We start from the raw sequence: 57,671 nt of genomic DNA, 5'->3' as shown, positions 1-57,671 counted from the left end.
ATCGTATTCTTGATTCGCCATCGTTTCTGTCCTAAAAATTGAGGTGGAAATAGAGGGTGAAAGTGCCATGCACATCGCGTGCATGGCGAAGGAAATTAGAAAATCGAGCTGTATTCGCCCAATTCAACTTGAATGGATTTAGTGCGCGTGTAGTGGTTGAGGGTTGAAATGCCATTTTCACGGCCAACGCCAGATTCTTTATAACCACCTACGGGCATTTCGGCAGGCGATTCGCCCCATGTGTTAATCCAGCAAATACCGGCTTCAAGTTGGTGAATAATTTGATGCGCTTGTGAAATATCTTGCGTCACCACGCCCGCAGCCAAACCAAAAATGCTGTTGTTGGCACGGCTAATTGCTTCATCTATGTTTGAATAACTTAAGATGCTCATCACAGGGCCAAAAATTTCTTCTTGGACAATTTTCATGTCATCGGTGCAGTCGGTAAAAATGGTCGCTTGCACATATGCGCCTTGGGCTAAATTGCCTGCTGTTGCGCGCTCGCCACCAATTAAGAGTTTGGCACCTTGTTGTTTACCCGATTCAATATAGCCTAAGACTTTTTCCATATGGGCAAAACTGGTCAGCGGGCCGAAGTTCGTATTGGCATCGAGTGGATCACCCATGCGAATGCGTTTGACACGTTCAACCACAGCGTGTTCAAAATCAGCTTTCATCGATTCAGGCACAAAAACGCGAGTCCCATTGGTGCAGACTTGTCCTGAACTAAAGAAGTTTGCCATAACGGCAATGTCGGCTGCGCGGTCAAGGTTGGCGTCGGCGCAAATAATCAGGGGTGATTTGCCGCCAAGCTCCATGGTCACTTCTTTTAAGGTTGAACCTGCGGCACTGGCCATAACCTTTTTGCCTGTTTCGACTCCACCAGTAAAAGAAATTTTTTCAATGGTAGGGTGTTCGGTCAGCAGTTGACCAATTTCACGGCCTGCGCCTTGCACCACGTTGAAGACGCCGGCAGGTAGGCCCGCTTCGGTATAAATTTCGGCCAGTTTAAATACGCTTAAAGGCGTAACTTCACTGGGTTTAAAAATCATCGCATTGCCTGCGGCTAAAGCAGGGGCAGATTTCCACAGCGCAATTTGAATTGGATAGTTCCATGCGCCAATGCCTGCAACCACGCCCAAAGGTTCACGGCGGGTATAGAAAAAGCTACTTTCGCGTAAAGGCACTTGCTCGCCTTGAATGGCTGTTGCAAGACCGGCGTAATATTCTAAAACATCTGCACCAGTGACAATATCCACGGTTGAGGTTTCGCTATAGGCTTTACCCGTGTCTAAGGTTTCTAAGTGAGCAAGTTCATCATTACGTTCACGTAAAATATCCACCGCACGGCGTAAAATACGTGAGCGTTCCATTGCCGTTTTGGCAGCCCACACTTTTTGACCTTCTACCGCGCTTGCCACTGCCGCTTCAATATCGGCTTTAGAGGCTTGTTGAACCGTTGCAATGACTTCGCCAGTTGCAGGATTAATGCTTTCAAAGCTTTGACCACTTGTGGCTTGTACGTATTTGCCATGAATATACAGTGGGTAAACAGAGGTGTTTTGCATGTTTTAATCTCCTTGAACTGCGCTATAAAGATGAAGCTGCATCTCTAAATAGCTATAGGCAATATGACGTGCTTGTTCTGCATCGAAGGATTGTTTGGAACCGCCTAAACTACCGCGTAACCATAATCCATCAATTAATGCCGCTAAGGCTGTGGCTGCAATTTGACTTTGTGTTTGCGGTAGAAGCTGCAAAAAATAAAAATATAAATTTGAATAAAGGCGGCGGTCGTTAATCTGCTGTAAGCGTTGCAATTCTGAGGTATGCAAACTGGCCGACCAAAACTCAAGCCAAAGGCGCATGGCTTGAGGCGTGGTTTGGCTGGCATCAAAATTTGCATCAATAATTGCCTTAATTTGTGCTTGTGCAGATGACGCAGCCGTACTCCGATAATCATTCACTTTCGTGTGTAATATACGCAACATTTCGCGCATACAGGCTTTAATCAATCCTTGTTTATCACCAAAATGATGGCTCACAATACCGGTTGAAAGTTGCGCCTGTTTGGCAATTTTTGCAATGGTGGTATTAATCAGCCCTTCTTCGGTGGCCACCACAAAGGCAGCATCCATAATTTGTTGACGGCGGACATGTTCAGGTTGAACGCGAGGACGATTCATAGCAAAAATATCTTTTAACGAAAGAGAGTAAATAAAGGAATAAACAAACAATGTCATATCGTGTTTACAACGATCATACGTTCAATTGATTGAACAATCAATCAATTGAACGTATAGTCTGTGTTACTCGTGACGCTCTGTGATTGTTTTTAAATCAAAATTGAGGTTACTCTTTTGTAATAATGTGAATACAAACCAATGTTTTAATAGGAGGTGTGCGGTTGATTCTCCATTTTTAGAGGATGTTTTTTGATAGCGATGTCGTGTGTTAAGCCATCATTATCAAAAAAATATCTGTCGTTTTTTTATTCAAGCTGCATTTTTTATGCATTTCAATTTAATGATGAATACAAGAGGAAGATATGGAATCTATAAATTCTTCCAGTACAGCGAGTTCCGCTGCACCTAAAAACCGTTTAAATAAAATGGTTTTTTATGTCTCTGCCGGCCTAGTCTTGGCATTTTCTTTTTTTACCATTGCCTTTAATCAACTGGCTGCACATAGTTTAGATGTTGTTCTCGATTGGGTGAGTGCCACCTTCGGTTGGTATTATTTTGCCGCAGCATCGGTTTATATTGTTTTTGTATTATTTTTAGCCTGTTCTCGCTATGGCGATGTAAAACTCGGGCCAAAGCATTCTAAGCCTGAATTTAGTTTAATGAGCTGGTCGGCCATGCTCTTTGCCGCAGGTATTGGGATTGATTTAATGTTCTTCTCGGTTGCCGAACCGATTATGCAATATATGCAACCGCCAGTGGGTGAAGGACAAACCATTGAGGCTGCCCGTCAAGCCATTACTTGGACAGTGTTTCACTATGGTTTAACCGGTTGGTGTATGTATGCACTGATTGGCATTTCGTTGGGCTATTTTGCGTATCGCTACAACTTACCATTGACTATTCGTTCGGCGTTATACCCGATTTTTGGCGATAAAGTGAATGGCATTGTTGGACATTTGGTCGATATTGCTGCGGTTCTGGGCACCATTTTTGGTATTGCCACCACCTGTGGTATTGGTGTGGTACAGCTAAATTACGGCTTAAGTACATTATTCGGTGTGCCTGAAGGCTTATCTGTACAAGCGGCTTTGGTGGTTTTGGCGGTGATTATCACCATTATTTCTGCCATTACTGGGGTAGATAAAGGCGTCAAGTTTTTATCGGAGATGAATGTCTATTTTGCTTTAGGATTGGTACTGTTCCTATTGTTTATGGGTGACACGCACTTTTTACTGAATGCATTGGTGTTAAATGTCGGCGATTATATTAGTCGTTTTCCGGCCATGACTTTAGATACTTTTGCCTATAACCAAGACCAATCACCTAAAACCACTCAGTGGATTAAAGACTGGACCTTATTCTTCTGGGCGTGGTGGGTGGCTTGGTCGCCATTTGTCGGGCTATTTTTGGCACGAATTTCTAAAGGGCGAACCATTCGCCAATTTGTAACAGGCACCTTAATTATTCCTTTTATTTTTACCTTGGCTTGGCTTTCGGTAATGGGAAATAGTGCGCTGTACCAAGTGGTTCATGGCAATTTAGCCTTCGCGCAAGAAATTATGGCAAAACCAGAACTGGGCTTTTATAAATTACTGTCGACCTATCCTTGGTTTTCTGTTACTGCCGTTATTGCCTTTATTACCGGTTTACTGTTTTATGTGACCTCGGCAGATTCTGGCGCAATTGTTTTAGGCAACTTCACCTATCGCCTACACGATGTAAATAGCGATGCACCCAACTGGATTCGTATTTTCTGGGCGGTTGCCATTGCCTTATTAACCCTTGCCATGCTGATGACCGATGGTGTCAGCTCATTGCAAAAAGCCACCGTCATTATGGGTTTACCGTTTAGTTTTGTGATGATGTTTGTGGTTGCAGGTTTATTTAAATCGCTACGGTTAGAAGATTATCGCGACCAAAGCCGTCATTTAAATGCAGCGCCAGTGGTGGGTAATGTCGATATTTTAAATTGGAAACAACGTCTAACCCGTGTAATGCATCATCCGGGAAGTAAATCGACTCTACGCATGTTAGACCAAATTTGTTTGCCCGCGCTAAAAGAGGTGGTTCGTGAGTTGCAAGAAAAAGGCGCTCAAGTACAACTGGTAACCGTGCCCATTGATGATGACGATAAAGATTTGTATCACATCGACTTAACCATCGATTTAGAAAGTGAGCAAAATTTTATCTATCAAATTTGGCCACAACGCTATCAAGCACCTGAATTTAGTAAACGCAGTAAATTTGGAAAAATATTTTACTATCGCTTAGAAACCTTCTTATTTGAAGGCAGTCAGGGCAACGATTTGGTGGGTTACAATAAAGAGCAGGTGATTAATGATGTTTTAGATAAATATGAACGTCATTTGACCTTCTTGCATCTGAATCGTGAAACGCCAGGTAAAACACTGAATTTCCCTGATCCTTCATCTTAAATTTAACTTGAGTTTGTTATATGTTATCGCCGTATATTCATTCATTCGTTCTATTTTTTACCTTGCTCAATCCATTTTTAATGAGCATTTATATGATTGGTATGATTCGCAATACCGAAGCCAAAATTTTTAATCGGGCGCTGGTTCAAGGCAGTCTAATTGCATATTTTGTCTTTCTGTTTTTTGCGTGGGGTGGTGAGGCGATTTTTAATCGTTATTTGAATGTACGGTTTGAATCTTTTCAAATTTTTGGCGGCATTATCTTCTTGGTGATTGGTTACCGCTATGTGTTTCAGGGTGCGGACACCATCGGAGCGATTCGTGGTGCGCCCGAACATTTGGCGGGAACCGTGGCCATGCCGTTTATGATTGGCCCCGGCACCATTAGTGCGGCGGTGGTGACAGGCATTGATATTGGTATGACTAAAACCGCGATTATTATGGCGGTTACACTGGGTTTAACCTGCATTATTTTAATTTTAATGAAATTTATGCATGATAATTTGCGTTATAAACATGCCAAATATATCGACTATTACTTTGATATTGTCGGCCGATTATCTGCACTGTTAATTGGTTCGATTGCGGTGGATATGATTGTGACGGGCATTAGTAATTTGGTGCATGCCAATATTTAACTGAAGGTAAAAGAGGAATTAAGTCCAACTTAATTCCTCTTTTTTTTAAATAAAACTAGGCAATAAAATAATGCCAATCAGCACTAAAAATAATGCCCACTTGCTTAAATAATACAACTTCCGATTTTTAGCTTTTAATTCACGCCCTTTAGTATGAATGGCATAAAAATATTTAAAAACACGGTTAATCCCACCCGTTTGATCTTGCTCATCGTTGGGTGAAGCAGAGGCCGACATGATATTTTTACCAAACCAATGATTAAATTTTTGCGCCCATGGCCATTTCATTGGACGTTCAATATCGCAAAATAAAATAATACGAGTTTGATCGCTTTGATTTTGCGCCCAATGAACATAGGTTTCATCAAATAATGTGGCTTCACCATCGCGCCAGCTATGTCGCTCTTGGTCGACTTCAATAAAGCAAGCATCATCATTGGGGGTACTTAAACCCAAGTGATAACGAATAGATCCTGCATAAGGGTCACGGTGTTTACCTAAATAGCTACCTGACGGAAGTTCTGCAAACATGGCGGCTTTAACTGACGGAATTTTTTCTAATAGCGCGACCGTTTTAGGACAAAGTTGCTGCGCTGAAGGGTGACTATCGCCGTACCATTTCAAATAAAAACGTTTCCAACCGCGCTTAAAAAACGTGTTAAAACCGGCATCGTTATTACTTTGGGCGGCTTTAATTTGGTTTTGCAACGCGAGTGCTTCATCACGAATGATTGTCCAGTTCTCTTGTAAGGGCTTGAGATCTGGAAATTGCTCAACATTAAAAAAAGGTTGAGCAGGCAAACGTGAAAAGCCCGTCATAAACATATTCACAGGGCCTAAAAATGTAGAATGGTCAAAAAGTTGACGTGAAAATTTCAGGCGCTCTTTACCGCGTAAATATGTATAAAGTAAGCTAATCAGAAAAATACTGATAAGAATAATGGCATACATAAAGAATTCGCAATGGTTGAAAATGACTAAAGCAGTTACTGCTTGTCATTCGGTAAATAGATTGAATATGGGTATTGTAAATCTTAATTTTTAGAAAGTGTAGCATGCCGCACCATTTGCTACACTGGGCTTTATTTTACAAGGGTTGCGATCATGTCTTTTTTAGTCAAAACACGCTCACAGCCTAAAGCTGAACTTTCGCCACAGCAAAAAAAGCTGAATACGTTAATTGAGCAAATTGAACAGCAAAAAATTACGCTCAAGCAATGGCAACATGCACAGCTAGAGATTCAGCAATATCTGCAACAAAAACTTATGCCGATTTATCGTGAATTGCATGAAGTGTTGTTTGGGCAACTACAACAACTGTCAAAGTTGATGTAAAGCCATCATTTTAGCAAAGCTGAAGTAGCACAGTTAGATGTAAAAATCATGCAGTTAGTTCAAATATTAAAGTCATCCAAACTGTTAACATCGCTACAGCTTGAAGATGTTCTACAATTAGATACGTTTTATCAGCAATTTAACGCCAGTAAAAATAAGAAAAACAAAACTGTACAGCAAAAAAATGATCAATCTTTTGATAGTGTTGAACTAAATCAAAACAAGGCAGGTACTAAAGCTATGAACCATGATTTTGATTATGCTGGACATCAGCACCAACAAGCCAAAGAATATGCCAAACAGCAACGCTTACAACAAAAACGTGAAAAAGCCGAGCTTATGGCAACGCAGTCGCTGAAAACGGTTTATTTAAAAATTACTGCGTTGATTCACCCTGACCGTGAGCAAGATGAAACCAAAAAATCTGAGAAAACCGCATTGTTCCAACAGGTTAGCCAAGCCTATGAACAGCAAGATTTGTTTTATTTGCTGAAATTGCAGTTACAGCTGGAGCGAAATAAGTCTTTCAACGATAAGCCACTTTCTGCCGAGCAAGTGAAGTTTTATCAATTGGCTTTGCAAGCACAAAGTGTAAGATTGGACAGCCAACTGGATGAGATTTTACAGTCTTTGCATGTGGCAAAGCAGGTGAACATAGCACAGGTTTATAAAAGTATTGACGCTGACTGTGCGGAGTTAAAACAACAATTAACGACTGAAAAGAAGCGATTGCAGTTTATGGGAAAAGTGAGTGGGGTGGTGGTGTTGTTGGAGGGTGGGGTTTTATAGATTTCCCTCATCCTGTAGGAAGAGGGAGTTATAATAAATCATACACCTATATATACTTGATAATTAAAACTTGCATCTTTTGGATGGCGCTAGATGGTTTTAACTACTATTTTTCTAGGTAAAAAATCTAAACCTAATAAAGATATTTTATCCTCTTCTGTCCCTAGTTTTAGTCCCCAACGTTTTTCCATGAAATTTAATAATGTAATTCCCCGTTCTAAAATAGCTTCAGGAGTCCATGCTACCAAATTTGATATTTCATTTTCTGCATAGCAACCGAAACGATAACCAATATAAGAACCATCTTTACCATTTACTTTATCTCTGAAAGATTTGTTGGATAAGGATGAGTTTTTGGGTTGAGATAGAGGAAGTAAGTTACCTAGACTATTACGTAGAGTTTTCTTTTCTTTTGAGTTAAAGTCTTTAAATATAGCCCACTCAGCTGATCTTGTATTTTGTGGATAAATATGTTCAATGGTCATAAAGTCTTTTTCATAAATTTCATTGAATGCAGACCAATTAATCTTAGATCTTTCTGTTTTAGATTTATATTGCAGTGAAAGGTTATATTCAAATAAAAAGTACCTTATCATATCCCATTCGTAGAAATTATTATTTTTAAGAGATTGTCTAAGGATTGGTAATAGGCTGTCACTTTTTATTTTACTAGATATATCATTTAGTGTTGTGATTAATTGAACAGCTTCAACTCTTTCATTTTTTAATTCAGTACATAAATGTAAAACTAAAGATTGTATTGTTTTAAACTTACTATAATTTCTTATAACATTTCGATCCGTTATTTTGATAAGGAAATCAAATTTTTCAATTGTTTTCAAAAAATCAATTTTTATTGATTGATTTTTAACCTTTTGCATAAATAGAAGCGTTAGAGGCTTAAAATAAATGGATTCTATTCGATTGAGTTTATCTAAATATATTTTCTCTTCATCTGAATAAGTTGAATCCATAGGATTCCAAATGTTGTACCAAGTTTCTACACTTTCTTGCAGTGATTGTGTGTACTTAAATATATAATTTAAATCAATTTTATTTTCACTTTCTAAGTAAATATTCTCTGCAGTAAACTTTTCCTCTAGTAAACCTTGGGTATAAAAGTCACCATTGTTACTATATTTAGGTGCACGAAGGCCAGTAAAACCTTCATTATCTGTACTTAATAAATCTGAACCAAAATGGATAAGATAGTGATATTGAAGAAATAAGTCATCATCTAATGGCTTATCTTTATTTCTGCCTAAGTTATGATATATTGATTTCCAACAATCATTAATCGTTATTCTAAGTTGTTTTTTTTCATCTTCATCATCTTCTAATTTTAATGATAAGAAAATTAAACGATTTTTTAACAACTCTAGGTAACTAAGTGGCCTACCACGATTATTCATTGTTTCAAAAGCAACACAGACATCTACATCCTGAGTGATTGTGAATGTATTAAATAATAATTGTTGTGTGATTTTTTTATATAGGTTTTCTAACTCTTCTATTGAATAATCTTTAATTTTTTCTATAAATAATTTTTTTGCGAAAAGAAGGTTTTGTGTATATATTGTTTCTTTAAATGAATTGCTTGATAATTTTTCACCAAAAATTTGAGTAATCAAAAATTCATAACTTGGATTGTCATGTTCATATCCAAATATGTAGGATCGTGTTATTTTCTTATCCTTAGATTCAAAGATAAATCTTTTAATAATATCATCTTTAGCAGTAAAATTTAAAAGATCATCATTATTTATCATTTCTAATATACATTGAATTAAGATAATAGATGTAGTTAATCTTTGTTGGCCATCTACAATATAATATGGTGTATAGCTTCTTGAGTCTATGATCCAAAGATCATTATCCCATTTCTTATAAATGTTTTCAGGAACAACTTCTAGTGTTATTACTCCTGTATAGTGGTTTTCTTTTTCTTTGACTTGTTTTAAATCATTCCAGAAATCTTTGAGTTGCTTTTCTGACCAAGCATAACCTCGTTGATAATCTGGTATACGAAAAATACAGTCACTGAATATTTGTGCTAATGTTTGTAATTGATTTTGCATATCATAAAAAATAAAGGGCTGAATAATCAGCCCTTTATACTACAAATTAGATCAAATGATCAACACATCAAAGCGCTGCAATCTGATCCATATTTGCTTTAATCTTCACTAACTGATCCGCAAATTCAGCCAACTTGGCTTTTTCACCTTCAACCACAGCCGCAGGTGCTTTTGCCACAAAACCTTCATTGCCCAATTTAGTAGCAATTTGGTCATGTTGCTTTTGCACTTTGTCTAAGTCTTTTTGCAAACGACCCAACTCAGCTTTCGGGTCAATCAAACCTTTCATTGGTACAAATACCGACACATGACCGACAACCGAAGAAGAAGACAATGGCGGTTGTTCAGCATCTGCCAAGAAGGTAATGCTTTCAACTTTTGCCAAGGCTTTAAACAACGGCTCAATACGCGCAATTTGTGCTTTTTCGGCATCGGTGGTGTTTTGCAATAACACAGGCAATAAACGTGCATTACCTAAGCCCATTTCACCACGAATATTACGCACCGCACCAATTAAGCCTTGTAGCCATTGCATATCGGCCTCGGCTTGCTCATTGATTTTTTCAGGGTTGGCAACTGGGTATTCCGCCATCATGATGGTTTCACCGCCCAAACCAATTTTTGGTGCCAGTGTTTGCCAAATTTCTTCAGTCAAATACGGCATAATTGGGTGTGCTAGACGTAACGAGGCTTCCATCACCGCCAATAACACACGGCGTACTTCGGCTTTACGTGCTTCACTGACGTTTTCGTCATTTAAAACAGGCTTGGTCAGCTCAACATACCAATCGCAATATTCGTTCCAAATAAACTCGTAAATCGCTTGTGCGGCGAGGTCTAGGCGGTAGGTTGCAAAGGCTTGCTGTACCGTCGCTTCCGCTTTTTGTAAACGGCTGACAATCCATTGCTCTGGTAATTCCCAAAGCTCAGGCTGTGCCGTTTGCGCCACAGTTTGACCTTCAATATTCATCATCACAAAACGGGTACCGTTCCAAATTTTATTGGCAAAATTACGGTAACCTTCCACACGTTTCATATCAAATTTGATGTCACGACCCGTATTGGCAAGCGCACAGAAGGTGAAACGTACCGCATCTGTACCGTAAGCTTGAATGCCTTCTGGGAATTCTTTACGGGTCGATTTTTCAATTTTTGCCGCTTGTTTCGGGTTCATCAACCCCGTCGTACGTTTTTGTACTAAGGTTTCAAGGTCGACACCATCAATCAAATCTAAAGGATCAAGCACGTTGCCTTTCGATTTTGACATTTTTTGACCTTCGCCATCACGCACCAAACCATGCACATACACAGTTTTAAACGGAATTTGTGGCGTGCCATCTTCATTCTTCATAAAGTGCATGGTCAGCATAATCATACGCGCCACCCAGAAGAAGATAATGTCAAAACCGGTCACCAACACGTCGGTTGGGTGGAAGGTATTTAAGAAATAGTTGGCTTTGTCTTTGGCTTCATCACCGGTCCAACCTAAAGTAGAGAAAGTCCATAAACCTGATGAGAACCATGTGTCGAGTACATCTTCATCTTGGTTTAATTCAACTTCAGGTGCGAGCTTGTGTTTAGCACGCACTTCAGCTTCGTCACGACCGACATAGACATTGCCTTCGGCATCGTACCAAGCTGGAATACGGTGACCCCACCACAATTGACGTGAAATACACCAATCTTGAATGTTGTTCATCCATGCCATGTACATATTGCTGTACTGTTCAGGCACAAACTTAATCCGACCATCTTGTACCGCTTCAATTGCAGGTTGTGCCAATGGCGCAATTTTCACATACCATTGATCTGTCAATAATGGCTCAACAATCACACCTGAACGGTCGCCACGAGGTGGTTTAAGCGTATATGGTTGAATTTGTTCTAACCAACCTTCAGCTTCGGCTTGTTCAACCAGTTTTTTACGTGCTTCAAAACGCTCTAAACCAATATAATCCGCAGGGGCAGGGATGGTTTTAGAAATTTGCTCGCCCGCTTTAGCGATATATTCAAACTCTGCCAAAATTTCGGCGTTTTTGTTAAAGATGTTGATAATCGCGAGTTCACAACGCTTACCAACTTCATAGTCGTTAAAGTCGTGCGCAGGGGTGATTTTTACACAGCCTGTTCCGAACTCTTTATCGACATATTCATCTTTCACAATTTCAACGCTACGGCCAGTAATTGGCAAAATCAGTTTTTGACCAACCAAGTGCGCATAGCGTTCGTCATCTAAGGCAACTGCAACCGCTGTATCGCCCAATAAAGTTTCAGGACGTGTGGTGGCGACTACGATGTAATCTTTACCATCGTGGGTGCGTAAGCTTTTATCTTCAAAGAAATATTTAAAGTGCCACAATGAACCTGCTTCTTCTTTATCAGACTCAACTTCTAAGTCAGACAGGGCAGTTTGTAATTTTGGATCCCAGTTGACCAAGCGTTTGCCACGGTAAATTAAGCCTTGTTCATGTAATTTTACAAAGACTTCTTTAACGGCATTGGATAAACCATCGTCCATGGTAAAGCGTTCACGTGACCAATCCACCGATGAACCTAAACGACGAATTTGTTGGGTAATTGCACCGCCCGATTTTTCTTTCCATTCCCAGACTTTTTCAATGAATTTTTCACGGCCTAAGTCATGACGGCTTACATCTTGGGCGGCCAATTGACGCTCAACCACCATTTGCGTGGCAATCCCTGCGTGGTCCGTTCCCGGTTGCCATAAGGTATTTTTACCTGACATACGGTTATAACGGGTCAATGCATCCATAATGGCATTGTTAAAACCATGACCCATGTGCAAACTGCCGGTGACGTTTGGCGGTGGAATCATGATACAAAATGAATCACCTTGACCGGATGGCTTGAAATAGCCTTTTTCTTCCCATGTTTGATACCATTTGCGTTCGATATCGGTTGGGTCATAGGTGGTTGCAATGTTCTGAGCATTGGTTGCTTGAGCGTCGGTCATAATGAACTGATCAAAAGTACATAAAAAATTGCATCTATTGTAGCAAAAAAAACAATCCTTGCGCGAGGTGACTGCACAGATTCAGATTCACATCTTTTGCTATAAAATGTTAGGGTATAGCAAAGATTAAGGACGATGTTTTGTATGGCGTACGCGGTTTATTTAAAGGTAAATACCGAGTCTTATCAGAAATTTTTAGCAATTCAAACCGCACTCAACACCCATTCCTCCGCCAAACAGGCACATGCGTTAGGTGCGGTTTTTGCAGAGGTTGCGGTACAAATTGTGCAGCAAGCATTTATTGAATTACTTGAACAGCAAAAACGCCGTATTCGTTTGGCGCACGGTTATGATATTGCCGATGACGCCGAAAAAGTGATTGCGCATGTGGTGAATGCCATTCAAAAATATTTACCGTGGTCGATTGCCTTGTTAAGTAACGCGCGCTTAAAGCCAGTGGTTGATTATTTTGATGCCATGATTGTGCCGACCTCAGAACAGATTTTTTTGAAATATAACGTAGATCACGCACTGGTATTAAAAACGAATACTGCCATTGAACAGGTACAAAACGGGCAGCGAGCAGCGATTCAAGATGCCTTTGCCTGTTTAATTCAAATGATTGATTTAGGCGTGCAGCAATTAATTTATCAGCCGAAACAACTGCTTAAATTTAATTTGGTGGTAGATAAAACCTTAAATGGTGTGATTCAAGTGTGTTGTAACTTAGCCTATAAACGTTTAACCCAATTAGGGCAAGAAGTTGGCTTAGATGTTGCACCATTTTATATCGAGCATTTTTTAAGTTTTTTAGACAGCGAATCGGCATTTGAATGCGTACAGCTTACGGAAAAAAATCCATGACAACATTACAAGACCAAGTGGTTTGGATTACAGGTGCATCGTCAGGTATTGGGCAGGCATTGGCTTTGGTCTGTGCTGCGCAAGGCGCACAGGTGATCTTGTCGGCACGTCGTGAAGATGAGCTTAAAAACGTACTACAAAGTTTAGCGCAACCTAAACGACATGATTATGTGCTGATGGATGTGACCAATGAAGCGCAAGTGCTTGCGGCACATCAAACCGTATTGCAGAAAAAAGGTCGGATTGATTGGTTAATCAATAATGCAGGCGTGAGTCAACGAGCTTTAATTTCTGAAACCTCCATGCAAACCGAACGCAAAATTATGGAAGTCGACTATTTTGGCCAAGTGTTTTTAACCAAAACAGTTTTACCGACACTTTTGGCGCAAGGACATGGAAAAATTATCTTCATTTCAAGTGTCGCAGGGCTGGTGGGGACGCAATATCGTGCGAGTTACGCCGCAGCCAAAGCGGCAATTCATATGTGGGCAAACAGTTTAAGAGCGGAAGTTGCAGATCAGGGCCTTGCAGTATCCGTCATTTTCCCTGGATTTGTACATACCAATGTATCCTTAAATGCGTTAAATGGTGCAGGCAATCCGCAAGCACAGCAAGATTCTGCCATTGAACAGGGCTTAGATGCGAATAGCTTTGCTAAACGTGCCATCTCTGCGGTTTTAGCAGGGCAAGATTATATTGTGATTGGTGGAATGAAAGAGAAATTAGGCGTGGCATTGTCTCGGGTTGCACCACAGCTTTTGTATAAAATGATTCGTAAAGTAAAGGTGAAATAACTTTTCAATTGATAAAAAAATGCTCACCGAAGTGAGCATTTGTATTTGCATCAGAATTAATTGTTTTTTAATTCTTGGCTAGACGGTTGATGCTGAACTTGATCAGACGTGTTGGCTTTTATGCCACCACCAAGTGTTTTATACAGCTCAATTTGATTATTCAAATTCGCTTGCTCTAAAACCAATAGGCTTTTTTGCGCCGTGTAGTTTGAGCGTTGCGCATCTAAAACAGTCAAGTAATTATCAATTCCTGCACGGAAACGCGCGCTAGAAAGTTGATAGTTTTTATTGGTGGCTTCAACCAATCTGCGCTGTGCAGATAGACGATCACCAATATTTTGACGAATCGCTAATGCATCGTTAACTTCACGGAACGCATTTTGAATAGATTTTTCATAAGACGCTAAAGCAATTTGCTGATCTGTCTTAGAAATCTTCACATTTGCTTTACGTGTGCCCCAGTCAAAGATGGGTAAATCAAGACTTGGTGCCAATGACCAAACAAATGAACCCGATTTAAACAAGCTCGACAAATCGGTCGATGCAAAACCTGCCGCGCTGGTTAAGCTAATGGTTGGGAACAAACGTGCTTTTGCCGCGCCAATGTTGGCACCTGCCGCACTGAGTTGATATTGGGCTTGTTGAACATCGGGACGATTATTCAATAAATCACTTGGTAAGCCTGTACCAAATACAGACTGGCTGGTAATTTTCTGCACAGTTTGTGTTGGTAACAATTCATTCGGTACTGGCTGGCCAACCAATAAATTTAACAAGTTTTGTGCTTGTGCCACTTGGGTTTTGTACTCGGCAACGTCATTACGCGCCGTTTCAACTGAAATTTGCGCTTGGCGTAAAGGCACTTCGCTGTCGATACCGACATCGAAACGGCGCTTATTTAAGTTATACGACTGTTGCTGAGCTTGTAATGTTTGTTCAGCAAGGCGTAAATTTGCGTTGGCATAAGAATAACCTAACCACGCTTCCGACACCTGACTAATCAAACTAATTTGAGTTGAATCGTGCGCACTTTGCGTTGCAAGATAAGTATCCAAAGCTGCATCTTTTAGGCTACGAACGCGTCCCCAAAAATCAAGCTCGTAAGAAGTTACCCCTAAACCCACTTGATAAACATTCATGGGTTTATAGTCGGTATTGGCCGACGCAGCACGGGTAAAACTTGCAGAACTACCAATGGTTGGTAACTGATCGTTTTGAGTAATTTGATATTGCTGCTGAACCTTTTGAATGTTCAGGGCAGCAGTACGTAAATCACGGTTATTTTGCAATGCTAAATCAATGACTTGAATTAAACGCGGATCTGCAAAAAAGTCTTTATAACCTTGCGCTGCAATAGACGCTTGATTGCTGCCCTTATAGGTATAGCCCGTTGGAATATCTGCTTTAGTTACAGGTTCTGGGCCACGCATGCTTTGACACGCGGTCAAAGCAAGCGCAAGTGCAGAAACTGCAAAGCCACGTGCAAAAGTAGATTTTGCCTGTTGCATCACGATGTATGCTCCTGATGATTTGTATTCTTCGGTTTGTATTTAAAGATACTACGAATCCATACAAAGAATACTGGGATAAAGAAAATACCTAAGAAAGTAGATGTTAATACACCGCCAATAACGCCATAACCGACCGAATGTTGGCTACCTGCACCTGCACCTGAAGAAAGAGCTAAAGGCAAGACACCAAAACCAAAGGCCAGCGTAGTCATAATGATTGGACGTAAACGTAATTTGGCCGCATGCATGGTTGCATCAAATAAATTTTCGCCTTTTTCTTGCAGCTCTTTAGCAAATTCGACAATCAAAATCGCATTTTTCGCCGACAAACCAATTACCGCAATCAGCGCCACTTGGAAGTAAATGTTATTCGATAGGTTCGGGTTATGTAAAATACTTAAACCTAAGAAGGTCAGTCCAACTGCACCCACTAAACCGAGTGGAACAACCAATAATACCGAGAACGGCACAGACCAACTTTCATATAATGCCGCCAAGCATAAGAAGACAATCAATAACGAAAGTGCATATAACGCAGGGCCTTGTTTGCCTGAATCTTGCTCTTCTAAAGACAGTCCAGTCCATTCATAGTCAAAGCCTGTAAGGCCCATAGATGGCAGCTTTTGCATAATTTCATGCATTGCTTGCATGGCTTGACCAGAGCTGACACCCGGCGCAGCTGAACCTTGAATGTTCATGGATGATACGCCATTGTAGCGCTCAAGACGCGGTGAACCATAGGTCCAATAACCACTGGCAAAGCTTGAGAATGGAACCATTTCACCTGACGAGTTACGCACATACCATTTGTTTAAGTCTTCAGGCATCATGCGGCTATCTGCTTGACCTTGAAGATAAACTTTTTTGATTCGACCGTGGTCAATAAAGTCATTCACATAACGACCACCCCAAGCAATACTCATGGTGTTGTTAATATCTGACGTGCTGACACCCATTGAACCTGCTTTCGCTTGGTCAATATCAATTTTATATTGTGGTGTATCGTTCATGCCATTTGGGCGCACTGCCATCAAGCGTTTATCTTGAGCAGCTAAGCCTAAAATTGCATTACGTGCAGCAAGCAATTTCTCATGGCCTTGACCATTCACATCTTTTAGCATGAAGTCAAAGCCTTGGCTGACACCAAGCTCTGGCATTGCCGGAAGTTGTAATGGGAAAATTAAAGAGGCATCGTTAACCATACCATTTAATGCCATAGAACGACCAATCAGTGCAGATACTTGAGTATCTGGTGTTTTACGGTCGGCCCAATCTTTTAATTTTACAAAAGCCAAACCTTGGTTTTGCCCTTGACCGGTAAATGAGAAACCTGAAACTGAAAAGACCGAAGCAACACTGGCTTTTTCCTGTGTTAGGAAATGGTTGCTAATGGTGTCTAAAGTTTTGGTGGTACGTTCAAGCGTTGCATTATTCGGTAGTTGTACCAAAGTCATGATCACGCCCTGATCTTCATCGGGTAAGAATGACGTTGGCAATGCTTTAAAGATGAAGCCAAACAGCCCAAACACCGCAAGATATAAAATAGCAGAGAACAGCTTGCTATGCGTCATGCGGTTCACGCCGTTTTGATAGCGTTGCGATAACTTGTCAAAGCCGTTATTAAAGCCACGGAAAAAGCGTGCAAAAAGACTATTGCTTGGCGCTTTGTTCGGGTCATGCTGCTTTAATATGGTTGCACACAGGGCAGGGGTAAAGGTCAGCGCAATAATTAACGATAACACCATTGCGGTGACAAGCGTTAACGAGAACTGACGATAAATCACCCCAGTGGTACCGCTAAAAAATGCCATTGGTACGAATACCGCAGTTAATACGCTGGTAATACCAATTAATGCACCGGTAATTTGGCTCATGGACTTTTCTGTTGCCGTGACCGGATCAAGATGTTCCTCTTGCATAATCCGTTCGACGTTTTCGACCACAACAATTGCATCATCGACCAACAGACCAATTGCTAACACCATTGCAAACATCGACAAGGTGTTAATCGAGAAGCCAAATAAGTTAATAACGGTAAAAGTTCCCAGCACAACCACAGGAACGGCAAGGGTTGGAATAATGGTTGCGCGCCAGTTTTGTAAGAACAAGAACATGACAATGAAAACCAGTACAATCGCTTCGATGAGCGTATGTACAACGTTTTCAATGGAAAGCTGAATAAACGGTGTGGTATCAAACGCGATATCGTCTTTTAAGCCCGCAGGATAGGTCGGACGAAGTTTTTCTAAAGCCGCATCAACATTTTTTGCTGTATCTAAAGCATTGGCGCCGGTAGATAAACGAATCGCGATACCCGCAGCCGGTTTACCATTAAATTTAGATTGGAATTGATAGTTTTCCGCACCTAGCTCAACCCGTGCAACGTCTTTGAGATGAACTTGCGCACCAGAAGTTGTATTTTTCAGAATGATATTTTCAAACTGTTCTGGTGTTTGCAACATGCTTTGCGCATTTACGGTTGCATTCAGCACTTGCCCTTCAACCGCAGGCGCACCGCCTAATTGACCAACCGCAACCTGCGCATTTTGTGCCGTAATTGCCGCACTTACATCGCTAGGTGTGAGTTGGTAACTGGTCAATTTATTTGGATCAAGCCAAATACGCATGGCATAAGAGCCACCAAAGACTTGAACTTCACCCACGCCTTGTACACGGCTTAGCGTGTCTTTAATGTTTGAGTTTACATAGTCTTTAATATACGCATCGGACAAGCTGTTATCTGGAGAATAAAACGCCAGAACTTGTAGGAAGCTTGCGCCAGATTTTCGAATGGTGATGCCTTGACGCTGTACAATTTCAGGTAACGATGCTGTTGCAGTTTGTAATTTATTTTGAACTTGTACTTGTGCAATGTTGGCATCAACGCCTTGTTTGAAATTGACATTAATAGAAACGGTACCATTAGATGTACTTTGCGAACTAATGTAACGCAGTCCATCCAAGCCATTCATTTGTTGTTCAATGACTTGAGTAACCGTATTTTCTAAAGTTTCAGCCGATGCACCCGGATACGATGCAGAAATACTAATCTGCGGTGGGGCAACGGTCGGATATTGTGCAATGGGCATATTGCTGAGCGTGATAATCCCCGCCAGCATAATCACCAATGCAATCACCCAAGCAAAAATTGGGCGATGAATAAAAAACTTAGCCATTCAATCTATCCCTTTTTAAGCATTAGATTTTGCTTTTGATTCAGTCGAGGATGTCTGAGTTTGCGTTGCGGCAGGTTTCGCTGGTGCTGCTGCGCTAGGTTGTGCCTGATACGGTACAGTTTTTACTTGCTGACCTTCTTTAACCTTCGCCACACCATCGATCACCACTTTATCTCCTGCATTTAAGCCTTTAGAGATAATCCAATCGGTGCCTTGCGTGCCTGAAGTTTCGACATTACGTACTTCAATTATGCCTTTTTGGTTCACAACAAATAGCGTGGCTTGACCGGTTGGGGTGCGGGTCACAGCAACTTGCGGAATGCGATAAACGTTTTGTAAAACGCCTTCAACAATTTGTGCCGAGGTATACATGCCCGGAAGCAGTAAATGATCTGGATTTTGGAAAATTGCACGAATGGTGACACTGCCTGTATTGCTGTCTACGCTTGCATCAGAGAATGCCAAGGTGCCTTCAATGGGGTAGGTGCTGCCATCTTCAAGTTTCAGTTTAACTTTGGCATTGTTGCTGTTGCCTAAGCTGCCTTTTTTCAATTCTTGGCGTAGGCGCAATAAGTCGCTACTCGATTGATTAATATCGACATAAATCGGATCTAAACGCTGAATGGTGACCAACGCATTGCTTTGGTTTGCCGTAACCAATGCGCCTGTGGTAACGGTCGAACGGTTGGTTTGACCAGAAATTGGCGCGCGAATCGTTGAATAATCTAGGTTAATTCTGGCATTTTTAACTTCGGCTTTTGCAGCTTCAACTTGCGCTTGTGCAACGCGAATTTGCCCCAATAAGTCGTCATAGTCTTGCTTAGACACCGCATTAATGCCAATTAATTGTTGATAACGATTGGCTTTGGTTCGTAATGACGCTAAGTTGGCACTTTGCTGTAATACCGCAGCATTGGCATTTTCAACAGCTGCGCTATTGGTCCGTTGGTCAAGCTGATATAACGCTTGTCCTGCTTTGACATAACTGCCTTCAGCAAAAAGACGTTTCAAAATCACACCACCTGTTTGTGGTCGCACTTCTGAAACTTCGTACGGTGACGTTCTTCCGGCCAATTCGACTGTTTTTTCGACATTTTGGGCTTGTGCAACAATTACTCCGACTTGAGCCATAGGCGCCTGTTGAGCAGCTGCCGCAGCTTGTTCGGACTCTTTTTTATTGTTACCACAGCCAACAAGTGCGATGCTTGTTGCTAATGCGCAAGCAGTAAGGGCAGGCGCCCAAAGCTTAGCTGACATCATTGTTTCACCTCTTTTATAGATTTTTTAAAATAAACCCAAAGCGTTTTGATTTATCCGTAAGCGTAATTGCCACAAGAGCGCGATCCATAAAAAACCAAGCCCCCATCCAGCGAAAACATCTGTTGGAAAATGAACTCCAGCATAGATTCTTGAAATTCCCATCGTGAACCACCATAAAATACCTAGCGCAACCCAATAAACATTTTGCTTGCGATAAATGCATGCTCCAAGACTGACTAAAGTTGCAGCATATAAACTATGTGCACTTGGGAAAGATGGACCATAACTTTTTACAATGGCATAAATAACTTCTGGACGGGGACGATCAATTGCCCACTTTAGTGACCAGCCAATGATTATGCTGCCGATGATGCCAGCAACAATAAACAGAACGAGCCCATATTGCTGTTTCAATAAAAAATATAAGCACCAGAGTACTGTAAGTATCGACACAAAAGGCATGCCACCCATCAGTGCAAACACTTGAGTGAGTGCATCAAGCACAGGCGTTCTATGCTGACTAAACCATTGAACTGTTGAAATATCGAACATGTTTGCAAAGCCAAATTGCAAAACAATTGCACTGGCTGCTAACAAGATGCCACCTATATAGATATAAAGGTTGGGCATAACAAATCCTTTACAGTGATGGTTTGAATACTTTTGTGAATGTGCTAAGTGTACTAACCAGTACACTTTATTTCAATATCAAAATTTAATTAATTCTTTCAAGCTTAGCCCATGTTATAACACAAGCGTAGAACTTGGTTACCAAACAGAAACAATATCAATCATACAGAAAAATCTGGTGTAGATTTTATTTTTCCTATTCATTTTTTTAATGAATAGGATGACTTAGTGCTTTGACGATGGATCTGAATGTTGAATATGACTATCGTTTTTAGGTGGCCAAAAAAAGTCGCTTGGACGGGTAAAAAAGTGCGTTAGCACTAATTTTGCCAAAGGATTCCATTGTTCAAAACGTACCCGACGTGCACGCAGTGCCACAATAATGGTGAGTGAAAAGCTCACAAATAAGTTGGTCAAACCAATTAAAATGACCCCAAGAATTGACACCAAAATAATGCCGATATCTGGGCTTTGAATACACATTAAACCTTGAATTAAATTGGCAGAGGCAAAGGCGATGTGACGAATATCGAAAGGTAAACCCAAAATAAAGCCAATGGTGCCAATGCTACCGAGCATAATCCCGAATAAAAAGTTACCTGCTAAAGCACCTAAATTACGTTCAATATAGTCTGCAAATTGATTTTGACGTTCTTCACCTAACAGTTTATGTAAACCTTTGTGGGCTTTGATGCGTGGGCCAATTTTTCGATAAATGGCCATGTTGTCAAAATAACCAGCAATTAAGCCAGACAAAAATAGACACACGCCTGCAATCGCTGCATGTGGCACAGCCAATGAAGTAAACGGGTCTAAGGCGTGTAGCGTGTAGGCGGCTTTGCTCGTGTTTAACAACGGTTCATGCCAAATAATCGGCCAAAGATAAGTGATGATTCCCGCCGTTGGAATGGCAATGCTAATGTTACCCAAAATGGCAATAAATTGCGTTCGGATAATATTGACAATCAATTCAGCAAGTTCAGCCAGTTGCGCGGTTTTACTACCTTTTCTGTGCTGTACGGTTGATGCTAATGCAGCGGCAGTCATAGCGGGTTGTTTGGTTGCAACGGTAAAATGAAGAAGATGAATAAATACAAAGCCCAGCGCATAATTCATGCTATAGCTAAAAGCGTACATAAACGGTGAAAGTACTAAGCGTGAAAACAAAATTTTAATGGTTGCCATAATGGCAATAATAAAACCTGCACCTGCTGCCGCGCGGTACATGCCAAAAAAGCCTTTTTTGTCGCTACTTACATAATGTTCGCCGGTCTTACTGGCATTTTCTGTCACTTGCAGTGCTAAAAGTTCACTATTGGCAGACAGTAATGCCCCGACACTTTTTTCATTGTGAATGGCTTTGACCAAGTCGGAGAGTAATTCTTTACTTGCCGTGGTTCTTGCCGTGGAAACAGGGTTAATGAGCTGTAATAGAACCTCTAAGCGATCTAAACTTTGCTCTAAAACAGTTAATAAATAGGTTAAATTTAAGCTGACACCAATGCGTTTGGTGGCACGGCGAATGCTGGTCACCACGTCTTTACATTGTTCAATCATTACAAATACAGCGGCGGCATCGGGAATGCTTTCGCTATGCTGTTCACCTTGCTGAATAGACAAATTCAATTGCTGGATAAATTGTAGCATCTCTCTATTTTGTGCAATAAAAGGCGACTCATACTCGGTCAGTTTGGGTTCGGCATAAATCAGTTCGGGGAATAATCCAATCCCGCTAATGCGATAGCTTAGAACATTAATGGCTTTAATTAGGCTGTGCTGTAAATGGTTTTTAATGTTTGGGTCGGTCAAACCTTGGTCGAATAAACCAAATAAAAGCGCCCAATCGTTGGCGTCAATGCGTTCTAACCAATAGCGGTCGCTCGGTTTATAAAAAACTTTGGTGATTAAATCTTGTAGCTGCGTGTCATCTTCAAGTGGTGGAAGTATGCGAGAAACAAGGCGCTGACCCAGCTGATCCCAAAAGCCATCTAAAGATAAAATGCCGCTGTCGGCATAAAGTTTGGTTTGTTTATATTGGGTGATCAGTTTAAGAATATATTGATGCAGTAAATTCGAAAAATCCGGCGTTTGTAAAATAATTTGTATTGCCGTACTAATGTTTTGCTGAATTTCTTGGTTATCTTTGGTGTTTTTTGGGCGTAAAACTTCAATAAAGTCGACTAAGGGTTGTTCATTCACAGCAGCAACACTAGAATCGAGTTGCTGCTGTATAGATGTTCTAATCTGTTGGAGTAATTGATTTGATGTGGATTGGTTAATCATTGAACTCTATCTAATGCTAGCATCGCTAAATTGTGTAAGGCCTGACGCGAAGCGCTTTCAGGAAGTACCTCTAAAGCAGTCAGTGCAGCTTGTGTTTCTTGCTTGGCGCGTTCAAGACAGTAGTCTAAAGCCCCACAAGTTTGAACAATTTCGATGACACGGTCAAGTTCAGTCAATCCGCCCGTTGCAATACTCTTACGAATAATCTGGTGTTCTTCACCAGATGTGTTTTGTAATGCCGAGATTAAAGGTAAGGTTGGTTTGCCTTCCATGAGGTCATCACCAATGTTTTTACCTAAAGTTTCTGCATCGGATGTGTAGTCCAAAATATCATCAATAATTTGAAAAGCATTGCCAAAATGACCAGCATATTGTTTCAAAGCGCTTCGATATTCGGGTTTGCCCGCCAAAATGGCCGCACCTTCGGTCGCCAATTCAAATAAGCGAGACGTTTTACCATGAATAATACTCAGGTAAGTTTGCTCGGTGGTGTCGGGTTGGTGTTGTGCTTGTAATTGTAAGACTTCACCTTCGGCAATTTCACAGGTTCCTGTCGAGAATTCTTTTAACAAGACCATGTCGTTTAAATCGACCAATAAATCAAAAGCGCGGGCAATTAAAAAATCGCCAACTAAAACTGCTGTTTGATTATTCCATGTGGCATTGGCGGTTGGGCGACCACGGCGTAAATTGGATTCATCGACCACATCATCATGTACCAATGTTGCGGTATGTAGCATTTCGATCACCGCAGCAAGACGCTGTGTTTTTAATAGATTTGTTTCTCCGCAGGCTTGTGCTGCAAGTAAACACATAATCGGGCGCATGCGTTTGCCGCCGGCTTCAACGACATGTTTACTGACCGACATGACCAATCCGACTTTAGAGCTAATGCCTTCATTGATGAACGTATCCATCGCTGCAAAGTCAGCGGCAACAGGCGCGAGAATGTCATGCTTAAAATCAATGGTCATATCAATAGAAACCTTAGATCTATTTAAAAGATAAAATGTTATTTGTCTAAGCAACCTAATGTAGATATCGCTTAAACGGGTTTGCTGGTCTGCTTGAGCGTTTGATTTATACCATAATTTGTTTAAAGTTTCCTAAATTGCAACGCAGATTTGCGTTGATTTGTATGATCTTTAACGAAACCTAACGCAGTTTTAGAAAAAAGTATAAACATTGCTTGAGATTTTATGGTTTTTTTCATAAAATAACCGCCTTTGAATAATACCCAGTGGCGATCGTTTTAAGATCAATATATCCTTGTATTGGCACGACGACACGGGCAGTGTGGAGTACGATATGTACGCAGTAATCCAAACCGGTGGTAAACAGCACCGCGTTGTTGAGGGTGAAACCCTTAAAGTAGAATTATTGAAAGCTGAAACTGGTACAACTATTACATTTGATGATGTATTAATGCTTGTAAACGGTGACAACGTTCAAATTGGTGCTCCAGTTGTTGCTGGCGCTAAAGTAACTGCAGAAGTAGTTAGCCATGGTCGTCACGACAAAATCCGTATTATTAAAATGCGTCGTCGTAAACATTACCGTAAACAACAAGGTCACCGTCAATGGTTTACCGAGTTGAAAATTACTGGTATTTCAGGCTAATCACGAGGAGTAATAGACATGGCTTCTAAAAAAGCTGGTGGATCGACTAAAAACGGTCGTGATTCGAATCCTAAAATGTTAGGCGTAAAAATTTACGGTGGTCAATCAGTAACTGCTGGTAACATCATCGTTCGTCAACGTGGTACTGAGTTCCACGCTGGTGCAAACGTAGGTATGGGCCGTGACCATACTTTATTTGCGACCGCTGACGGCGTAGTAAAGTTTGAAGTGAAAGGTCAATTTGGCCGTCGCTATGTAACAGTTGATGCTGAATAAGTATTAAACTGCTATAAAAAAAGGCCTGCTTATGCAGGCTTTTTTTATGTTTGTTGTGAGGTGCATGCTTCATAGTTTATTCAAAATTTAAACCATGCTCACAAAACCGAAGACAGAACGATACAAAATTTCTTCATTTCTATATTTAGTGCGGTGGCTGTGTTGGTTAGTATAGTGGCTGTGATAATTTTTCATTTAAAAACATAATAGAAGGTGAGCGTATGAATGTGCTTGGTCGAAATATCAGCGCAAGTATTTTAGGGGTTGCCCTTGTAACACCTGTAGTCAGTATGAATGTTTTCGCGGCGCCTGTGTCTGAGCAACAAGCAACACAAAATTTAGTTAAGCAATTAACTGGCTTGCATAGCTTTTCGGCAAATTTTACTCAAACAACCAAAGCGAATGGTCAAAAACCTGTTCAGAAAAAAGGGTTGAGTTCTCAGCATTTAAATCAAACATTTCAAGGGGTCATGAAGGTTGCACGTCCAGGTAAATTCTTCTGGGAAACCACGTCGCCTTCAAAACAAACCATTGTTACTTCGGGCAAAACAGTCTGGATTTATGATCCTGATTTGCAGCAAGCGGTGCGTCAAAATTTAAGTGATCAGGTCGCCAATACGCCTGCGTTATTGTTGTCTGGCAATACCAGTCAGATTATGCAGTCTTATCGGGTGACGCAACCTGATAGCAGCAAAACCTATTACACCTTAACACCTAAAGCCAAAGACAGTGCATTTTTGAATTTGACCATGAGTTTTGCTGCAAATGGCACGCCATCGTTGATGATTTTAAATGATTCTTTAGGGCAAACCACCACGGTGAAGTTTAGCCAAGTGAATAAGAATGCCAGTATTCCTGCTGCAACCTTTAATTTTACTCCACCTAAAGGCACAGATATTATTGATCAATAATCTATACCGCTAAATTGTGGTGATGTTTATCATTTAATACTCATAGAACGCCATAGCGAATCTGCCTATGGCGTTTTTTCTTTGTGGGTATAAGATACATTTTTATTATTTTTTTTAATCGAATAACTTTTGTATAGTGAAATAAATCAGAGTTTAGGAAAGTTCTATCATGTTACAGTGGGATCGTCATTATCCTAAAACCTTATTGTCTGTCTTGGTGTTGGCAGGGTTTTTAGCAGGTTGCCAGCCATCTTCATCTACAAATCAAGCCGATGCAGCAAAGCAAAACAGCTCAGAAAATGCAGAACAAGCGATTCCTTTAATTACTGCACAAACCGTTCCAGTCAAATTACAACAATCTGTGGTCTGTGAAACTGATGAATGTACCAATTATCAATTAGCTACGGTTAAAACCAATGTGGCGTGGATTGATGAATACTTTTTACAGCGTATCAAAAAAGATGTGCCGCTTGCATTTAAAGCGACTCAAAAAGCTGCCTCTGAGGTGAATCCAAGTCAAGTGAATCAAAATCAGTATCGCGCGCGTTATTTGGGACAAAATAATCATTTAGCAAGCTTTGTGCTAGATTCTTCAAGTTACAACGCTGGCGCTGCGCATGGAATGTATCATTCAGACTATGTGGTTTTAGATTTAAGCCGTAAACAACGGGTGATGGCCGATCAGTTAGTGCAAACGGGTAAACAGCAGCAAGTGATTGATGCATTGTATGAGGCCAATCAACAATGGCTGAGCGAGCATGAACTAAGTAAAGACAAGCTCGAATTAAGTGATAATTTTTATTATGGCGTGCATGGAATTGTGTTTGTCTATCCGTTATATGAAATTGCTTCGTATGCCGATGGCATGCCTGAGCTGACTTTGCCATACCACATGGCGCAAGGTTTAATTAAACCTGAATATTTACCTAAGTAAGCGGTTCAAATGTGCTTTGTAGTGTGAGAGATGACTATATTTTTTATGGTGAAGCGCTTACACTATTCAGCAATCTTTTTTATGCAATTTGACTGGTTATGATCGACCCAAAATTACTTAGAAGCAATATTGAAGCCGTAAATCAGGCGCTAGCAAAACGTGGTGTGCAATTAAATGTTGAGGAATGGGCAACCTTAGAAACACGCCGTAAAGAACTGCAATCGAAAACAGAAAATTTGCAGGCAGAGCGTAATACGGGTGCTAAGCAAGTCGGGCAGATCAAAAAATCAGGTGGCGATGCATCCGAAATTATGGCGCGTATGCAAGCCATTGGTGATGAAATTAAAGCCGCAGAAGTTGCGCTTGCCGAATTACAAAATGAGCTTGAACAAAAATTATTGTCTATTCCAAATTTACCCGATGCCTCTGTGCCTAATGGTAAAGATGAAAGCGATAATCTTGAAATTTTAAAATGGGGTACGCCACGCCAATTCGATTTCGACATTAAAGACCACACCGACTTAGGTGAGTTCATGGGTGGTTTAGAATTTGAAACCGCAACCAAATTGACGGGTTCTCGTTTTAGCGTGATGAAAGGCCCTTTGGCGCGTTTACATCGTGCTTTAACCCAGTTTATGCTGGATACACACACGCTTAAAAATGGTTATACCGAAGCGTATGTGCCGTATTTGGTCAATGCAGATTCATTGCGTGGTACAGGTCAACTCCCTAAATTTGAAGAAGATTTATTTAAGCTTCAAGGCGAAAAAGAATATTATTTAATTCCAACGGCTGAAGTTCCTGTGACTAACTTTGTCCGTGACGAAATTATTGATGCCGAACGTTTACCGTTAAAATATACCGCGCATACACCATGTTTCCGTAGTGAAGCCGGTTCTTATGGACGCGATACACGTGGATTAATCCGTCAGCACCAATTCGATAAAGTCGAAATGGTTCAAATTGTTAAAGCTGAAGATTCAATGCAAGTGCTTGAAGATATGACCACACATGCAGAAGGCATTTTACAGGCGCTCGGTTTGCCATATCGTAAAATCTTACTTTGTGGTGGCGATATGGGCTTTGGTTCAACCAAAACCTATGACCTAGAAGTTTGGGTGCCAAGCCAAAATACCTATCGTGAAATTTCAAGTATTTCAAATATGGGTGATTTCCAAGCACGCCGTATGAAAGCACGTTACCGCACAGACCAAAAGAAAACCGAATTGGTGCATACGCTCAATGGTTCAGGTTTGGCGGTTGGTCGTACCTTACTTGCGGTGATGGAAAATTACCAACGTGCTGATGGTTCGATAGAAGTGCCAGAAGTGTTACGCCCATATATGGGCGGTTTAGCTTACATCGATTAATCTTGTGCATGCTTCTTGCTTAAAACGATTGGATTAAAGAAATTAGGAGATTGTTTTGGAAATTTTTCCAATTTCGCTCAAGTTGCAGCAGCAAAAATGTTTGATCGTTGGTGGCGGGAGTATTGCTTATCGTAAAGCGGTTTTATTGCAAAAAGCAGGGGCAATTGTGGATGTGGTTGCCCCTGAAATTGAAGCAAATCTACTTGAAATTGTGCAGCAATCGTCTGGTCAATTTTTGCAACATGCGTTTACTGAGTCAGACTTAAACTGTCCTTATCGCTTGGTGATTGCAGCCACAGATGTTCCTGAAGTCAATCGTTTGGTGTTTGTGCTGTGCGAGCAGAAAAACCTTTTGGTGAATAGTGTGGATGATATTCCACATTGTCGCTTTATGGTGCCTGCCATTATTGACCGTTCGCCCTTGGTGATTTCCGTGGCATCGAATGGGTCATCGCCGGTTTTGTCTCGTCAATTACGTACTCAAATTGAAACTTTGGTGCCGCAAGGTATGGGAGCATTGGCTGAGTTTTCTGGCCAGTGGCGTAAACGGGTTAAAGCGAAAATATCCAATCCAGACCAACGCCGTGTATTTTGGGAAGAGTTGTATGCAAGCCCTTTAAAAGAGCAAGTGTTTGCAGGCAATACTGAAACTGCCGATCTGCTTATGCAACAAGCCTTAGATAATTGGTCGATTCCAAAAGGCGAAGTGTACTTGGTGGGTGCAGGCCCAGGCGATCCTGAATTATTAACCTTAAAAGCACTGCGTTTAATGCAACAAGCCGATGTGGTCATTTATGACCGTTTGGTTTCTCCACCCATTTTAGATTTGTGCCGCCGCGATGCCACAAAAATTTATGTGGGCAAAGCACGTTCAAATCACAGTGTCCCGCAGGATGGTATTAATGCCTTGTTGGTTGAATATGCACAGCAGGGCATGCGCGTTTGTCGCCTAAAAGGTGGCGATCCGTTTATTTTTGGGCGTGGTGGCGAAGAAATTCAAGAATTATTTGCATCGGGTATTTCTTTTCAGGTTGTGCCGGGTATTACTGCGGCATCGGGCTGTTCAGCCTACGCGGGCATTCCGTTAACCCATCGCGATTACGCACAAAGTGTGCGCTTTTTAACGGGGCATTTAAAGGAAGGCTCACCTGAATTGCCATGGAAAGAATTGGTTTATGAAAACCAAACCTTGGTTTTATACATGGGCTTGGTGGGCTTAGAGCGAATTTGTCAGCAGCTGATTGCGCATGGACAACGTGCAAATATGCCGGTGGCTTTAATTTCAAAAGGCACGACGCCCGAGCAAAAAGTTGTGGTTGGAACATTACAAGATATTGCATCCAAAGTTGAAGCGCATCAAATTCAAGCTCCCACACTCACCATTATTGGGGAAGTGGTTACTTTGCGCGAGCAACTGCAATGGAACGAACGTAAGTAAATCGATACGTATTTAAAAGAGAGTAATGAAGTGATTCATGTTGTTTTATTCGAACCTGAAATTCCTGCAAATACAGGAAATATCATTCGTTTATGTGCGAATACAGGGGCGCAGTTGCATTTGGTTAAACCCTTAGGCTTTGAATTAGATGATAAAAAGCTTAAACGTGCGGGCTTGGATTATCACGAATATGCAAACATGAAAATTTGGGACACTATTGAACAATGCCTTGAAAACTTAACGGCTCAAGGTGTGCAGCATATTTTCCCTTTAACGACTAAGGGATCGGCTACACCGCATACGGTCGATTTAAATCGTCCTGTTGCGGTATTAATGGGCCCAGAAACGCGTGGTTTACCAGAAGCGGTACGTTTAATGTTTCCTCAAGAACAGTGGATTCGCCTACCTATGGCCGAGAATTCACGCAGCTTGAATTTGTCGAATGCAACTGCGGTAATTGTGTATGAAGCATGGCGTCAGCAAGGTTTTAAAACGCTGTAATTCATCTTTAAACACAATTTAAGTGCCAGTTTTGGCACTTTTTTATTTTTAAGCAATATTTCCAGATAAGTCAGAAATTCTAGATTTAGAGATTAAATCAACTCAATTGGCATGTTTTATTCATCCTCAAAAAATGTGAATTTGTCTTGAATAGATTTAGCGTAGCAACAAGAAAATTACACAGATTTATCGCATTTTTAAGATTTTAATGCGTATTATGCAGATAATGAGTTCATTGAATAATTAAAGGATGATCTGTGCATCATGTTTAAATCTTTTTTTCCTGCACCGAAAAGCTTTTTTCTTTCATTTGTAATTTGGTTCTTTGTTAACCTTGCATTATGGCATTCGGGGGGCAAGGAATGGGGAACATGGTTGGGTTTTCCGGCCGGTTACGCCAATGCTGAACTACCGATTGGTGTCAGCAGATTTTGGTCGCCCGCCTTTTTATGGTTCTATTTATGGTTTTTTGTGGCAACGGTTGTGTTCGCAACCTTTTGGAAAATCTGTTCTAAAAATCCATGGCAGCGCTGGGCGATTTGGGGTTCTGCTTTTATTTTATTTAATATCTGGTTTAGCGTTGAAGTGGGCGTATTGGTCAATGCTTGGTACAACCCGTTTTACGATTTAATCCAAAAAATGTTGGCTAGTGGTGGGGATGTTAAAGATCTTTATCTTGGATCAATGACCTTTTTAAACATTGCCATGGTGGCTGTGACCATTTCTGTGCTGAATTCATTTTTTGTCAGCCATTATGTATTTCGCTGGCGCACGGCAATGAATGACTATTATGCCGCCCATTGGGAACAACTCAGACATATTGAAGGGGCTTCGCAACGTATTCAAGAAGATACCATGCGTTTTGCAACCACCACCGAAAATTTAGGGGTTAACTTTGTCAAAGCATTGATGACGCTGATTGCCTTTCTGCCAATCCTTTTTAAACTGTCTGAACATGTCACCGAATTACCATTTGTTGGGGCAATTCCTCATTCATTGGTTTGGGCAGCGATTGTTTGGGCGTTGTTTGGAACCGTAGTTTTGGCCGCCATTGGCATTAAACTGCCGGGCTTAGAATTTAATAATCAAAAAGTTGAGGCGGCGTATCGTAAAGAATTGGTGTATGGTGAAGATCATGCCGAGCGTGCGCAACCTGCAACCTTAAAAGAACTTTTCTCAAACGTTCGTACCAATTATTTCCGCTTATATTTCCATTATGTTTATTTTAACTTGGCTCGAATTTGGTATTTACAGCTCGATAATATTTATAGTTTGTTTGTGCTTTTTCCAAGTATTGCCGCAGGAAAAATGACCCTTGGGCTGATGTCGCAAATTAATAACGTATTTGACCAAGTACGCAGTTCGTTTCAATATTTAATTAGCTCTTGGCCAACCATTATTGAATTGCTTTCAATTTATAAGCGTTTAAAAGCCTTTGAGTCAATTTTAAAATAACCAAACTTTGCAGATTTGAAATGGTTAAATTTACGCTTTCAAATCTGCGGTTTATCCTGTGCATTGAACAGTACAGGAGAATTAAGCCAGAAAAAGGACCCCACAAACTGCCCCAATCAGCATCAGCCACATTGGGTGTAGCTTGGTCAAACAGCCCAATAATGTGGTGAATAGCATAATACCAACAAGGCTCAGATGAGTTAAAGAAGGCTGTGCAATAAAATACGCGCTGACTAAAACCATACCTACAGTAATTGGTTTTAATGCGTATTCAAAAAGTGCTCGGAATGGATGTGCTTGAAAACGATTCCAGTAGTGCAACATTGCTAAAGTGACGATGGATGAGGGTGCGAATTTGGCAACGGTCGTCACCGCTAAGCCTGAAAAACCTGCCACATGCCAACCGATTAACGGTGAAATCATCATGTTTGGCCCAGGTGCCGCCTGAGATAACGCAAACATGGCGCTAAATTCTGCATTACTGAGCCAATGGTGAACATCTACCACTTGATGACGCATTTCAGGCAGTACCGTTACCCCGCCACCAAAAGCCAATAATGAAAGTTTGGTAAAAATGCAGAATAATGCCAGTAAGACCGGATTCATGCCTTCACCTTCAAGATCAGCATATTGAGGCTCAATAAAATGATTAAAGTGAGTAGTAGTGATAGTTTCAAGCCAACCATCAAAATAAAAATTAACGCCACAGTTAAATAACTGAGTTTACTTTTAATCAGGGGTTTAAAGAGTTTAATGCCTGTGGCCAGTAGCAGTCCTGCTGCGGTGGCGGCCAGTCCTAAAATGAGATGTTGCACCCACGCAATCGCTTGAAACTGTTCATAAAATGAATACAGTAAAATCACGCATAAAGTGGGCACGCAAATCAGCCCTGAAATTGCAGACAATGCACCTTTAATGCCGTGAAAATGCATGCCAATCGCCACCGACATATTCACCGCATTGCCCCCGGGTAAAATTTGGCATACACCGAGTAAATTGGTAAATTCTGCTGGATTCAGCCACTGTTTTTCTTCCACCACCAGGCGATGTGTTAAAGGAAGCACACCACCGAAACCGATCATGCCAAGTTTTAAAAAGCCGAAAAAAAGCTCGGAATTGGTTGGCGTAGACGTTTGATTTTCCATAACATTCATTGTCTTTATAGGTGACTCAAATAATCCTTGTGAACATACTGTGTTGGATTGACGCTTGATTTGATGATCAAGATGATTCGTCATTGAATCATAACAATAAACGCCGTATTTTAATGTGTAAAATGATAAAAATTTAGAATCGTTCCGACTAAATGCTGTTGTGGCTGAGCCAAAGTTACTTTGATTTCTCTAAAATTAAAATCGCCATCATCAATATATTTGGCTACACCATGCGTTTTATAGCTCAAGTTCGGAATTTGATAACTAAAGAAGGCAACTTGTTTTGATGGATGTACGATATTGATTAATTTTTTTCGGTCTTGATAGCCACCATATTCATACTCAACACTTTGTTTGAGCAAATTTGGAAAATACAGCGTGGCATAGGGCATACCACAACCTGCACACACCGAAGAATCATAAAGTTTAATCGCCTGTTTTTGATCGGGACTCATGATCAACGCACGGCCCGTTCCATTTGCGCCCACATCCACCTCTATGTCTTGCCATGTGCGAGGCACCAAAACCACACCAATTTCTGGGATATCTAGTAGTTTCAATTGACTGGCTTGCTCGGCAGACAGTTTAAAATCAAATTGGCAAGTTTTGGCTGTGCACTGTTTAAACTCTCTCACTAATCCATCTCCAATTGGGTTACTTGCAGTGATGCCATAAAATGGTACGGTGACCTTGTTTTTAAATGCGACTTCGCCCAGTGCATCAGTTTGGTTCTCTTGCTTACGCTGTTTTAGGCTACTGGAAAAATGTGGGAAAGTGGGGTTGAAGCTGGAAACTGCTGCATAAGTCGGTGCAATCGCGAAGACGCATCCTAGTACGAGCAGATATTTTATGATATGTCTGTTCATGAATAAAATCATCCTTCAAAAGTATGCGGGTTTAAAACGTACGTATTTTGAATACAATAGTGCATTATTGTATTTTTCCTCAAAGATTTAACATGGTGCTTGTATTAAAAATATAAGGATTGCCTGAACAATGACTCATATAAAAACAATCTTGAGTGCTTGTAGCCTTTTGGTGGTCAGTTCATGGGGCTTGGCTCAAGACATTCAAGGAATCAAATTCTTTCATCAAAATTGGGAGGTGTACTGTTCGAATACCGGTACCTGTCGTGCAGCGGGGTATCAACAAGATGAATGGACTGGCTTGCCTGCATCTCTTCTATTGACCCGCAACGCTGGTGCTAAACAGCCTGTACACGCCGAATTTGCTTTGGCGGGTGGCGACCAAGAAATATTTCCTAAACAAAAAATTAAAAATATTCATTTTTATCTCAATGGCAAGGATTGGGGAGTTATTGCTGTTGATGGTGCTGATTCACCGTTAATGGGAAAACTTTCTGCCACTCAAGTCAATGCGTTACTGCAACACTCTGCTCAAAACGTAGAGATCAGCTTTAAAAATGCCCATTACACATGGCAAATTTCCGATGCAGGCCTGACCGCCACGTTGATGAAAATGGATGATTTTCAAAAACGCATGGGTACGGTCGGTGCATTGGTGAAAAAAGGCAAATTAGATGAATCTAAGGTATTGATGCCACAGCCAAAATTGGTGATTAAACAAGTCAAAACAGCCAACAAACCTTATTTAACACTTCAACCCAAAACCCAACACTATACAGCGTTACATACGCTGTTGATGGCGACCAATCCAGATTCAAAAGATGAGGACTTTTGTGACGGTATTTATAATGGCGATGGCGCAGAAGCGCAACCGATTGAACTATACAAGCTCAGCAATAACAAGGTACTGGCGACCACCTTATGCTGGCGTGGTGCCTATAATGAAGGGTATGGGGCTTGGGTGCTGGATCAATCGCTGAAAGGTCCGGTGACCTATGTGACGCAGTCGGCTTCTGATATCGATTCGGGTATGATCAGCAGTGCACAAAAAGGGCGCGGGATTGGGGACTGTTGGTCGAGTGATGAATGGGTATGGGATGGACAGATGTTTGTGCATACTCAAGAGATGTGGACAGGCATGTGTAAAGGCTTGGCTGCAGGTGGCGTATGGGAACTGAATCAAATTGAAGCAGTTGTAAAATAATATGTTGAATCTTAAATGAATTATTTTAAGGAGTTGTTATGTTAAATCATAAAGTTACATTAAAAAAACTCATGTTTGCAGTTGCATGCGCTGGTTTGAGCGTATCGGGTTATGCTGCACCACTGCACATTTTAGAATTTAAAAAAGCACAATTCAGTCAAACACAGAAAAATGCGTTATGCACGCAGGTCAAAACGTTGTGTGACCAACAAGGGCAATTGCAAAGTCTAAAAACACCCGATCAACATGTGTGGGTGCTAGTAGATAAAACGATTGCTGAGTTTGACGTTGTTGCGAAAGAGTTGAAATTACTCAAATATTGGCAAATAAAGCTGAGTCCCACTGAGGAAACGATGACATCGAAACCTTATATTTTTCCTCGGCTTTTTCCAATGCAAGCCAACCGATATGCGGTTGCAATGATTGACACGACGACAGAAATGTATTCGGGTGGTGGGGCAAATATTGAGCGTGCGAGTTTTTACGAACTAGAGGCAGATGGTCATACACGTCAGTTTATACAGGATTACCCATTTTACTTTTACCGTATGATTCGAGCCTGTTTTTCAGAAGATGACTTTAAAGTTTCCAAAGGACAATGCCATGATGAAGATTGGTTAAGCGTGGATATACAACCGATCAAACCGATGCTATGGCAATTTAAGTATCGCTATCATTTACAAGTGTCACCTGTGTCGGATTCAGGGCAGAAATCATTTAAAGGCAGTAAAATTGTAAAAATTGACTTAGATCACGTGCCCAAACGCCCGAATATTCCAGAACAATGGGATTATGAAGGAATGAATTAATTGGGCGATTGACAGCTGAGTCATAGATACCGCTCATCTGAATGTGTTAGAAATAGAATATTATTGATTGGAACTGAAGCTATGTCGCACCTTTATCCTTTTAATCGCCGTAAATTTTCATGTTTGGGATATTCGCTTGTTTTAGCGAGTGCGCTGTTGGGGGCGTCGCAAATGGCAAGTGCAGGTGCTGCGGTGGATCAACTCAGTGATTGTTTGGTGAAATCCACCACGGCAGCCGATAAAACGACGGTGTTGCAATGGACCTATGCTGCTTTGTCGGTACATCCTGATTTAAAAGCATTTAGTCATGTTACAGCTGAACAAAAAGATCAGCTTGATCAAAAACTTGCTCAAGTATTACAGCGCATTATCATTGATCAATGTTCAGCGCAAACTAAAAACGTGATTCAATCTGAGGGCTTGCAGGCGGTGGGGCAGAGTTTTCAGCAGTTAGGGCAGAGTGCTGGTGAGGATATAGTTAAAGACCCTGCGGTGAAACAGCAGTTACAAGGGACATTGCGTTATATTGACTTAAATAAAGTGGCGATGACGTTTTTAACGCCGGGGTTGTTGGATAAGTTGGGTTTGTAAATCCACTGCGCCCGAGAGGGCTACTATTTTGAATAGCAATATCAGGATAGTCTTGAAAATTGGGTATGCCATACTAATTGGCGATTTCACTATATAAAAAATCACGCATAAAAAAAGGCTTAGAATGCTGAAGGCATCCCAAATCTTCAAGTTTTGTAGATGATGTGATTTTTGATGGTAATGTATTTTGGCTCAAAATTTTAAATTAATTTATGATATGAAAAATATACATTAAGTATTGAATCTGGATGTTTTAACTCCATATTTCACATAATTAAAAAAAATTGGCGGTTGAAATGACAGTTAGAAGCAGGCAGATTGGATCAGTAAAGAATGAATTAGTTAAAAAGTCTAGAGAGTCTGCTTTAGCAGCAGTACAAATTTTTAATAATCCCAGTATGTCATTCAAGGCAGAAGCATATATTGTATTAATGATCATTGCATGGACTTATTTGTTGCATGCATATTATCGCAAAGAAAAAGTTGAATATAGATATTTTGAACAGCAAGGAGTTAGAAAAAAGTTTCATAAAACAGCTAAAGGGGCATATAAATATTGGGAGTTAGAGCGTTGTTTAAATTCTTCTGAATCCCCGATTGATAAAGATACTGCTAACAACCTAAGATTTTTAATTGGTTTAAGGCATGAAATTGAACATCAAATGACAAATAGAATAGATGATTTATTGAGTGCTAGATTTCAAGCTTGTTGTTTAAATTATAATGAATATTTGAAAAAATATTTTGGGGATTATTTAGGAATTGAGAAACATCTATCATTTAGTCTTCAATTTTCATCTATTGATGAAGAACAAAAAGAAATGTTGATTGATCAAGAGGGATTACCAAGAAATATTTCCTCTTATATCTTAGACTTTGATCAATCATTAAGTGAAGAAGACTTTTCTAATCCGAAATATGCTTATCGTATCTTATTTATTCCTAAATTAGCTAATAAAAAAGGGCAAGCAGATAAAGTCATTGAGTTCGTTAAATCTGATTCACCATTAGCAGATGGTGTGAATAAACAATATGCTGTTATTAAAGAAACTGAAAAAGCTAAATATCTACCATCACAAATTGTTGAAATTATGAAAAATGAAGGGTTTTCAGATTTCAATATGCATAAACATACTCAACTAGTTAATCAGTATGATGCCCGTAATCCGAATAATGGCTATAGTGTAATAGTTGCTGGTAAACAATGTTTCTATTATGAAAGATGGTTGAAGGCGGTGCGTTCAAAATTATCACCATGAAACTTTTTTAGAAAAAACCCGCTCTAAAGCGGGTTTTTATTCCAAAATTAATCAGCTTAACCAATCAACTTCTTCATCAATTCATTCACTTGCGAAGGGTTGGCTTTGCCTTTGGCTGCTTTCATGACTTGACCAACAAGACCATTAAAAGCTTTTTCCTTACCCGATTTGTATTCTTCAACCATTTTTTCATTGGCTGCCAATACATCTTTGATAATAGCCTCAATTGCACCTGTATCGGTTTCTTGCTTTAAGCCTTTTTCTGCAATGATCTCATCCGCAGATTTGCCTTCTTCCCACATAAAACCGAACACTTGCTTGGCGATTTTACCGTTAATGGTGTTATCGACAATACGGGCAATCATGCCGCCCAATTGTTCAGCAGAAACAGGGGACTCAGCCAATTCTAAGCCTGCTTTGTTTAAAGCACCTGAGAATTCACCCATCACCCAGTTGGCAGCCACTTTACCTTGTGCTGCACCGCCAGAGGCTTTCACCACAGCTTCGTAAAATTCAGACATTTCACGAGTCAGCGTTAACACATGCGCATCGTATTCCGTCACGCCAAAGTCGGCAATAAAGCGTTCACGACGTGCTGCAGGCAATTCAGGCAAGGCTGCACGTGCTTGCTCAATTTGCGCATCGGCAATAATTACAGGTAAAAGGTCAGGGTCTGGGAAATAACGGTAGTCGTTCGCTTCTTCTTTCGAACGCATCGAACGCGTTTCCATTTTTACAGGATCGAACAAACGGGTTTCTTGGTCAATCGTGCCATCCCACTCCAAAATTTCCATTTGGCGTTCAATTTCAACATTAATCGCTTGTTCGATAAAACGGAATGAGTTGAGGTTTTTCAACTCGCAACGTGTACCAAACGGTTGACCCGGACGACGTAGCGACACATTACAGTCGGCACGGAATGAACCTTCTGCCATGTTACCGTCAGAAATGCCTAACCAACGCACCAAGGTATGAATGGCTTTAATATACGCCACCGCTTCTTCAACCGAACGCATGTCGGGTTCAGATACAATCTCAAGTAAAGGCGTACCGGCACGGTTTAAGTCAATGCCAGACATGCCTTCAAATTGGTCGTGAATGGATTTACCGGCATCTTCTTCTAAATGCGCACGGGTCACGCCAATACGTTTAACGGTGCCATCTTCAAGTTGAATATCAATATGCCCCAAACCTACAATGGGGTTGTCCATTTGGCTGATTTGATAACCTTTTGGTGAATCTGGGTAGAAATAGTTTTTACGCGCAAATACTGAGGCTTGATCAATATATGCATCAATGCCCAAACCGAAACGAATGGCTAAATCGACTACTTCTTTATTCAGTACCGGCAAAACACCCGGCATGGCTAAATCGACAAGGCTGGCTTGGGTATTTGGATCATTACCAAATTCAGTTGATGACCCTGAGAAAATTTTAGATTGGGTTGCCAATTGCGTGTGAATTTCAATACCAATGACGACTTCCCAACCATCAATAAGGTTCGACTTCGGTTTAGCAGTTTTTTGAGTATTAGCCATTATGCTTTCTCCTCAGCAATTGCCGCACGTTGCGTATGGAAGTTGGTGTGTTGTTGATATTGATGTACCACAGATAACAATTGTGATTCAGACCAATAGTTACCAATCAATTGTAAGCCCACTGGTAAATTGTTGCTGTCAAAACCAACAGGCGCATTGATGGCAGGTAAGCCAGCAAGGTTTACCGCCAAGGTGTAGATATCACCTAAGTAAATTTCGACAGGGCTTAAATCTGCACCGAGTTTATATGCGGTGGTTGGCGCAGAAGGCGCTGCAATCACATCCACATTCTCAAAGGCGTTTAAGAAATCTTGTTGGATGAGGCGACGAACTTTTTGAGCTTTGACGTAGTAAGCATCGTAATAACCTGCAGACAAGGCATAGGTCCCAATCAGGATACGACGTTGTACTTCGGTACCAAAACCTTCCGAGCGTGAACGCTTGTATAAATCCATTAAATCGGCAGGGTTTTCACAACGATAGCCATAACGCACGCCATCATAACGTGACAGGTTCGACGATGCTTCGGCAGGGGCAATTAAGTAGTACGTCGGCACGTAGCTTTCTGTCATGTTTAGGTCAATTTCGACCAGTACCGCACCCATTTCTTGCAATTTTTTTAGCGACTCTTCAACACGAGCTTTGACCTCAGCATCCAAACCGGCAACATTAAAGTATTGCTTTGGAATACCAATTCGTAAGCCTTTAAGCGCAGTGGCATTTAAATTAGCAACGTAGTTATCCACTTCTTTATTCACCGAAGTTGAATCTTTAGCATCGTGACCTGCCATCACATTCATTAAATAGGCGCAGTCTTCTGCCGAACGTGCCATTGGACCGGCTTGGTCAAGTGAAGATGCGTAGGCAATGATGCCGAAACGAGAGACACGGCCATAAGTCGGTTTTAAACCAGTTAAGCCACAAAATGACGCTGGCTGACGAATCGAACCGCCCGTATCTGTACCTGTGGCAAAAGGTGCAAGATCAGCGGCAACCGCTGCTGCTGAACCGCCAGATGAACCACCCGAAACATGGTTTAAGTTCCATGGGTTTTTGGTCGCACCGTAATAGGAATTTTCAGTCGCCGAACCCATGGCAAATTCATCCATGTTGACTTTACCTAAAGTCACCAAGCCGGCTGCATTGGTTTTTTCAACCACGGTAGCATTGTAAGGTGCAATAAAGTTGTCCAACATTTTTGAACCGGCAGAAGTTTTAAGCCCTTGGGTACAAAAAATATCTTTATGTGCCAGTGGAATACCTGTGAGTGAGCCCGCATTGCCTGCTTGACGTGCAGCATCGGCAGCATCGGCTTGTGCCAAAGCGTATTCGTTGGCAACCGTCACATAGGCGTTGACTTTGTTGTCCAGTTTGGCAATACGGTCTAAATAGTGTTGTGTCAGTTCACGCGAAGAGAACGTTGCAGAAGATAAACCTTCTGATAATTCTCGAATCGATAAGCGGTGTAAGTCGGTCATAATAAGAGTCTAAATAGAAAATTTTTACAAAAAGTAACAATAAAAGGGCTTATTCAATTACACGCGGCACAAGATATAAACCGTCTTGTGTTGCCGGTGCGATCGCTTGATAGTCTTCACGATGGTTATTTTCAGTGACCACATCAGCGCGAAGCGGTTGTGGCATATCAAATGGACTTTTTAACGGTTCGATACCAGTAGTATCAAAGGCTTTCAATGTTTCCATCATGTCTAAAATTTTATTTAGACTTTGTGCGAACTCGGCAGATTCAGCATCATTGGGCGATAAACGAGCAAGATTTGCAATCTGTGAAATGGTTTGAGCATCCAAATTTGAATGCTGCGCATCTGATGTAGACATAACATCACCTCGTCAGTATCAAAAAAAATAAAAATATTGTGCTATATGATAAGCGATTGACTTGTTCAAAGCATCACATTTAGTTAAAGTTGCGACCTTGCGTCCATATTTGTAGAAATTGAGAACGACCCGTGATTCTAAAACGACTAATTGGCTTGTTTTCGCCAGATCTTGCCATTGATTTAGGTACAGCTAATACACTAATTTATGCGCCGGGACGGGGCATTATTTTAAATGAACCGACAGTAGTGGCGATTCGTCATAGCGGTTCGCAAAAAATTGTAGCTGCTGTAGGTCTCGATGCTAAACAAATGCTCGGTCGTACACCAGCAAATATTTCTGCAATCCGTCCGATGAAAGATGGTGTAATTGCTGATTTTGAAGTCACTGAAACCATGTTAAATCAATTTATTGGTAAAGTGCACGAAAAGCGATTATTTCCACCCGCACCGCGTGTTGTGGTTTGTGTGCCGTGTAAATCGACTTTGGTTGAGCGTCGTGCCATTCGTGAAGCTGTGTTTAATGCAGGCGCGCGTGATGTACGTTTAATTGAAGAGCCAATGGCTGCGGCGATTGGTGCAGGCTTACCTGTAGAACAAGCATGTGGTTCTATGGTGGTTGATGTGGGTGGCGGTACGACTGAAATTGCCATTATTTCACTTCAAGGCTGTGTTTATTCAGACTCTTTACGCATTGGTGGTGATGTGTTCGATGAACAGATTATTAACTATGTACGTAAAGCACATGGCTGTGTGATTGGTGAAACAACCGCAGAATTAATCAAAAAAGAAGTCGGTATGGCTATTGCTGGCGGCAGCGAGAAGCTTGAAATTGAAGTTCGTGGTCGTAACCTTGCCGAAGGTGTTCCACGCTCAATTACTGTGACTTCAGATGAAGTGATGCAAGCCATTGCAGATCCATTACAAAGTATTGTTTCTGCTGTAAAATCTGCCCTTGAGCAAACCCCACCAGAATTATCATCAGATATCGCTGAACGTGGAATTGTACTGACTGGCGGTGGTGGTTTATTACGTAATCTAGACAAACTATTGGCGCAAGAAACAGGCTTGCCTGTGGTTGTGGCTGAAGATCCATTAACTTGCGTAACACGTGGTGGTGGTAAAGTCTTAGAATTCTTTGATAATCCAAACCACGACATGCTTTTTGTAGGTTAAAAGGATACGGCGGTGCAACCGAATATTTTTTCAAGACAACCGCCATCTTTTCGCTCATTTATCATTGCGGTAATTACCTGTTTCGTCATTTTATTTTTTGACTGGCGTATGCCACATGTAATTCAACCTGCAAGGGATGTCTTAAGTGCCGCATATAATCCCATTTATGCGGTTGCAAGTTATCCTGTCATGTCGAGAGAATGGCTGAGTCAGCAGACCAAATCTGAAGAACAATTGCGCCGTGAAAACACTGCATTACGTGCAGAGTTATTACAAGGGCAGGTGCGTCTACAAAAATTATCTGAACTTTCTGCTGAAAATACCCGTTTACGTGGTTTGCTCGATACGCCATTAATTATTGATGGGCGCATGGATATTGCAGAAGTGATTGGTACCGACGCCGATCCACTCAGACACATTATTGTGATTAATCGCGGTACAGCCGATCATTTGCATGAAGGGCAAGTCGTGCTTGATGATAAAGGCATTATGGGGCAGATTATTACGGTTTATTCCCATAGCGCGCGCGTATTGTTGTTATCCGATAAAGAAAGCTCGTTGTCTGCACGAATTGAACGCACAGGTATGCGCGCAATTATTTCAGGCACTGGCGATTCAGGTCAATTGCAAATGCAATATGTGCCAACCAGTGCCGATATTGTTGTTGGCGATCGGGTGTATAGTTCTGGCTTAGGCGAGCATTTTCCTGCAGGTTACCTGATTGGAATTGTCGCGAATATTCAGCGGCACAATTCGGGTGAGTTTGCAAAAATTGAGGTGACACCGGCTGCGCAGCTTTCTGGTGGACATTATGTGGTCGTGTTATTTTCAGATACTTTAGCGAAGGAACAACCCTATGTTAACCGCTAATTATCGACCGAAAACAAATAAAGATCCGCTGATTGCAATTGCAATTTCAATTGTGATCGCGTCTATTCTCAGCATCTATCCATTATCTTACGATGCGTCAGCATGGCGACCCGCCATTATGCTATTGGTTGTGATGTATTGGACTTTATGCCAACCCGTTTGGTGTGGCGTTTGGTTCGCATTTGGAATGGGCGTCTTTACTGATTTACTCATTGATGCGCCCTTAGGGCAAAATGCATTAATTTTCGTATTGCTGACCTTTGCGGCGCGTTTTTTTGTGCGTGAGCGTCGTATTCTCACTTTTTTAAATTTATGGGTCATTGCCTTTTTGGCAACGGTTGCGTATCTACTTTTCCTTTGGGTAACGCAAGTGATGGTGGGTATTAATTACCCGATGATGCGTCGCTGGCCACCGTTGATCAGTAGTGCTTTAATTTGGCCCATACTGTATTATTGTTTGAAACGATGGCGCGTTTAATTCTCGCCTCGAGTTCTCCACGCCGTCAAGAGCTGTTAAAGCAGCTTGGACTCGAATTTGAAATTTGCAGTCCTGAAATTGATGAAATAGTACAACGTGAAGAAACCGCCACTGAATATGTCGAACGCTTGGCTAAACAAAAGGCGCATGCCGTATGGCAGCAATTCCCTAATGCAACTATTATTGCTGCCGATACCTGCCTTTCTTTAGATAATGAAATTATTGGTAAGCCGCTCAATAAAGCGCATGCTTTTGAAATTTGGCAAAAATTATCTGGGCGTATGCATGATGTGTTGACTGGTGTCTGTGTAATGAATGCATTGACAACATCCAGCCAAGTGGTAAAAACACAGGTTCAGTTTCAAATATTAACGCCGCATGATATGGAATATTATTGGGCAAGCAAAGAGCCGCAAGACAAAGCCGGCGGCTATGCAATACAGGGGATTGCTGCGCAGTTTATCCCTCAAATTGTCGGTAGTTATACCAATGTAGTGGGCTTGCCATTGCATGAAACAGCAGCATTATTAAAAGCGATTAATGTACTAAACTAATTGCTTTAAAAGAATTCTTAAAATGTTTTTGAGTTGCTTATGTCAGATGAACTGCTGATTAATGTCACGCCGATGGAGTGTCGCGTTGCATTAATTCAAAATGGTACGGTCAATGAATTGTATGTTGAACGAACAGTAAAACGGGGTTTGGTCGGCAATATCTACAAAGGTAAAGTGGTGCGTGTTTTACCGGGTATGCAGGCTGCCTTTGTCGATATTGGCTTATCGCGTACGGCTTTTTTACATATTAATGATATGGTCTGGCCGCGTTCACAGCCCATTCCGAATGTGTTTGAATTACTGCAACCCGGGCAGACCTTAACCGTACAAGTCATGAAAGACATGTTGGGGACTAAAGGCGCGCGCTTAAGTACCGATCTTTCTATTCCATCGCGTTATTTGGTGTTAATGCCTTTTGGGAATCATATTGGCGTTTCACAGCGCATTGAATCTGAAGAAGAGCGCGAACGCTTGCGCTCAATTATTGAAAATATCCAAACTGAATTTAAGTTACCCGGCAGTGTTATTGTTCGTACCGCAGCCGACGGGATTGATGAAGCATCTATTGTGCAGGATATGGCGTATTTAGCCAAACTTTGGGAATATATTCAGCGTAAACAGCGCAGTGTAGTGGTTCCTTCGCTTATTTTTGAAGAGCTGCCATTACCTGAGCGGATTATTCGTGATTTGGCTAATGAAAATACGCATAAAATTTATATCGATTCGCGTGAAATTTATAACAAATTAAAAGAATTTATTGGCGACTTTATGCCTGAAATGATCAATCGTTTGATTCATTATCCCGGCGAGCGTCCATTATTTGATTTATATAATGTCGAAGAAGATATTCAAAAAGCCTTACAAACTCGAGTGGAGTTAAAATCGGGTGGCTATTTAATGATTGACCAAACCGAAGCAATGGCCACCATTGATGTAAATACGGGCTCTTACGTGGGCGGTCGCAGCTTAGAAGATACGGTCTTTAAAACCAATATGGAAGCCACTGAAGTCATTGCACGTCAGTTACGCTTACGTAATTTGGGAGGCATTATTATCATCGACTTTATTGATATGCAAGAAGCTGTGCATCGCGATGAAGTGATGAAACAGTTTGAGCGTATGCTTGAGCGTGATTATGCTAAAACCAAAATTACGCAAGTGTCTGAATTGGGTTTGGTTGAAATGACCCGTAAGCGAACTCGAGAATCTTTAGAACATTTGTTGTGTGAGTCCTGCCCAACCTGTCAGGGACGTGGTTTTGTGAAAACCGCTGAGACAATTTGTTATGAAATATTTCGCGAAATCATGCGTTATGCGCGCGCATATCAGTCTCAAACCGGATTTACTGTGGTTGCAAACCCAATGGTGATTGACCGATTGTTAACAGCCGAAGCACCTGCAGTGGCCGATTTAGAGCACTTTATTAGCCGAATCATTAAATTTCAGGTGGAAAACCTATATACGCAAGAGCAATACGATATCATTTTAAGTTAAAGTTGTAACAAGATATCGCTTAAGCCTTGTTACAACTGGGATTTTACTTTTGCATCGCATTTTTCATACTATAGTTCTAGGTTTTAGCCAAAGACATTTTGTCTTAGCCACGGGGAGGAAATTATGCAAATCTGTGAAGAAAAAACAGTCCATACACATGCTCAAGATGCATCAGATCATCATGCAACAAAAAATGATTGCTATATGGTCGATGAGCAAGGTAAAGAAGTGCCAATTACATCATCAATGGTACAAGATGTATGTATTGAACTTTTAAAATTATGTCGTACAGTCAATCATTAATCGCTAAAGGGATAGCATTGATCCCTTTAGCCGATGTCACCAGCAAAGACTTATTCAGTATGAACAGGGATGTTCTGATTTAACCCCAAAGAGTCTTCATAACATTGAATGGCTTGTTCTAATAAAACCAATAGATTTTGAACTTTAGGTAATGCTTTACGGCATGCCACAATTCCAACTTCAAGCTTATCTAAATAACTGGTGAGTGTAATATTCAGCGCTTGACCATCGAACACCACCGAAGCAGGATACAGCGCTTCAAGCTTGGCACCATTCCAATAAAGCGGTTCTCTTGGGCCTGCAACATTTGAAATCACTAAATTGAATGCCTGATGTTTTGGCATCATGCCCGATAAAATATTTAGTCCAGCTGCAGCATACACAAACGCGCTATAACTTAAAATTTGGCTTGAGGTCATGCGCTGAAAACGCATTTTGGAGTTTTTAACGCTTCTCGATATGATTTTTGCGCGTTCAATCGGGTCGGCAACGTGTGTCGCTAAATTGGCTAAAATCATGGTAATGCGATTACTCAGGTCTGAATCATCATTACGGATAGATGTTGGAACCATGGCAATCAGTGGTTTGCTCGGTAAGCTGTCTAAACTCATTAAATATTCGCGTAACGCAGTTGAACATACCGCCAGTACAATATCATTTAAAGTCATATCTAAAGCTTTGGCGATGCGTCTGAAGCGTTCAAACTCGAAAGATTGCGCGGCAAAACGGCGTGAGGCAGTTACACGTTGGTTTAAAATGCTTGCAGGAGCTTGGAAGCTCGACACATAATCGGGGTTAGAGCGGCGTTCTTGAACGGCATGATACAGTTCGCTAAATACCGCAGGTGTTGCGGTCACTTGCTGTTTAATGTTGCTGGTTGTTTGTGATAAACGACGAATCAAGTTTGGCTTTTTAACTTTTTCTTTGCGACTGTCGATACACCAAGGCGGCACAATGCTGCGTATATTAGGGTCTTTCGCAAACGACTTTTCCATTAAGCGCATACTGGCCACACCATCCACCATGGCATGGTGAATTTTAAAGTACATGGCAAAACGATTGTTTTCGATGCCTTCAATAATGCTACATGTCCATAACGGCTTGGCGCGGTCGAGCAAAGTTGCATGTTCTTGAGAGATATAAATTAATAACTCACGAATGCGTCCTGGATGCGGCAGCGCAATATGACGAAAATGATGATCTAAATCGAATTCTTGATCTTCATCCCAAAATAAACCATTCATGCGGTTGTTGAACGGTGGTAGGGGAATACTTTTTGATTTTCGAATATCTTGTACTAAATCTTGAATATAGGTTGCAGGTGCATCGTCTGGAATTTTAAATAAGAAAAGACCGCCGACATGCATTGGCTGTTGGCGCTTCTCTAAAGACAGGAAAATAACATCAATCGGGTGTAATGGTCGCATGGGGAGCTGCCTCATTGCTTACGCTATTTGCGTGTGAATCATTTTTTCATTTCTATATCTTCTCAGTATAAACTGAGTCATTGACAAGATAGAAATAAATTAATGACTGATTGCACCAGTTAATTTTTAAACCAGTGCAATGGGCTAAACCATCATTTATTTCTTTAAATTTCCAGCATGTAAACCACACTCTTTGTGCGTTGCTTCTTCCCACCACCAACGACCTTCACGTTCATGTTGATTCGGCAGTACTGCGCGAGTACACGGTTCACAGCCAATAGAAATAAAACCACGTTCATGCAATGGATTGTATGGAATTTCCATCATGCGAATATAATTCCAAACATCGGCACTCGACCAATTTGCCAGTGGATTATATTTAATGAGCTGTTTATTTGGCCCTGAAAAACCGATATCAGATTGAATCACCGGAATGTCATTACGTGTGCCCGGGCTTTGGTCTTTACGTTGTCCCGTCACCCAACCATCGAGGGTGGCTAATTTTTTACGTAACGGCTGCACTTTACGAACGCCACAGCATTCTTGGTGACCATCTTCAAAAAAGCTGAATAAGCCTTTTTCTTTGACAAAATTTTGCACTGCATCGGCTTCAGGGAAACACACTTCAATATCAATTTTATAAAATTTACGTACTTGTTCTAAAAACTGATAGGTTTCTGGATGCAACCGCCCCGTATCAAGGCTAAATACGCGAAAAGGTTTACGCAAACGATAAGCCATATCTATGAGTACAACGTCTTCTGCACCCGAAAAAGAAATCGCTACTTCACCATGTTGATTCAGTGCCAGTTCTAAAATTTCAGAGGGAGATTTTTCTGCATAGTCAGCAGCAAGTGCATCAATAAGGTCAATAGTGGGAATTGTGTCGGTCATGATGGTTCCTGGCTGTCAGCTTGGATGCTAGAGTGCAGATGGGTGTTAAATCTCAAATATTGTAAATTAAATCATAAAATTTGCTTAGCATTAAAAATGGCAAGCTTATCAATAAAAATGATTTATTTGATTGAAATCATACAGCAAATTGCCAATTTATAGCAAAATGTGCGGATAATATGTTGAGAATTCAACGGTTTTTTATGCTTGAATTATGTAGCCGATGAACAAAGAATGTAGTCTTAGTCAAAATGTACTTCTATAATGTGAAGTTATGCTTGTTTTGATGTGTTAATTAACTTATATGATGCTTTTTACTCAACAGTCTGAAACACAAGGGCGATGGATTAGTGTCATTGCCTTGGCTTTGGCGGCATTTATCTTTAATACCACCGAATTTGTTCCTGTTGCATTACTTTCAGATATTGCGCAAAGTTTTTCCATGCAGCCTGCACAAGTGGGGGTGATGCTCACCATTTATGCTTGGGTGGTGGCTTTGGTGTCTTTACCGATGATGCTGCTGACCAAAAATATGGAACGAAAGCATTTGCTGCTTGCCATTTTTGTGGTGTTTATTTTTAGCCATATTTTGTCGAGCTTTGCTTCAAACTTTTTAATTTTATTGATTGCGCGGATTGGTATTGCATTCTCGCATGCCATTTTCTGGTCAATTACTGCGTCTTTAGCTGTTCGTGTGGCGCCTGCTGGAAAAGGCGTGCAAGCACTTGGTTTACTCTCGACCGGCACGGTATTGGCGTTGGTGCTTGGCATCCCGTTTGGTCGGGTGATTGGTGAAATGTTTGGTTGGCGTAATACGTTTGGATTAATTGCACTATTGGCTGCCATTACCACGCTGATTTTAGCCAAAACCTTACCCAAATTACCAAGTCAAAATTCTGGTTCAATCCGTAGTTTAGGCATCTTGTTTAAACGACCGGCCTTATTATTGTTGTTTGTGAGCACGGTATTTGTCATTACGGCACAGTTCACCGCTTATAGTTACATTGAACCCTTTGCGATGACTGTGGCACATATGAGTTCCTCACAAACCACATCTTTGTTGTTGCTTTATGGTGGTTCAGGCATTTTAGGTTCAATTTTATTTAGTCGGTTTAGTCGTAACAAAGAGCAATGGTTTGTTGTGGGTTCATGTTTTGCGATTGGTTTAAGCATGTTTTTGCTATTGCCGTTATCTTATAGCTTTTCAAGTTTAGCCGCTTTAACCATAATGTGGGGCATTGCAATTATGAGCTTTGGTTTGGTGATGCAAGCCAAAGTTCTTCAATTCGCCTCAGATGCAACTGATGTTGCAATGTCTATTTATTCAGGACTATACAATGTCGGTATCGGTGGCGGAGCATTACTGGGCAGTATTGTGAGTTTAAAAGCCGGTTTAAGTGTGATTGGTTGGGTCGGGGTAAGCGTTGCCTGTGTCGGCTTATTGTTCTGTATTGCATTAATTTTGCGACCAGAATTTAAGACCAAGCTATAGTCAATAAAAAGCCTATCTTAGAGCAAGATAGGCTTTAAATAATGCAGTTATATTTTTAGCTTCTAAAAAGAATAAGTTTTTAACCTGTTAGAGTTTCACCCAAGTTTTATGTTCTTGCTGTTTTTCTAAGGTAAATGTAAAGCCATCGTCAGTACGGACCAAATAACAATTTGGGAAGTCTTGTTCTACTTTAAAGACCGTGCCTTGTGTAAAGTGAATGGGTGAGCAGCCTTCTTTTTCGAGTGTAATTGCTTCGATTAATTCAATGATGTCAGCCATAATAACGTCCTAAATAAAAGCCTAAAAATACTTTAAAGATAATATTATTTTAACACTTAATAGACCAAATGGTATAAAACCAGTCACGTATAATGGTGCTTAAACATGAGCTGTACGAATGTATGTACTATAAACACCCTAGATTAATTGCGATAAATAGCGTTGCTCATTTAGACCAAATGATCGTTAAGATTACATAAAACTGCGCAGCCTGAGGGACTTGAACCCACGTCGGTCGCTTAGGAGGCAACTGCTCTATCCAGTTAAGCTAAGGCCGCGTGACAGCTCCACTTTAGCTTAAATAACGGCAAAAAAAAAGTTATTGCTAGGCAATAACTTTTTAAAAATAATCAAGATATTATTTTTAGTGCTTGAAAGCTGAATACTGTGCTTATGCGTTTTTGTTTTTAAGGATTTTAAACAAAACGAACATTGCTACAATCCAAACAGGAATCATAATCACCGATTCTTTAAAGCCTTGTTTCCACATAATAAACAGTACAAGTGCGATAAAAATCAACACAATATAGTTGGTTAAAGGATAGAGGAAAGATGGATAAAGTGTCTTTACGCCTTCAGCATTAAGTACTTTTTTGAAGTTTAGATGGGTTAAAGCAATCATCGCCCAGTTCAGAACCAATGCACCAACGACAATATACATTAAATGCCCTAACGCATCTTCAGGCACAAAATAGTTCAGCAATACGCAACCAAAAATAAGCAATGCTGAAAATAATACTGCAGGAATAGGTACACCTTGTTTATTTACTTTCAGAAATACTTTAGGTGCATTGCCTTGTTCAGCTAAACCAAACAGCATACGGCTATTGGCATACATACCACTGTTATAAACAGAAAGCGCCGCTGTTAAGATAATAAAGTTGAGAATACTTGCAGCCCAACCAATGCCCAGTTGGCTAAAAATCATCACAAATGGACTTTTATCTAAACCGCCTAGTTCTAATTTATCCCAAGGAACAAGAGAGAGTAAAACAGTTAAAGAACCCACGTAGAAAATAAGTACGCGGAAAACCACTTGGTTAATCGCTTTGGGAATGGTTTTTTCTGGATCTTCAGCTTCAGCCGCGGCCATACCAATCAGTTCAATACCGCCAAAGGCAAACATGATAAAGGCGAGCATATAAAAAAGCCCATCAAAACCTTTTGGAAAGAAGCCACCATGCGTCCATAAGTTGGTAATGCTTGAACCAGAACTTGGGTCTGAAGTCATTAAAAGCACAACGCCAAAAATAATCATGGCAATGACCGCAGTGACCTTAATAATAGACAACCAAAATTCAGATTCACCATAGAATTTGACATTGCCAAGATTGACCAAGGTAATTACGACAAAGAAGAATAATACAGACGCCCATGCTGGAATAAATGGCCACCAGTAATTAATATATTTCGCAACGGCCGTTAATTCAGACATAGCCACTAAAATATATAAAATCCAGTAGTTCCAGCCAGACATAAAGCCTGGGAAATTGCCCCAATATTTATAGGCAAAGTGGCTAAAAGAACCGGTGGTTGGTTCGTGGACGATCATTTCCCCAAGTTGGCGCATAATTAAAAATGCAATTAAACCGCCAATGGCATAACCTAAAATAATAGATGGACCAGCAGACTGGATGACTTGCGCAGAACCTAAAAAAAGACCTGTTCCAATGGCTCCGCCCATGGCTATGAGCTGGATGTGGCGGTTTTTTAGGCCTCGCTGAAGTTGTGTTTTATTACTCACGTGTCTTACAGCTCGAGATAGAATTTCTTGGATTGTAATGGATTGGTAATATTTCGCCTAGCATCTATACAATTTTAAATTGACTCGAGGTTAATTTTTTTTGCTTTAGAACTAACCAATAAATTGCTAATCCACATGAAAAGTCATCATCATCGATAAGCAAAAATGAATATCTAAGTTGAATCTTTTGCGAGGCTTTGCAATACAAGAACGATTGGCGAAAGATAATTTTGAAAAAACTGCGCATACAGGCGATAATATTTTTATTTTTGAGAAGATCTCATGACCATCCCAGCTTGTCCGCAATGTCAGTCTGAATACACATATGTCGATGGCGCGCTTTTTATTTGCCCCGAGTGTAGTCATGAATGGAAAGAAGCTGAGGCACACATTGAGCAAGTAGAAACAATTGTGGATGCGAATGGTAATGCTTTGCAAGATGGTGATACCGTAACTGTAATTAAAGATTTGAAAGTCAAAGGTTCGTCTTTGGTTGTGAAAGTCGGCACCAAAGTGAAAGGCATTCGTTTAGTGCTAGATGCGTCAGATGGCCACAATATCGATTGTAAAATTACTGGCATCGGTGCGATGAAGCTTAAATCTGAATTTGTGAAAAAATCTTAATTAGATCATTAGATCGACAGAGGCGAATGTGTCAGCGACTACACCCGTTTTTGCAGATGTTTTAAAATCTGCCCAACAAAAAATTCAACAGGATTTAACCACTGCTTTGGATGCTTTTGGACTTCCTGAACCCTTAAAAGGCGCCGTGCATCATGCGGTGATGTTAGGGGGTAAACGGGTGCGTCCGGCACTATGTTATGCAACAGCAACATTACAGCCCAACCCGAATATGGCTGCTGTGCGCCGTGCGGCTGTGGCGGTTGAATTGATTCATTGTTATTCATTGGTGCATGACGATTTACCTTCAATGGACAACGACTCTTTACGCCGAGGGCAACCGACGTGTCATATTGCCTTTGGTGAAAGTACGGCATTGTTGGCGGGAGATGTATTGCAGTCGATGGCGTATGAAGTGTTGTCAAGCCGATTGTTCGATCAAGGGATTGCGGTCGATCAGCAGATTATGTTTAAACAAATACAAATTTTAGCAACCTCAAGTTCTAAAATGGTTTGTGGGCAAGTGCTTGATTTAGAGTCGGAAGGTAAGCAGATTGACCAAGAAATGCTTGAAAATATTCATCGTAATAAAACCGGTGCGCTCATTCAGGCCGCAATTATGATGTCTGCCGTGACCTTATTTAAGGGCACAGATGTGTCGATTTCAAAATTACGCCAATTTGGTCAAGCCATTGGCTTAGCATTTCAAGTGCAAGATGATATTCTGGATATTACCGCAGACACCAGCGTATTGGGCAAAACTGCAGGCAAAGATATGCAAGTTGAAAAATCGACCTATCCAGCGTTATTGGGATTAACTCAAGCGCAAGAATATGCTCAGCAATTACATGATCAAGCTATAGAAGCATTATCGTATTTTGGGGATGATGCAAAACAATTATTAGACATTACGCAATTTTTATTGGCAAGAAATCATTAACTGATTGAAACGTAAGTTTATTTTTATTTTCAAGCATTGAGCCATCAATGACTCAATGCATAGCGTGAAAAATTTAAGCGGAAGGTGGCGTTTTGCCCATAATACCGCGAATGGTATTAAGCACGTCGGCAGGTAAAACCACAGTTTTCGCGTTATTCGATTTCGCCATGTCTTGCATGGCTTTAATGTATTGCTCACCCAATAAGTAGGCGATAGGGGTTTCTTTTTCGCCCACTGCAGCACTAATCATGGTAATGGCTTGTTTTGAGGCTTCGGCCAATACCACTTGTGCTTCGGCATCTCGGCGAGAGGCTTCTAAACGGCCATCGGCTTCTAAAATAGCGGCTTGTTTTTCACCATCGGCACGGGTCACCGTTGCTCGGCGTTGACGCTCTGCCGCCGCTTGTGCCTCCATGGCTGCTTGCATGGTTGAAGATGGCTGAATATCTTGAATCTCTACTGTTTTTAGGGTAATTCCCCAATCTGCAATATCATCTGAAATGGCAGCTTTAAGTTTAGCTTTAATATGGTCGCGTGAAGAAAGCGCATCATCTAAATCCATTTCACCGACAATTGAACGTAATGCAGTTTGAACCAAGTTTTGAATAGCCCAATTAAAGTTTTCAATGCCATATACGGCCTTTTCTGGCGTAGTTAAATTAATGTAAGCCACCGCATTCATGACCAGTACCGCATTGTCTCGGGTAATTACTTCTTGAGACGGAATATCTAAGACAATGTCTTTGGTGGTAATTTTATAAGCCACTTCATCTACATACGGAATAACGAAGTTTAAGCCCGGATTGAGGGTAACGTGATATTTCCCTAAACGCTGTACGATCCATTTATAGCCTTGTGGAACAATACGGACACCTTTAAAAATGGTGATCCCTACAAAAACCAATAGGGCAAGCATGATGATGGTTAAATTCATGATCTTCTTCCTAATTTATTGTGTTTATAGAGCGATACGGTTGTATAACTAAGTCGTTACCTAAAATATCAATTACACTGACGCGATCGCCTACGGCAACAGGAACCATCGTTCGACAGATCCATTCGTCTGCACCTAAAACAGGTACAGGAAAACGTACTTTTACTTGTTCGTGGCTAAGTCCGGTTTGAATAACCATTCCAATTTGGCCAATTGTGGCTTCACGGGGTAATCCTGCTTTGGTTTTATCAACAGACAACGGTTTAATAAACTTAAACCAAAGAAGGGTGCATAAAATGGACAGGATGATCCATGTAATTAGTTGAACACTGAGGCCCATCCAAGGAAATAACCACAACAACAGACTGACCATAATTGCTGCAATACCAAACCAAAGGGCAGCAAATGCAGGTAAAATTAACTCACATAACATGAGTGCCACACCGACTACGAACCAATGCCATGGTTCTAATATAAGCGTCATAGCGCGCCTCTATCTAAGTGTTATTAAATTATAGAAATAATGAGTATCAAAGAGTATAACATAAAACCAGATGATTAAAAGATGATCTTTTGTTGATCATCTTTTAATGTGAAACCATTTAAATGCTTGGGCGTGGGGCAGGCTTAAACGCTGCAGGGGATTTTTTGAAATTTGCAATTGCGCTTTGAATGAAGTTTATTTTTTGTTGTGCCGCTTGTTCACCCTCTAAAATGGCTGCTTGTCCCGCGGCTAAGTCGAGTGCGCCAATCTGACCTAATTTAGGTTGAATCACCACATTGGCTTGTTTAAGCTCATCATTAATACTTTGCTGCCCCATAATATTAATGGTTTGGTCGAGTAAACCCAGCATGTTGCCAGAACTGCCAGAAGGACGTGCTGAAATATCTACTGCAATCACAATATCTGCGCCCATACTTCGCGCCGTTTTAACAGGGATTGGGCTGACCAAGCCACCATCGACATATTTAACCCCTGCAATGGTTGTTGGCAAAAACACGTTAGGAATACTACACGATGCTCTAACGGCTTGGCCCACATTACCTCGAATAAAAGTCGTTTTTTGCCCATTGTCTAAACGGGTTGCCACCGCAGCAAAACGGATGGGAAATTGTTCCATCGGTTTATTGCTCACTTGGCTATTAATGTAGTTTTGTAGTTTTTGTCCGACAATAAATCCTTGTCGGTTAAGGGTTAAGTCGCGTAAGTCGGACTCTTTAAGCTGTGCTGCAAGTTGTTGCAATTGGTAAGGCGTTTTACCACTGGCATAGAGGCTACCGACAAAACTGCCAGCGCTGGTTCCGGTTACAATTTTAGGTTTAATTCCGTGTGCTTCTAAAACCTTAATTACACCAATATGGGCAAAACCTTTGGCACCGCCACCACCAAGTGCCAGTGCAATGACTGGTTCGCGTGGTTTTACGTTGGGAGGTGGTGTTTTGGTGCCTGTGGTGTCGCAACCAAATAAGCTGATTCCTAATAGCGTTATGCAAGACCAGCGTGCAAATTTAAACATCATACCGTTCAATATTTCTATGCAATCATAAAAGCTGAATCAGAGCAGATTTTAGCCTGATTGACCAGTGAAATTACAAAAAATTATTGTTTCATTTAAAGTTAAATTTATACGTTTAAATTTGAGTGCTGCATCTTTATTGCTCGCGTACTTTGGCTAGAGGATGCACTCTTGTTGATCAAAACTGCTTACAGCGCATTTTTAGATTTTAACTTTTTATTCTGTTTGCTCTGAGTAGATAATAATAAAATATCAGGCAGTATTTTTTAGGATATCATTTGCTACTTTAATTTTTTAGCATAAATTTTGTTATTGCTTTTATCACATGCGGTTTTAAAAATTATTGGATGAAATTTGACCAAATTCGAGGTCAGCATGCTAAAAGCAATCAATTGATTAAAAAGTAATCAATTTTAATGGAGATTTTAAAAAAAAAGCCAAAAGTGCTATTGGAAATACGAAAATTTAAAGTTATGTTTTGTATCAATCTTTAACTTGCTTGTATAGATGTGAATGGAATAAGTAAGAAAGATTAAGTTTATACAAGGATTGTCATAAGTTTGTTATCTTTGTTTGGAATAGTATGAAGACTTCCAAAACAATAAGTTAATTTTTTAATGGAGAAGACACGTGGTCAAGGTTAAAGTTTTATCTGCTTCAGTGGGCGCAGCGTTACTTTTTGGTGCAGTTGGTTCTGCTCAAGCAGCAACAGCGACTCAAGATGTTGCATCATTAAAAGCTCAAGTAGCAGAACTACAACAAATGGTTCAGCAACTTTCTAATCAACAACAAAACCAAGCAGTGCAATTGCAACAACAATCAGAAATTGCAGCAAAAACTGCACCTGTTGCAGCACCAACGGTTGCAAGTGGCAAACCAGGTTGGTTGACACTACCAGACGGTCAAACTCAAGTTAAACTTTACGGTAGCGTTCGTGTAGATGGTACCTATGACCTTAAAGGCAACCCATCAGCAAGTATTTCAAATAACAGCAATGCAGTACCATTAAATTCTGCAAATGCAACTAAAAATAGTATGAATGTGACTGCCGCGACTTCACGTATTGGTTTAGACATTGTTCGTCCAACTGAACACGGCGATTTGACGGGTAAAATTGAAGCTGACTTCATGGGCTCTTCAGGCACAAATGGTAGTGGTGCATTCCGTGTGCGTCATGCTTACTTATCTTTAGGCAACTGGTTGGTTGGTCAAACCACTTCTCCATTTGTAAATGCTGATACAGCACCTGATACAGTCGACTTTAATGGCCCAATGGGTTATGGCGCAACGCGTACAGTACAAGTACGTTACACACAACCTTTAACAGCGAACCAAAAATTATTGGTTGCTTTAGAAGGCGGCGATGTAGATAACTTTAGCGGCGCTACCCAAACTTCTGGCGGCAGCCGTTTTCCTGCTTTAACCGCACGTTATGATGTTGCGACAGCAGATAAAAAAGGCTTGCTACAAGTTCATGCTTTAGCACACGAAAACCGCGTATCAACAAATGATGATAACGATCAAGAAAAATGGGGTTGGGGTGTTGGTCTTGGCGGTAAATATAGCTTAACGCCAAATGATACTGTTTTTGCTAACTATTACCACGTTAAAGGTGATAGCAAATACTTATTGTATGTAAACAACGCATACACAGTGACTGGTGATGGTACAACTACAGATTACACAATTAATCTGGGTGAATACGACACAGGTTTAATTGGTTATGGGCACAAATGGAATCCTCAATGGCGTTCTAATGTAGCTGCTGGTGGTATTTGGTATAAAGACAACGGTACTTACGGTGCTGCTGCAAACAAGAACTTATATAACATTCTTGTGAACAGCTTCTATACTCCGGTTAAAAACCTAGACTTAGGTATGGAATATACCTATGGTCAGCGTAAAACTTTCTCTAGCCAAGAAGGTGATTATTCACGTGTTAACTTAATGGCAAAATATAGCTTCTAATGCCTCGCATTATTGGTTAAGTATTTAAAAAACCACTCATGTATTTGGGTGGTTTTTTTATAAATAGAATGGTAATGCTCCCGCAAATTAAGCGAGTTTAAAAGTAGAAAATCGATTAACCTTTGTCCAAGGAGATTTTCTATGAAAACATCAAAATATTCAGACAGTTTAATCATGAGTATTTTAAAACAAGCTGAATCTGGCACGCCTGTACCGAATCTTTGTCGTGAACACGGTATGAGTACGGCAACGTTCTACAAATG

The 57,671-nt window shown here is 40.8% G+C and carries 52 protein-coding genes, 1 tRNA gene and 1 pseudogene (1 of these 54 running past the window's edge); 28 read left to right on the top strand and 26 right to left on the bottom strand.

Annotated elements, in window-relative coordinates; translation table 11 throughout:
* The 3 genes from betA to betI form a co-directional block, all read right to left on the bottom strand.
* Positions 1 to 21: the 5' portion of a choline dehydrogenase gene (betA, locus tag I2F62_RS06155; protein ID WP_324626144.1), read on the bottom strand. Its footprint begins 1,683 nt before the window's first position; only the first 21 of its 1,704 coding nucleotides appear in the window; its start codon is at positions 19 to 21; its stop codon lies off the left edge, out of view.
* 74 nt (positions 22 to 95) lie between these two features.
* The gene (gene betB / locus I2F62_RS06150) at positions 96 to 1,568 is read right to left on the bottom strand and encodes a betaine-aldehyde dehydrogenase (protein ID WP_324626143.1); all 1,473 of its coding nucleotides are present in this window, start codon (positions 1,566 to 1,568) and stop codon (positions 96 to 98) included.
* 3 nt (positions 1,569 to 1,571) lie between these two features.
* Complete coding sequence (gene betI / locus I2F62_RS06145) at positions 1,572 to 2,186, bottom strand: transcriptional regulator BetI (protein WP_324626142.1); 615 nt, start codon at positions 2,184 to 2,186, stop codon at positions 1,572 to 1,574.
* 362 nt (positions 2,187 to 2,548) lie between these two features.
* Between betI and I2F62_RS06140 the strand changes: the two genes are divergently transcribed.
* Together I2F62_RS06140 and I2F62_RS06135 are read left to right on the top strand one after the other, a co-directional pair.
* On the top strand, positions 2,549 to 4,621 hold the full coding sequence (locus I2F62_RS06140; protein ID WP_324626141.1) for a choline transporter: 2,073 nt from the start codon (positions 2,549 to 2,551) through the stop codon (positions 4,619 to 4,621).
* 20 nt (positions 4,622 to 4,641) lie between these two features.
* Complete coding sequence (locus I2F62_RS06135; RefSeq protein WP_324626140.1) at positions 4,642 to 5,259, top strand: MarC family protein; 618 nt, start codon at positions 4,642 to 4,644, stop codon at positions 5,257 to 5,259.
* Positions 5,260 to 5,304: 45 nt separating this feature from the next.
* On the opposite strand, the gene lpxO is transcribed toward I2F62_RS06135, so the two are convergent.
* Entirely contained in the window at positions 5,305 to 6,210 is a 906-nt protein-coding gene (lpxO, locus tag I2F62_RS06130) for a lipid A hydroxylase LpxO (protein WP_324626139.1), read from the bottom strand.
* Positions 6,211 to 6,363: 153 nt separating this feature from the next.
* On the opposite strand from lpxO, the pseudogene I2F62_RS06125 reads away from it, so the two are divergent.
* A pseudogene (locus I2F62_RS06125) lies at positions 6,364 to 7,383 on the top strand (molecular chaperone DnaJ).
* Positions 7,384 to 7,472: 89 nt separating this feature from the next.
* Here the strand turns inward: I2F62_RS06125 and I2F62_RS06120 are convergent.
* Entirely contained in the window at positions 7,473 to 9,461 is a 1,989-nt protein-coding gene (locus I2F62_RS06120) for a DUF262 domain-containing HNH endonuclease family protein (RefSeq protein WP_324626138.1), read from the bottom strand.
* Between the two features lie 67 nt (positions 9,462 to 9,528).
* The gene (locus I2F62_RS06115) at positions 9,529 to 12,435 is read right to left on the bottom strand and encodes a valine--tRNA ligase (RefSeq protein WP_324626137.1); all 2,907 of its coding nucleotides are present in this window, start codon (positions 12,433 to 12,435) and stop codon (positions 9,529 to 9,531) included.
* Between the two features lie 144 nt (positions 12,436 to 12,579).
* On the opposite strand from I2F62_RS06115, the gene I2F62_RS06110 reads away from it, so the two are divergent.
* Together I2F62_RS06110 and I2F62_RS06105 are read left to right on the top strand one after the other, a co-directional pair.
* Positions 12,580 to 13,299 carry a hypothetical protein gene (locus tag I2F62_RS06110; RefSeq protein WP_324626136.1) on the top strand — a complete coding sequence of 240 codons (720 nt, stop codon included), beginning with the start codon at positions 12,580 to 12,582 and terminating at the stop codon, positions 13,297 to 13,299.
* Complete coding sequence (locus I2F62_RS06105) at positions 13,296 to 14,093, top strand: SDR family oxidoreductase (protein ID WP_324626135.1); 798 nt, start codon at positions 13,296 to 13,298, stop codon at positions 14,091 to 14,093. Before I2F62_RS06110 ends, I2F62_RS06105 begins: the two co-directional genes overlap by 4 nt.
* A 56-nt stretch (positions 14,094 to 14,149) precedes the next feature.
* Here the strand turns inward: I2F62_RS06105 and adeC are convergent, their stop codons facing one another.
* From adeC to sdsA, 6 genes are all read right to left on the bottom strand, one after another.
* On the bottom strand, positions 14,150 to 15,601 hold the full coding sequence (gene adeC / locus I2F62_RS06100; protein WP_324626193.1) for an AdeC/AdeK/OprM family multidrug efflux complex outer membrane factor: 1,452 nt from the start codon (positions 15,599 to 15,601) through the stop codon (positions 14,150 to 14,152).
* Entirely contained in the window at positions 15,601 to 18,780 is a 3,180-nt protein-coding gene (locus I2F62_RS06095; protein ID WP_324626134.1) for an efflux RND transporter permease subunit, read from the bottom strand. Before I2F62_RS06095 ends, adeC begins: the two co-directional genes overlap by 1 nt.
* A 15-nt stretch (positions 18,781 to 18,795) precedes the next feature.
* The gene (locus I2F62_RS06090) at positions 18,796 to 20,040 is read right to left on the bottom strand and encodes an efflux RND transporter periplasmic adaptor subunit (protein WP_324626133.1); all 1,245 of its coding nucleotides are present in this window, start codon (positions 20,038 to 20,040) and stop codon (positions 18,796 to 18,798) included.
* Between the two features lie 24 nt (positions 20,041 to 20,064).
* On the bottom strand, positions 20,065 to 20,670 hold the full coding sequence (locus I2F62_RS06085) for a phosphatase PAP2 family protein (protein ID WP_324626132.1): 606 nt from the start codon (positions 20,668 to 20,670) through the stop codon (positions 20,065 to 20,067).
* A 225-nt stretch (positions 20,671 to 20,895) separates the two neighbouring features.
* Entirely contained in the window at positions 20,896 to 22,953 is a 2,058-nt protein-coding gene (locus I2F62_RS06080) for a site-specific recombinase (RefSeq protein ID WP_324626131.1), read from the bottom strand.
* Positions 22,950 to 23,927 (bottom strand): All-trans-nonaprenyl-diphosphate synthase, encoded by a 978-nt coding sequence (sdsA, locus tag I2F62_RS06075; RefSeq protein ID WP_324626130.1) that lies wholly within the window; start codon positions 23,925 to 23,927, stop codon positions 22,950 to 22,952. Before sdsA ends, I2F62_RS06080 begins: the two co-directional genes overlap by 4 nt.
* Positions 23,928 to 24,261: 334 nt before the next feature.
* On the opposite strand from sdsA, the gene rplU reads away from it, so the two are divergent.
* The 8 genes from rplU (at position 24,262) to sbmA (ending at position 31,458) form a co-directional block, all read left to right on the top strand.
* Complete coding sequence (gene rplU, locus I2F62_RS06070; RefSeq protein WP_324626129.1) at positions 24,262 to 24,573, top strand: 50S ribosomal protein L21; 312 nt, start codon at positions 24,262 to 24,264, stop codon at positions 24,571 to 24,573.
* 18 nt (positions 24,574 to 24,591) lie between these two features.
* Positions 24,592 to 24,849 (top strand): 50S ribosomal protein L27, encoded by a 258-nt coding sequence (rpmA, locus tag I2F62_RS06065; RefSeq protein WP_324626128.1) that lies wholly within the window; start codon positions 24,592 to 24,594, stop codon positions 24,847 to 24,849.
* A 221-nt stretch (positions 24,850 to 25,070) separates the two neighbouring features.
* Positions 25,071 to 25,760: an outer membrane lipoprotein chaperone LolA gene (gene lolA / locus I2F62_RS06060; protein WP_324626127.1), complete on the top strand. Its 690-nt coding sequence runs from the start codon at positions 25,071 to 25,073 to the stop codon at positions 25,758 to 25,760.
* Between the two features lie 169 nt (positions 25,761 to 25,929).
* Positions 25,930 to 26,694, top strand: coding sequence for an RsiV family protein (locus I2F62_RS06055; RefSeq protein WP_324626126.1), 765 nt, complete (start codon positions 25,930 to 25,932; stop codon positions 26,692 to 26,694).
* Positions 26,695 to 26,792: 98 nt separating this feature from the next.
* On the top strand, positions 26,793 to 28,064 hold the full coding sequence (gene serS, locus I2F62_RS06050; RefSeq protein WP_324626125.1) for a serine--tRNA ligase: 1,272 nt from the start codon (positions 26,793 to 26,795) through the stop codon (positions 28,062 to 28,064).
* Positions 28,065 to 28,119: 55 nt separating this feature from the next.
* Positions 28,120 to 29,502 (top strand): siroheme synthase CysG, encoded by a 1,383-nt coding sequence (cysG, locus tag I2F62_RS06045; RefSeq protein ID WP_324626124.1) that lies wholly within the window; start codon positions 28,120 to 28,122, stop codon positions 29,500 to 29,502.
* Between the two features lie 30 nt (positions 29,503 to 29,532).
* Positions 29,533 to 30,003, top strand: a complete 471-nt coding sequence (locus I2F62_RS06040) for a tRNA (cytidine(34)-2'-O)-methyltransferase (protein ID WP_324626123.1) — start codon at positions 29,533 to 29,535, stop codon at positions 30,001 to 30,003.
* A 264-nt stretch (positions 30,004 to 30,267) separates the two neighbouring features.
* Complete coding sequence (sbmA, locus tag I2F62_RS06035) at positions 30,268 to 31,458, top strand: peptide antibiotic transporter SbmA (protein ID WP_324626122.1); 1,191 nt, start codon at positions 30,268 to 30,270, stop codon at positions 31,456 to 31,458.
* Positions 31,459 to 31,539: 81 nt separating this feature from the next.
* Here sbmA and I2F62_RS06030 read toward each other — a convergent pair whose 3' ends face one another.
* The 3 genes from I2F62_RS06030 to I2F62_RS06020 all read right to left on the bottom strand — a co-directional run bounded on the left by I2F62_RS06030 (position 31,540) and on the right by I2F62_RS06020 (position 33,478).
* A complete protein-coding gene (locus tag I2F62_RS06030; RefSeq protein ID WP_324626121.1) occupies positions 31,540 to 32,064 on the bottom strand; it encodes a chromate transporter in 525 nt (174 codons plus the stop codon).
* Entirely contained in the window at positions 32,061 to 32,612 is a 552-nt protein-coding gene (locus I2F62_RS06025; protein WP_420713733.1) for a chromate transporter, read from the bottom strand. The genes I2F62_RS06030 and I2F62_RS06025 overlap by 4 nt, the downstream gene beginning before the upstream one ends.
* 110 nt (positions 32,613 to 32,722) lie before the next feature.
* Positions 32,723 to 33,478, bottom strand: coding sequence for a DUF4850 domain-containing protein (locus I2F62_RS06020; protein WP_324626119.1), 756 nt, complete (start codon positions 33,476 to 33,478; stop codon positions 32,723 to 32,725).
* 139 nt (positions 33,479 to 33,617) lie between these two features.
* Between I2F62_RS06020 and I2F62_RS06015 the strand changes: the two genes are divergently transcribed.
* The 4 genes from I2F62_RS06015 (at position 33,618) to I2F62_RS06000 (ending at position 37,341) form a co-directional block, all read left to right on the top strand.
* Complete coding sequence (locus I2F62_RS06015; RefSeq protein WP_324626192.1) at positions 33,618 to 34,682, top strand: DUF1176 domain-containing protein; 1,065 nt, start codon at positions 33,618 to 33,620, stop codon at positions 34,680 to 34,682.
* Positions 34,683 to 34,720: 38 nt separating this feature from the next.
* Complete coding sequence (locus I2F62_RS06010) at positions 34,721 to 35,491, top strand: hypothetical protein (protein WP_324626118.1); 771 nt, start codon at positions 34,721 to 34,723, stop codon at positions 35,489 to 35,491.
* An 81-nt stretch (positions 35,492 to 35,572) separates the two neighbouring features.
* Complete coding sequence (locus I2F62_RS06005; RefSeq protein ID WP_324626117.1) at positions 35,573 to 36,082, top strand: hypothetical protein; 510 nt, start codon at positions 35,573 to 35,575, stop codon at positions 36,080 to 36,082.
* Positions 36,083 to 36,378: 296 nt separating this feature from the next.
* Positions 36,379 to 37,341, top strand: a complete 963-nt coding sequence (locus tag I2F62_RS06000) for a DUF3644 domain-containing protein (protein ID WP_324626116.1) — start codon at positions 36,379 to 36,381, stop codon at positions 37,339 to 37,341.
* Between the two features lie 56 nt (positions 37,342 to 37,397).
* Here the strand turns inward: I2F62_RS06000 and gatB are convergent, their stop codons facing one another.
* From gatB to gatC, 3 genes are read right to left on the bottom strand one after another with little or no spacing between them, the layout of a single operon-like run.
* Positions 37,398 to 38,879 carry an Asp-tRNA(Asn)/Glu-tRNA(Gln) amidotransferase subunit GatB gene (gene gatB / locus I2F62_RS05995; RefSeq protein ID WP_324626115.1) on the bottom strand — a complete coding sequence of 494 codons (1,482 nt, stop codon included), beginning with the start codon at positions 38,877 to 38,879 and terminating at the stop codon, positions 37,398 to 37,400.
* Complete coding sequence (gatA, locus tag I2F62_RS05990) at positions 38,879 to 40,357, bottom strand: Asp-tRNA(Asn)/Glu-tRNA(Gln) amidotransferase subunit GatA (protein ID WP_324626114.1); 1,479 nt, start codon at positions 40,355 to 40,357, stop codon at positions 38,879 to 38,881. Before gatA ends, gatB begins: the two co-directional genes overlap by 1 nt.
* A 49-nt stretch (positions 40,358 to 40,406) precedes the next feature.
* Positions 40,407 to 40,718 (bottom strand): Asp-tRNA(Asn)/Glu-tRNA(Gln) amidotransferase subunit GatC, encoded by a 312-nt coding sequence (gatC, locus tag I2F62_RS05985; RefSeq protein ID WP_324626113.1) that lies wholly within the window; start codon positions 40,716 to 40,718, stop codon positions 40,407 to 40,409.
* Between the two features lie 131 nt (positions 40,719 to 40,849).
* Between gatC and I2F62_RS05980 the strand changes: the two genes are divergently transcribed.
* From I2F62_RS05980 to I2F62_RS05955, 6 genes are all read left to right on the top strand, one after another.
* Positions 40,850 to 41,893: a rod shape-determining protein gene (locus tag I2F62_RS05980; RefSeq protein ID WP_324626112.1), complete on the top strand. Its 1,044-nt coding sequence runs from the start codon at positions 40,850 to 40,852 to the stop codon at positions 41,891 to 41,893.
* 12 nt (positions 41,894 to 41,905) lie between these two features.
* Positions 41,906 to 42,763, top strand: a complete 858-nt coding sequence (mreC, locus tag I2F62_RS05975; protein WP_324626111.1) for a rod shape-determining protein MreC — start codon at positions 41,906 to 41,908, stop codon at positions 42,761 to 42,763.
* Complete coding sequence (gene mreD / locus I2F62_RS05970) at positions 42,750 to 43,241, top strand: rod shape-determining protein MreD (protein WP_324626110.1); 492 nt, start codon at positions 42,750 to 42,752, stop codon at positions 43,239 to 43,241. Before mreC ends, mreD begins: the two co-directional genes overlap by 14 nt.
* Complete coding sequence (locus I2F62_RS05965; protein ID WP_324626109.1) at positions 43,229 to 43,795, top strand: Maf family nucleotide pyrophosphatase; 567 nt, start codon at positions 43,229 to 43,231, stop codon at positions 43,793 to 43,795. The genes mreD and I2F62_RS05965 overlap by 13 nt, the downstream gene beginning before the upstream one ends.
* Before the next feature lie 39 nt (positions 43,796 to 43,834).
* Positions 43,835 to 45,289: a ribonuclease G gene (gene rng, locus I2F62_RS05960; RefSeq protein ID WP_324626108.1), complete on the top strand. Its 1,455-nt coding sequence runs from the start codon at positions 43,835 to 43,837 to the stop codon at positions 45,287 to 45,289.
* 123 nt (positions 45,290 to 45,412) lie between these two features.
* Positions 45,413 to 45,592 (top strand): PA1571 family protein, encoded by a 180-nt coding sequence (locus tag I2F62_RS05955; protein ID WP_324626107.1) that lies wholly within the window; start codon positions 45,413 to 45,415, stop codon positions 45,590 to 45,592.
* Between the two features lie 50 nt (positions 45,593 to 45,642).
* Here the strand turns inward: I2F62_RS05955 and I2F62_RS05950 are convergent, their stop codons facing one another.
* Together I2F62_RS05950 and I2F62_RS05945 are read right to left on the bottom strand one after the other, a co-directional pair.
* Positions 45,643 to 47,019 carry a wax ester/triacylglycerol synthase family O-acyltransferase gene (locus tag I2F62_RS05950; protein WP_324626106.1) on the bottom strand — a complete coding sequence of 459 codons (1,377 nt, stop codon included), beginning with the start codon at positions 47,017 to 47,019 and terminating at the stop codon, positions 45,643 to 45,645.
* A gap of 156 nt (positions 47,020 to 47,175) precedes the next feature.
* Positions 47,176 to 47,913: a phosphoadenylyl-sulfate reductase gene (locus I2F62_RS05945; RefSeq protein WP_324626105.1), complete on the bottom strand. Its 738-nt coding sequence runs from the start codon at positions 47,911 to 47,913 to the stop codon at positions 47,176 to 47,178.
* A 304-nt stretch (positions 47,914 to 48,217) separates the two neighbouring features.
* Here I2F62_RS05945 and I2F62_RS05940 point away from each other — a divergent pair, with 304 nt between their 5' ends.
* A complete protein-coding gene (locus tag I2F62_RS05940; protein ID WP_324626104.1) occupies positions 48,218 to 49,405 on the top strand; it encodes a sugar transporter in 1,188 nt (395 codons plus the stop codon).
* A gap of 87 nt (positions 49,406 to 49,492) precedes the next feature.
* Here the strand turns inward: I2F62_RS05940 and I2F62_RS05935 are convergent, their stop codons facing one another.
* The 3 genes from I2F62_RS05935 to I2F62_RS05925 all read right to left on the bottom strand — a co-directional run bounded on the left by I2F62_RS05935 (position 49,493) and on the right by I2F62_RS05925 (position 51,428).
* Positions 49,493 to 49,684 (bottom strand): hypothetical protein, encoded by a 192-nt coding sequence (locus tag I2F62_RS05935; protein WP_324626103.1) that lies wholly within the window; start codon positions 49,682 to 49,684, stop codon positions 49,493 to 49,495.
* A gap of 205 nt (positions 49,685 to 49,889) precedes the next feature.
* Positions 49,890 to 49,962: transfer RNA gene (locus I2F62_RS05930), tRNA-Arg, on the bottom strand.
* Positions 49,963 to 50,075: 113 nt separating this feature from the next.
* Positions 50,076 to 51,428 (bottom strand): amino acid permease, encoded by a 1,353-nt coding sequence (locus I2F62_RS05925; RefSeq protein WP_324626102.1) that lies wholly within the window; start codon positions 51,426 to 51,428, stop codon positions 50,076 to 50,078.
* Positions 51,429 to 51,710: 282 nt separating this feature from the next.
* Between I2F62_RS05925 and I2F62_RS05920 the strand changes: the two genes are divergently transcribed.
* On the top strand, positions 51,711 to 52,052 hold the full coding sequence (locus tag I2F62_RS05920; protein WP_324626101.1) for a zinc ribbon domain-containing protein YjdM: 342 nt from the start codon (positions 51,711 to 51,713) through the stop codon (positions 52,050 to 52,052).
* 28 nt (positions 52,053 to 52,080) lie between these two features.
* The gene (locus tag I2F62_RS05915) at positions 52,081 to 52,989 is read left to right on the top strand and encodes a farnesyl diphosphate synthase (protein WP_324626100.1); all 909 of its coding nucleotides are present in this window, start codon (positions 52,081 to 52,083) and stop codon (positions 52,987 to 52,989) included.
* Positions 52,990 to 53,062: 73 nt separating this feature from the next.
* On the opposite strand, the gene I2F62_RS05910 is transcribed toward I2F62_RS05915, so the two are convergent.
* The 3 genes from I2F62_RS05910 to I2F62_RS05900 form a co-directional block, all read right to left on the bottom strand.
* Positions 53,063 to 53,923, bottom strand: coding sequence for an SPFH domain-containing protein (locus I2F62_RS05910; protein WP_324626099.1), 861 nt, complete (start codon positions 53,921 to 53,923; stop codon positions 53,063 to 53,065).
* A 10-nt stretch (positions 53,924 to 53,933) separates the two neighbouring features.
* Entirely contained in the window at positions 53,934 to 54,407 is a 474-nt protein-coding gene (locus I2F62_RS05905) for an NfeD family protein (protein ID WP_324626098.1), read from the bottom strand.
* 118 nt (positions 54,408 to 54,525) lie between these two features.
* On the bottom strand, positions 54,526 to 55,440 hold the full coding sequence (locus I2F62_RS05900; protein WP_324626097.1) for a patatin-like phospholipase family protein: 915 nt from the start codon (positions 55,438 to 55,440) through the stop codon (positions 54,526 to 54,528).
* Between the two features lie 630 nt (positions 55,441 to 56,070).
* Between I2F62_RS05900 and I2F62_RS05895 the strand changes: the two genes are divergently transcribed.
* Both I2F62_RS05895 and I2F62_RS05890 read left to right on the top strand, forming a co-directional pair.
* The gene (locus I2F62_RS05895; protein WP_420713730.1) at positions 56,071 to 57,408 is read left to right on the top strand and encodes a DcaP family trimeric outer membrane transporter; all 1,338 of its coding nucleotides are present in this window, start codon (positions 56,071 to 56,073) and stop codon (positions 57,406 to 57,408) included.
* A gap of 141 nt (positions 57,409 to 57,549) precedes the next feature.
* The coding region (locus I2F62_RS05890; RefSeq protein WP_324626190.1) for a transposase at positions 57,550 to 57,671 on the top strand (122 nt) is incomplete at its 3' end.

Origin of the sequence: Acinetobacter sp. MD2(2019) (genome assembly GCF_035615615.1) — a bacterium.
Lineage (GTDB): Bacteria > Pseudomonadota > Gammaproteobacteria > Pseudomonadales > Moraxellaceae > Acinetobacter.
Note: the sequence above shows the minus strand (reverse complement) of the source record. Positions and strands in the feature narration are given on the sequence as shown.

Bases quoted from the DNA above. Each gene is read 5' to 3' on its own strand.
- betB (WP_324626143.1), bottom strand. From the start codon at position 1,568: ATGCAAAACACCTCTGTTTACCCACTGTATATTCATGGCAAATACGTA.
- betI (WP_324626142.1), bottom strand. From the start codon at position 2,186: ATGAATCGTCCTCGCGTTCAACCTGAACATGTCCGCCGTCAACAAATT.
- I2F62_RS06140 (WP_324626141.1), top strand. From the start codon at position 2,549: ATGGAATCTATAAATTCTTCCAGTACAGCGAGTTCCGCTGCACCTAAA.
- I2F62_RS06135 (WP_324626140.1), top strand. From the start codon at position 4,642: ATGTTATCGCCGTATATTCATTCATTCGTTCTATTTTTTACCTTGCTC.
- lpxO (WP_324626139.1), bottom strand. From the start codon at position 6,210: ATGTATGCCATTATTCTTATCAGTATTTTTCTGATTAGCTTACTTTAT.
- I2F62_RS06120 (WP_324626138.1), bottom strand. From the start codon at position 9,461: ATGCAAAATCAATTACAAACATTAGCACAAATATTCAGTGACTGTATT.
- I2F62_RS06115 (WP_324626137.1), bottom strand. From the start codon at position 12,435: ATGACCGACGCTCAAGCAACCAATGCTCAGAACATTGCAACCACCTAT.
- I2F62_RS06110 (WP_324626136.1), top strand. From the start codon at position 12,580: ATGGCGTACGCGGTTTATTTAAAGGTAAATACCGAGTCTTATCAGAAA.
- I2F62_RS06105 (WP_324626135.1), top strand. From the start codon at position 13,296: ATGACAACATTACAAGACCAAGTGGTTTGGATTACAGGTGCATCGTCA.
- adeC (WP_324626193.1), bottom strand. From the start codon at position 15,601: ATGCAACAGGCAAAATCTACTTTTGCACGTGGCTTTGCAGTTTCTGCA.
- I2F62_RS06095 (WP_324626134.1), bottom strand. From the start codon at position 18,780: ATGGCTAAGTTTTTTATTCATCGCCCAATTTTTGCTTGGGTGATTGCA.
- I2F62_RS06090 (WP_324626133.1), bottom strand. From the start codon at position 20,040: ATGATGTCAGCTAAGCTTTGGGCGCCTGCCCTTACTGCTTGCGCATTA.
- I2F62_RS06085 (WP_324626132.1), bottom strand. From the start codon at position 20,670: ATGCCCAACCTTTATATCTATATAGGTGGCATCTTGTTAGCAGCCAGT.
- I2F62_RS06080 (WP_324626131.1), bottom strand. From the start codon at position 22,953: ATGATTAACCAATCCACATCAAATCAATTACTCCAACAGATTAGAACA.
- sdsA (WP_324626130.1), bottom strand. From the start codon at position 23,927: ATGACCATTGATTTTAAGCATGACATTCTCGCGCCTGTTGCCGCTGAC.
- rplU (WP_324626129.1), top strand. From the start codon at position 24,262: ATGTACGCAGTAATCCAAACCGGTGGTAAACAGCACCGCGTTGTTGAG.
- rpmA (WP_324626128.1), top strand. From the start codon at position 24,592: ATGGCTTCTAAAAAAGCTGGTGGATCGACTAAAAACGGTCGTGATTCG.
- lolA (WP_324626127.1), top strand. From the start codon at position 25,071: ATGAATGTGCTTGGTCGAAATATCAGCGCAAGTATTTTAGGGGTTGCC.
- I2F62_RS06055 (WP_324626126.1), top strand. From the start codon at position 25,930: ATGTTACAGTGGGATCGTCATTATCCTAAAACCTTATTGTCTGTCTTG.
- serS (WP_324626125.1), top strand. From the start codon at position 26,793: ATGATCGACCCAAAATTACTTAGAAGCAATATTGAAGCCGTAAATCAG.
- sbmA (WP_324626122.1), top strand. From the start codon at position 30,268: ATGTTTAAATCTTTTTTTCCTGCACCGAAAAGCTTTTTTCTTTCATTT.
- I2F62_RS06030 (WP_324626121.1), bottom strand. From the start codon at position 32,064: ATGAATCCGGTCTTACTGGCATTATTCTGCATTTTTACCAAACTTTCA.
- I2F62_RS06025 (WP_420713733.1), bottom strand. From the start codon at position 32,612: ATGAATGTTATGGAAAATCAAACGTCTACGCCAACCAATTCCGAGCTT.
- I2F62_RS06020 (WP_324626119.1), bottom strand. From the start codon at position 33,478: ATGAACAGACATATCATAAAATATCTGCTCGTACTAGGATGCGTCTTC.
- I2F62_RS06010 (WP_324626118.1), top strand. From the start codon at position 34,721: ATGTTAAATCATAAAGTTACATTAAAAAAACTCATGTTTGCAGTTGCA.
- I2F62_RS06005 (WP_324626117.1), top strand. From the start codon at position 35,573: ATGTCGCACCTTTATCCTTTTAATCGCCGTAAATTTTCATGTTTGGGA.
- I2F62_RS06000 (WP_324626116.1), top strand. From the start codon at position 36,379: ATGACAGTTAGAAGCAGGCAGATTGGATCAGTAAAGAATGAATTAGTT.
- gatB (WP_324626115.1), bottom strand. From the start codon at position 38,879: ATGGCTAATACTCAAAAAACTGCTAAACCGAAGTCGAACCTTATTGAT.
- gatA (WP_324626114.1), bottom strand. From the start codon at position 40,357: ATGACCGACTTACACCGCTTATCGATTCGAGAATTATCAGAAGGTTTA.
- gatC (WP_324626113.1), bottom strand. From the start codon at position 40,718: ATGTCTACATCAGATGCGCAGCATTCAAATTTGGATGCTCAAACCATT.
- mreD (WP_324626110.1), top strand. From the start codon at position 42,750: ATGTTAACCGCTAATTATCGACCGAAAACAAATAAAGATCCGCTGATT.
- I2F62_RS05965 (WP_324626109.1), top strand. From the start codon at position 43,229: ATGGCGCGTTTAATTCTCGCCTCGAGTTCTCCACGCCGTCAAGAGCTG.
- rng (WP_324626108.1), top strand. From the start codon at position 43,835: ATGTCAGATGAACTGCTGATTAATGTCACGCCGATGGAGTGTCGCGTT.
- I2F62_RS05955 (WP_324626107.1), top strand. From the start codon at position 45,413: ATGCAAATCTGTGAAGAAAAAACAGTCCATACACATGCTCAAGATGCA.
- I2F62_RS05950 (WP_324626106.1), bottom strand. From the start codon at position 47,019: ATGCGACCATTACACCCGATTGATGTTATTTTCCTGTCTTTAGAGAAG.
- I2F62_RS05945 (WP_324626105.1), bottom strand. From the start codon at position 47,913: ATGACCGACACAATTCCCACTATTGACCTTATTGATGCACTTGCTGCT.
- I2F62_RS05940 (WP_324626104.1), top strand. From the start codon at position 48,218: ATGATGCTTTTTACTCAACAGTCTGAAACACAAGGGCGATGGATTAGT.
- I2F62_RS05935 (WP_324626103.1), bottom strand. From the start codon at position 49,684: ATGGCTGACATCATTGAATTAATCGAAGCAATTACACTCGAAAAAGAA.
- I2F62_RS05920 (WP_324626101.1), top strand. From the start codon at position 51,711: ATGACCATCCCAGCTTGTCCGCAATGTCAGTCTGAATACACATATGTC.
- I2F62_RS05910 (WP_324626099.1), bottom strand. From the start codon at position 53,923: ATGAATTTAACCATCATCATGCTTGCCCTATTGGTTTTTGTAGGGATC.
- I2F62_RS05905 (WP_324626098.1), bottom strand. From the start codon at position 54,407: ATGACGCTTATATTAGAACCATGGCATTGGTTCGTAGTCGGTGTGGCA.
- I2F62_RS05900 (WP_324626097.1), bottom strand. From the start codon at position 55,440: ATGTTTAAATTTGCACGCTGGTCTTGCATAACGCTATTAGGAATCAGC.